Consider the following 56864-nt stretch of genomic DNA (forward strand, 5'->3'; position numbering starts at 1 on the left):
CTTGCCGTTGGTGGGCTCATACGGCTGGCCGCCGGCGATCTCGATGTAGTCCGTGCCGGCGACCGGCGCCGGGCCCTGCGGCGCGGTTGCCGCGACCGGGGCTGCGGTTGCCGCTGCTGCCGGGGTCTCGGCCGGGCTGGACCCGTCCGGTGCGGTCGAGGCGGGCGCTGCCGGGGGTGCCGGCTCGGCCGGGGCCGCCGGAACCGTTTCGGCCGGTGCGGTGGCGGTCGCCGGTGCGGCGGTGTCGGCCGGGGCCGGTGCCTGCTTGGAGCAGGCGGACAGCGCAAGCAGGCCGGTCAGAACCAGGGCGAGGTGGGGCAGGCGCGAGGTCATGGATCGAGTTCTCCGCAGATGGCGATGGCTGGTAGCCGGTGTGGGCAATCGGCGCCCCTGCGCGCTGGGTTCGCGGCAAAGGCAGAAGGCTGAGGCAGAAGGCCGGAGTAGAAGGTTGATACTGCAAGAATACCGGCCGCCAGGGGTGGCCGGTATGACGCAACCCCAATTCAGCGAGCCGCGCTCTCGCGGGCGACCAGCTGGTCGGCGATGCGCAGCGTGTCGTCGAAGCTGCGGCCCTTCACGCGGTATTTGCCGTTGACCACCAGCATCGGCGTGCCTTCGACACCGCTGCGCTTGATGAACTGGTCGGCACGTTCGACGCGCGCCTGCACCTGCGCGCTGTCGTAGGTGCTGGCGAAACGCTGCGGGTCGACGCCGTAGCGGGCGTAGAACGCGGCGATCTCGTCGACCGACGGGTCGTGCAGCGGCAGCGTGCCGTCGGTATGCAGGGCCAGGAACATCGCGTCATGGCTTCTGTCGGCCACGCCCAGCTCCTGCGCGGCGTAGTAGGCCTTGGCGTAGGGCATCCAGAAGCCACCAAACGGCGCCGCCAGCGGCACGAAGTTGACCTGCTTGGCGTGGCTGGCCCGCCATTTGGCGACCAGCGGCTGGAAGTGCGCGCAATGCGGGCAGGTGTAGCCGAACACCTCGACCACCTCGACCTTGCCCTTGACCGGGGCGAACGGCTGGCCGCCTTCGATCACGTCGTAGTCCGTGCCCTCGACCAGGGCCGGCGCGGCGTCGGCCGCGATCGCGGCTGAGACCAGTGCCGCGGCGGGCAACAAGGCGACAAGGAGCAGGGATTGCAGGAAGGGACGACGACTCATCGATGGGTTCTCGTCAGGGCAGGCGAAAGGTGGGGGCCGGAAAACAAAACGCCGGTCGTGTGGCCACGACCGGCGCAAGCAGACAACAGGAGGAGATATCCGCTGTGACCGTGGTCACCGGCGAAAGTTCAGCCTTTATGAACCGGTGGCGGGAGCGGCCGGTTCCTGGGTCGGGGCCGGCGCCGGAGCGGGCGTCGCGGCCGGAGCCGGGGCTGCCGGTGCAGCGGCTGCCGGAGCCGACGCTGCCGGAGCAGGAGCCGCGGCGGCCGGGGCATTGGCCGCGGCAACGTCGTCGTGGCTCGGGTGCAGGCCCTGCAGGTAGCTCGACACCGAGCCGATTTCCTCGTCGCTCAGCTGCTTGGCGATGGTCGCCATCACATTGAACAGGTGCGGATCGCGCTGGGTGGTGGTGCCGGCGCGGTACTCCTCGAGGCGACGCTGGGTGTAGGCCGACTGCTGGCCGGCGATGTGCGGGTAGGCCGGGCCGGGGTTGCCGGCGCCGTCGGGGCCGTGGCAGGCCATGCACGCCGGGATGCCGCGGGCCTTGTCGCCGCTGCGGAACAGCTGCTGGCCGATTTCGAAGAACTTCTTGCCCGAGTTCGGACCGGTCGCGATGACCGTGTCGTCGGCGACGCCGGCGCCGGCCTTCTGGGTGGCGAAGTAGGCGCCGATGTCGCGCGCGTCCTGGCCACTGAGGGCGTCGGCGAACGGCTTCATCACCGCGGCCATGCCGGTATTGCGCTCGCCGCTCTTGAACAGGGCGATCTGGTGGGCGATGTAGCGCTCACTCTGACCGGCCAGGCGCGGGTACTGCGGATCGGTCGGGTTGCCGTCGAGGCCATGGCACGCGGCGCAGGTGCCGGCCTTGGTCGCGCCAGCCTTGGCGTCGCCCCAGACGACCTTTTCCGGCGCGGTGTTCAGCGCAGCGGCCTGGACCGGCGCGTTGTCCGGGACCGGGGTGACGGTGGTCTGGGCGTAGGCGACGGCAGCGGCCGCCATTGCGGCGAGGCCGATCATGCCGAGGACGCGGGCTTGGCTCATGTAGCTGGGCTCCGAAACACTTTAAGAGGCGGCCTGGATTGCGGACGCCGGAACCGCGGAATTATCGTCGCCGCTCAGGGTTGGGTCAACGCGGATTCAGCGCATGAGCTGCCCGAGTCAGGCGTTTTGCGCAGTTTTCGACCCCGGGAGCGGGCCGCGGCCGCCGTTTCCGGCGGCTGGGGGCGCGGCCATGCGATCCTATGGCATGGCCAATCCCTTCGTCCGCGCCCGCTACCTGCTGGCGGCGCACAACCACAAGCAGCTGCCGCCCGAGGGCGGAACCGAGGTCGCCTTCGCCGGCCGCTCCAACGCCGGCAAGTCCAGCGCCCTGAACGCGATGTGCCAGCAGAACGCGATGGCGCGGGTCTCCAAGACCCCGGGCCGGACCCAGCAGCTGGTCTATTTCGACATCACCCCGCCCAGCGAGGAGCCGGTCCCCGGCAACTACCTGGTCGACCTGCCCGGCTATGGCTACGCCAAGGTGCCGCAGGACCTGCAGGCGCACTGGCAGGCCTTCATCCACCAGTACTTCCAGACCCGCGAGTCGCTCAAGGGGCTGGTGGTGGTGATGGACATCCGCCACCCGCTGCGCGAGTACGACCGGCAGATGCTGGGCTATGCGGTCAACCGCGGGCTGCCGGCGCATGCGTTGCTGACCAAGGCCGACAAGTTGGGGCGCGGGCAGCAGACACAGACACTGCATGCGGTGCGGCGCGATCTGTTCAGCGCCTTCGGCGACACGGTCAGCGTGCAGACGTTCTCGGGCGAGTCGAAGCAGGGCGTGGACGAGGCGCGCGCCGTCGTCGCCGGCTGGCTGGGCCTGTAGCAGCAAGGCAAGCAGGCAACGCCCATAAAAAAACCCCTGCCGGATCGCGCCGGCAGGGGTTGGTTCTGCAGCCCGTGGAGGCGGATCAGAACTTGTATTGCGCGCCGACCAGGTAGGTGCGGCCCCACTCGATGTACTCGAGCGGACGGTCCTTGCTGCTGGCGTAGGTCTGGTAGGCCGAGTTGGTCAGGTTGCTGCCCTGCAGGTACAGGCTCAGGCCTTCCATCGAACCTTCGCCGAACGCATAGCTGATCTGCGCATCCAACTGGTCGTCGCCCACCACGTAACGCAGCGTGCGGTTGCCGTTGAAGTTGCCGATCTCGCCGACAAAGTCCGAACGCCAGCGCTCACTGATGCGCGCCTCGAAACCACCACGCTCGAAGTACGCCGTCAGGTTGTAGACCTCATCCGAAAGACCCGGCAGCGGGATCTCGCCCGAACCCACGCTGCTCGCGCTGTCGGGATCGACGATCTTGATGTTGCTGTCGTTGAAGCTCGCGCTGGCGATGATGCCGAAGCCCTGAAGTGGCTCCCACAGCATGTCCAGCGGCAACGACGCACTCAGCTCCAGGCCCTGCAGCGTGCCACCCTGGCCGTTGTACGGCGCAGTGAAGTTGCCCGTGGTCTGGGCCGGCGCGCCACCCGGCGGCGGCACGTAATCGGCGACGAAGCTGCTGAAGTCGTAACCGTCCTGCGTCTGCTTGTAGATGTAGCTGCGCAGGTCCTTGTAGAAGTACGCCGCAGCCACGTAGGCCTTGGAGCCGAAGTACTTCTCGTACGACAGGTCGAGCGCATTGGCGCGCCACGGATCCAGACGCGGGTTGCCACCGCTGGCGCCGGGCTTGCCGGTCGAGGTGTCGACGCCGAACTCGAGCGACGCGCGCATGTCGTCGACGCGTGCACGTGCCACCTGGCGGGCCAGGGCGAAACGCAGCGTCTGGTCATGCGCGAACGAGAACGCCAGGTTCAGGCTCGGCAGCACGTCGGTGTAGGTCGTGCCGTCTTCGAACGGCTTGACGTTGCTGCCCGCCGGAGCGGTGCCGTCCCAGTAGTTCGCCTTCGACGACTGGTCGGTGTGCTGGATCTGCACGCCAACGTTGCCGCGGACACCCACCGAACCCCATTCGCTGTCGATGTCGGCCTGGACGTAGCCGGTCGAGATCTTCTCGTTGACCGTCCACGCCTTCGACACCAGGTATGACAGGTCCGAGACCGGATTGAAGCTCATGTAACGACCGACCGCGGCCGGGACATTCCACGACGGGATGTAGCCGACGCCGGCGAAGCCGAGGTTGACCAGGTCGTACTGCAGGTCCGACGCGATCGTCGTGTCGCCCTGCGCACCGAGGTTGATGTTGCCCTCGGGCTGGGTCTTCTGCTTCTCACGGTCGGCGTAGTTGAAGCCGATGTCGACGTTGGCCAGCCAGCCCCACGAGGCCGGACCCGGCAACGACACCACCACGCGCGCGCCCTTGAGCTCATCATCGACGCTGGGCACCTTGCCATAGCCGGAACCGTAGATCGTGTTGGTCAGGTACAGCGAGTTCGGGTCGGAGTAGTCCAGGCCAGGCGCGAGCTGCGAGAAGCCGCTGTTGGAATAGCCCAGGTTGACCGTGTCCAGCTGCGGCGCCGGCAGGCGCTGGGTGTTGTTCTCCAGGCTGAGCTCGTCGCGGCTGGCCTTGGAGTAGCTGATGTCGGCGTTGACGCGGGCGTTGCCGACGGCGAAGTCGTTGTTCCAGCCAAACGCGTTGATCTCGTCTTCGCGCTTGTTGTACATGCCGCGCACCAGCGGATACACGCCGCTGGCGCTGCCGCCGACGAAGGTGTTGTTGCCGTTGATCTGCGCGCCGGTGATGTTCAGGCCCGGGCTGTAGCCGCCGTTGTAACCGCTGAGGTTGACCTCGAACTGGTTGGCGGTGTCGACCTGCTCGGCCTGCGTGTGGAACATGTCCAGCGTGCTGGTCCAGTCGTTCGACGGACGGTACTGCACGGTGGCCATGATGCCGTCGCGCTCGGCGTAGCCGGTGCGGCGCAGGGCCTTGATGCCGTCGGAGTAGTACGTGCCGCCGGCCACGCCCGGACGCCAGCCGTCCTGGACCGCCTGCCACGGCTCATACAGGCCGACCTGTTCTTCCTGGATCGGCGTCTCCAGGTGCGAGTAGCCGATCGAGATGCCCAGGGTGTGGTCGAGGAACTGGCCGATGTAGCTGGCGTTGACGCGGTTGCCGTCGCCATCGCTGTCGGCGGCCGAACCCAGCGAGTTCTTCTGGTAGCGGGCGCCGAACACGGCCACCGGCTCGCTGAAGCTCAGCGGGCGCACGGTCTGCATGTCGATGGTGGCCGACAGGCCCTGGCCGACCAGCGATGCGTCGGGGGTCTTGTAGACGGTCACGCCGTTGAACAGCTCCGACGGGTACTGGTCGAATTCGACGCTGCGGTTGTCGCCGGTGCTGACCACTTCGCGGCCGTTGAGCAGCGTGGTGGCGAAGTCGGGCGACAGGCCGCGCACGCTGATGACCTGGGCGCGGCCAGCGACACGCTGCGCCGCCAGGCCCGGCAGGCGGGCGATGGATTCGGCGATGCTGATGTCGGGCAGCTTGCCGATGTCTTCGGCCGAGACGGCTTCGACGATCGAGGTCGATTCCTTCTTGGTCGAGATGGAGCTTTCGATACCGGCGCGGATGCCGGTGACCACCACCGAGTCCAGCGTCGTCGCGTCCTGGGCCGGTGTACCCGGCTGGCCGGTTTCCTGCGCCTGGGCGCCTGCGGCGATCAGCATCGTCGCCGATGCCAGTGCCACGCTCAGCAGATTGCGCTTGAGTTGCATCTCCCCTCCCACTGCATGTTGTTTTTTATAGTCGGCTTGCGTACGTCGCGGCGGTTGCGCCGCCGATCGTCGAAGCCCGCGCGCCAGGATTGGCAATATGAAAGGCCGTTCCAGAACGTAGCGCGATGGTAGACGCAGGCATTGCTGCACAAATTCCATTGCATACGTATTCATCGCCACGGCGCGCACGCAGATGGGGGGTGCAATCGTTTTCCGGGCGCATGCAGGCGCGCCGCCGGCCAGTGGCGGGCGGGTTGAGGGCCAGGCTGCCGATGGCGCGTCCCGCTACGTCGCAGGCGTCGCCGATGCAGTCGCCGCTGGCGCGGGCATGAAGTCGCCACAGCGCGGCATCGCGCTGGCCTGGGGCGTGGCATACGCCCAATGCAGGAACACCGGCAGCATCCGCGCCCAGGAGGCCTGGTTGTGGCGGCCGCCGGAAAGCAGCAGGAAATCGATGTCGGCCTGCGGCCGGCATGGCGCATACGCCAGCGACACGGAATAGCCCAGGCCACCGAGGCCGTGCAGTTCGCGCGTGCCCTCGTGGCCGCCGCGGATCAGCGTGAGGGCGTCGTCGAGTGCATCGAAGACGCCGTTGCGGTCGCGATCGTCGGTTTCCTCGGCGTTGCCGATGGCGATGAACATGCGCAGGCCGTCGCGTTTCGGGCCGCGTTCGACCTGCGCCTGCGCCAGGCGTGCGCCACCCTGCGCCGGCGCCGCCGGCAGCCAGAACGATGGCGAGAACGCACCCACGCGCGCGAACAGTTCGGGGTACTGCCAGCCCATGTCGAACGCCTGCAGTGCCCCCAGCGACCAGCCGAGCATGGTCCGCGCGGACGCCTGCGGCTGCGTGCGGTAATGGCCATCGACATACGGCACCAGCGTTTGCGCCAGCCATTGCGCGTAGTCGTGCGCGCGCGTGCCGATCGGCCCGAAGCGCGAGGTGCCGGGCGCGCTGGCGCCGGCGGCGCGGTCGGACAGGCCGTAGGTGCCCATGCGGTCGTGGAGCATGTCGATGGCCACCACGATCACCGGCTCGATCGCGTGGTCGGCGTAGAGCCGCGCCAACGTCGACTCAAGCCCGACCGCCTGCATGTCCTGGCCGTCATTGATATAGAGCACCGGAAAGCGCTGGTCGCCGGCGTCGTCGTAGCCGGGCGGAAGGTAGACGGCGACCTTGACCTGTTCGGGCGCGAACGCGGGCGCCGGCAGCTCCAGGCGCACCGGTCCGGCATGCGCCGGCATGGCCAGCGAGACGATCAGCGAGACGATCAGCGCGACAGCAGCAACGGCGGTTCGCGCGAGCATCGACGTCAGTCAGCCGATGCGCGCGTAGAACACGCCGTGCGCCGGCAATTGCAGCATTTCGCCTTCGATGCGCCCGGCCAGCAGCGGGTGGTCGTCGATGGCCTCAAGCGTTCCCAGCTGCCCCGGCAGCGTCCATTGCTGCGGTGATGGTGACAGGTTGAACACCACCAGCAGCGATTCGTCGCCGCCGCTGCGGGTGAACGCCAGCACCGGCTCGGGTGCATCGAGGAAGGCAATGGCGCCCGCGACCAGCGCCGGGTGCGCCTTGCGCCAGCGCATGAGATGACGCACGCCGTTGAGCACCGAGTCGGCCTGGGCGTCCTGCGCGGCAACGCTGCGCGCGCTGTGCGGAGCGGCGACCGGGAGCCATGGCTTGCCCTGGCTGAAGCCGGCATGCGCGCCGCCATTCCATGGCATCGGCGTGCGGCACCCGTCGCGTCCCTTGAAGTTCGGCCAGAAGGCGATGCCGTAGGGATCCTGCAGCGATTCGAACGGAACGTCCGCCTCGGTCAAGCCCAGTTCCTCGCCCTGGTAGAGGCAGACCGAACCGCGCAGCGAGCACACCAGCGCCACCAGTTGCTTGGCCAGGGCATCGGGCGCGTCGTCGCCGCCCCAGCGCGTCACCGCGCGGCGCACGTCGTGGTTGGAGATCGCCCAGCACGGCCAGCCGCGGGTCATCTTCGCTTCCAGGTCCTCGACCGTGGCGCGGATGTAGGCGGCGCTGAAATCGTCGGTGAGCAGCTCGAAGCTGTAGCCCATGTGCAGGCGTTGCTCGTCGACGTACTCGCCCATCGTCGCCAGCGAGTCCTCCGAGGAGATCTCGCCGAGCGTGGTCGCGCCGGGGTAGCGGTCGAGCAGCGCGCGCAGGTCCTCGAGGAAGTCGAGGTTCTGCGGCTGGGTGTTGTTGTAGTGGTGGTACTGGAACGCGTACGGGTTGTCCGGGCTGAAGCCGCGGCCGGTGCGCAGTTCCACGGGCTTGGGCGGATTGTCGCGCAGCTGCTGGTCGTGGAAGCAGAAGTTGATCGCGTCCAGGCGCAGGCCGTCGACGCCGCGGTCGAGCCAGAACTTCACGTTGTCCAGCGTCGCCTCGCGCACGGCCGGGTTGTGGAAATTCAGGTCCGGCTGCGACGACAGGAAGTTGTGCAGGAAGTACTGGCCGCGGCGCGGTTCCCAGCGCCAGGCGACGCCGCCGAACAGCGACAGCCAGTTGTTGGGCGGGGTGCCGTCGGGCTTGGCGTCGGCCCATACGTACCAGTCGGCGCGGGCGTTGTCGCGGCTCTCGCGGCTTTCCCGGAACCAGGCGTGCTCGTGAGAGGTGTGGCTGAGCACCTGGTCGATCATCACGCGGATGCCGAGCGAATGCGCCTTGGCCAGCAGCCGGTCGAAATCGTCGAGGGTGCCGAACAGCGGGTCGACGTCGCGGTAGTCGGCGATGTCGTAGCCGAAGTCGGCCATCGGCGACTTGAAGAACGGTGAGATCCAGATCGCGTCCACGCCGAGGCTGGCGACATAGTCCAGCCGCTCGATGATGCCGGGCAGGTCGCCGACGCCATCGCCGTTGGTGTCGAGGAAGCTGCGCGGGTAGATCTGGTAGATCACCGCGCCGCGCCACCATGCTGCGTCCTGCTGCATCGCCATCTGCCTGTCCATTGTGACTGCCGCCATCGTCATCCGCGCGCCGCTATGTGTCGTTGGGCGCGCCGGGGGCACGCTGTGGTGCGCACTATTCCACGCCCGGTAGCCGCCGGGATTGCCCGGTCGGCCTGCTTGGCGATGAATACGTATGCAGCACAGCGATGTGCATCCGCGCCGCGAACTACCATGGCCGCTGTTCGCACAGGGGCGATGCATGAGTGGAGCCGCAACGGCACGCTGTCCGGCCAGGGTTCTGGGCCGTGCTGCGGGCCTGCTCGCCATGGCCTGTTCGGTTGCGCTGGCGCAGCCGCCGGCTGCGCCGGTCGATGCTGCATGGCAACACGGATTGTCCTGGCATGGGCAGAACGTGGAGATGGTCGAGCGCGGCCAGGGATTCGTGTTGTCCGGCGCGACATTGCCGCGCACGATCGCCGCGCAGCCACTGCGCAGCCAGACCGCCAGCCCGTTGTTCGATGGCCTGTTCGCGCTGGCCCAGGCTGAGCTGGAACAGGCACAGGTCGAGTCGATCACCGATGGCGCCTTCGACAACGGCCAGCCGATCGCCTGCCCGTGCTTCGAGACCGGCGAGAAATGGCGCTACGTCTGGACCCGCGATGTCTCCTATGCGGCCGACCTGGCGCTGGCGCGGGTGTCGCCCGGGCGCACGCGTGCTTCGTTGCGCTTCAAGCTCTCCGGTGTGCGCGCTCCGGCCGCCGCCGATGGCTTCTTCGTCGCCCAGGACACCGGCTCCGGCGGCAGCTGGCCGATCAGCAGCGACCGCGTGGTCTGGTTCCTGGCGGCACGCCATCTCATCAATGGCGCCGATGCCGACGCCACACGCTTCGCCGACGAGACCTGGCGCGCGCTGACCGGCACGCTGGCGCAGGACCGCCAGTTCGTCTTCGACGCGTCCGTGGGCCTGTACCGTGGCGAGACCTCGTTCCTCGACTGGCGCGAACAGTCCTACCCGCACTGGACCGCGGACGATGTCGGCTTCATCGCGCAATCGTTCGCGCTGTCGACCAACGTGCTGCAGTACCAGGCGCTGCGACTGGGCGAGCAGATGGCCAGGCAGCGCGGCGATGCGCGCGCGGCCACATACGCCACCCAGGCCCAGGCGCTCGCCAGGGCCATCGACCGCGCGTTCTGGCGCGAGGATCGCGGCCTGTACATGAGCTACATCGGCACCGCCGAACATCGCGTGCCGTTCGAGGCCTATGACCTGCTCGGCCTGGCGCTGGTGATCGAAAGCGGCATCGCGCCGCCAGAACGCGCACGCCGCGCGCTGTCGCGTTACCCGGCGCTGGAGACCGGCAGCCCGGTCATCTGGCCGCAACAGCCCGACACCGCGATCTACCATAACCGCGCGATCTGGCCGTTCGTGAGCGCCTACGCGCTGCGCGCCGCGCGCACGGTGGGGCATGCGCCGCGCATCGCCCACGAGATCCGCTCGCTGATGCGCGGTGCCGCGCTGGCCGGTTCCAACATGGAGAACTACGAACTGGTCACGCAGGCCGTGCACGTCGACGACGGCGCGCTCAGCGGGCCGGTGGTCAATTCGCCGCGGCAGCTATGGTCGGTCGCGGCGTACCTGGACATGGTGATCGAAGGCGTGTTCGGGGTCGGCGAGGACGGCAGCGTCAAGCCGATGCTGCCGGTCGAACTGGTGCCGATGCTGTTCGGTGGACAGGACCGGATCTCGCTGCAGTTGCCCGGGCGGAAGGTGACCTTGCGGCGCCCGCACGCGATCGATGGCGACCTGCTGGTCGCGGGTGCATCGCATGCGGACGGCGCGGACACCGTGGTCGACCTCATCGCCACCCGCAGCGCACCGGCAACGCTGGCAACAGACGCGGCGGTCACGGCGCCGGCGTCGCCCGGGGCTCCCGAACTGCGCGAAGTCGGCAGGCAATGGCAGGTGGCGCTGGCCGCAGGTACCCGGCTGTATGTCGATGGCAAGCGCAGCGCCGATGCAGGCGCGGCGGCGACCACCGCCACCCTGGCCGCGCAACCCTTCCAGCAGTGCCTGAGCCTGGCCCGTGTCGGCGCCGATGGCCTGGAGTCGCTGCAAGGCCCGACCCGCTGCGTCGGTGCGCAGACCGAAGTCGCGGGCGAATGGCCGCGGCGCTGGACCGCGCCGGCCGATGGCCGCTTCTCGGTCCGCCTGGACTTCCTCAACAACCACGGCCCGATCAATACCGGTATTACCGCCGCGGTGAAGACGCTGCTGGTGGATTGCGCCGGGCAGGCGCCGCAGACCGGCACGCTGGTCATGCCGCATGGCCAGGCACGGCAGCGCTCGAGCGCGGTGGTGTTCAGTGCGAAAGCCGGGGCGGCGTGCCGCTTCGAACTGCGCGATGGCTTCAACATGAGCTATCTGAGCCATTTCGCCCATTACACCGGGGGAACTGGCGGGGCATCGGGGGCGTTGAACTCGGCCGAGCTGGGCGCGCTGTACCTGACCCCACTCCTGCCGACCGGACACCCCGTCATCCCCGCGCAGGCGGGGACCCAGTGACTTCCGCCACGCCGGAAGTCAAAGTCGAAGTCCCTGGGTTCCCGCCTTCGCGGGAATGACGGGTTTCCATCTCAAGGGGATCGGGACGCAATGACCACCAAACCGCAGCTGTCGTTCTGGCAGATCTGGAACATGTGCTTCGGGTTCCTCGGCATCCAGTTCGGATTCGCCCTGCAGAACGCCAATGTCAGCCGCATCTTCCAGACCCTCGGCGCGAGCGTCGACGAAATTCCGGCGCTGTGGATCGCCGCGCCGCTGACCGGGCTGATCGTGCAGCCGATCGTCGGTTACCTCAGCGACCGCACCTGGACCGGGCTGGGGCGGCGCCGGCCGTACTTCCTCGTTGGCGCGGTGCTGGCCACGCTGGCGCTGTGCGCGATGCCGAACTCGCCGACGCTGTGGATCGCCGCCGGCCTGCTGTGGGTGCTCGACGCCTCGATCAACGTTTCGATGGAGCCCTTCCGCGCCTTCGTTGGCGACCAGCTGCCGACCTCGCAGCGCGCCAGCGGCTTCGCCATGCAGAGTTTCTTCATCGGCATCGGCTCGGTGATCGCCAGCCTGCTGCCGTGGTTCCTTGCCCAGGTCGGCGTCGGCAACACCGCAGGGCCCGGTGAGGTGCCCGACACCGTGCGCTACGCGTTCTACTTCGGCGGTGCTGTGCTGATGCTCTCGGTCGGCTGGACCATCCTGCGCACCCGCGAGTACCCGCCGGAGGTGCTGCGCGCGCACGACACGCTGCAGCGCGCGCCGCGGCGCACGCTCGACCACGCCCGCGCACGTCGCAATGGCCTGCTCTGGCTGGTGCTCGGTGCGGCCAGCGCCTACGTGGTGCTGCACTACGCGCTCGACCGCCAGCTGTATGTACTGGCCGGACTCGCTGCCGGCTACGGACTGGCGCTGCTGGTGGTGACGCTGATGCCGCGCGACAGCGCCTTCGCCCACATCATCGGCGACATGCACGACATGCCGGCGGAAATGCGCCGGCTCGCGGTCGTCCAGTTCTTCTCCTGGTTCGCGCTGTTCGGCATGTGGATCTACACCACCGGCGCGGTGACCGGCGTCCATTACGGCACCAGCGACACCGGCTCGGCGCTGTACAACGAAGGCGCCAACTGGGTCGGCGTGCTGTTCGCGGCCTACAACGGCTTCGCCGCACTGGCGGCGATCGTGATCCCGTGGATGGTGCGCCGCATCGGCCTGCGCATGAGCCATCTGATCAACGTATGGCTCGGAGGCCTGGGTCTGATCTCGTTCCTGTTCATCCGCGACCCGCACTGGCTGCTGCTGTCGATGGTCGGTGTCGGCTTCGCCTGGGCCTCGATCCTGTCGCTGCCGTACGCACTGCTGGCCGACAGCGTGCCGGCGGAGAAGATGGGCGTGTTCATGGGCATCTTCAACTTCTTCATCGTGATCCCGCAGCTGGTCGCGGCGAGCCTGCTCGGCTTCCTGCTCAAGACCTTCTTCGGCGGCCAGCCGATCCAGGCGCTGACCATAGGCGCGGTCAGCCTGTTCGTCGCCGGATTGTGCGTGCTACGCGTGCAGGATCCCCGCACGGCCACGCTTGCCGCCAGCCATTGAGACGATTGCCCATGCCGAATCCGAAGTTCCGACCGCTTGCCGCCGTTCTGTTGGCCGCCCTCTCCGCGCAGGCCGCTGCGGCCGATGCGGCACCGGACTACTACGGCACGCTTGAACCGTTCGCCAGCGAGTCGGTGTACTTCGTCGTTACCGACCGCTTCGTCAATGGCGACACCTGCAACGACCACCGTGACCAGGGCGGGCCGGATCCGGCGACGCGCAGCTTCGACCGGCCGATCCCCGGCCCGGACGGCGAGAGCGACAACATCGGCTACCTCGGCGGCGACTTCAAAGGCGTGCTGGACAACGTCGGCTACATCCGCGACATGGGCTTCACCGCGGTATGGATCACGCCAATAGTGGACCAGCCCGATGCGGCGTTCACCGGCGGCAAGCCGGTCAGCTGGGGCAGCTTCTGGACCGACCAGGGCAAGACCGGCTACCACGGCTACTGGGGCGTCAACTTCTACAAGCTCGACGAACACCTGCCCAGCCCGGGCCTGGATTTCGCCGGCTTCACCCAGGCGATGCACGGCCAGCAGATGAAGGTGGTGCTCGACATCGTCGGCAACCACGCCTCGCCGGCGTTCTCGATGCCGAAGAGCCAGCCGGAGTTCGGCAAGGTCTACGATCGCGACGGCAAGCTGCTCGCCGATCACCAGAACCTGCCGCCTGACCAGCTCGATCCCGCGCACAACCCGCTGCACGCCTTCTTCCGCGCACCGGCGGAGATCGCCGAGCTGGCCAGCTTCAACGACGGCAACCCGGCCGTGCTCGACTACCTGTCCGGCGCCTACCTGCAGTGGCTGGGACAGGGCGCCGACGCGCTGCGCATCGACACCATCGGCTGGATGCCGCACACCTTCTGGAAACAGTTCGCCGATCGCATGCGCGCGCAGCGGCCGGGGCTTTTCATGTTCGGCGAGAACTTCGAGTACGACCCGGCCAAGATCGCACCGCACACCTGGGCGAAGAACGGCTCGATCAGCGTGCTCGATTTCCCGCTCAAGGAGCGCATGGCGCAGGTGTTCGGCCGCGGCGACAAACCGCACGGCTTCGAGAACCTGCAGCCGCGCCTGTACCTGCAAGGCGGCCCATACGCGAACCCGTACGAGCTGATGACGTTCTACGACAACCACGACATGCCGCGCCTGGACGCCAGCGACAACGGCTTCATCGATGCGCACAACTGGTTGTTCACCGCGCGAGGCATCCCGGTGGTCTATTACGGCTCGGAAGTGGGCTTCATGCGTGGCCGCGCCGAGCATGCCGGCAATCGCAACTATTTCGGCCAGGAGCGGGTCGACGCCGCGGTTGGCAACCCGATCCGCGAGAACCTCAAGCGCATCGCCACGGTACGCGCCGCTTCACCGGCGTTGCAGCGTGGCGTGCAGCTGGACGTGCTGCTCCTGGGCGACCGCGCGGCGTTCTATCGCGTCTACCAGCACGAGGGCGTTGCGCAGATCGCGCTGGTGCTGCTCAACAAGGGCGATGCGCCGGCGCAGTTCGAAGTGAAGCGCTGGTTGCAGCCGGGGCAGTGGAAAGCGGCCATCGGCGGTGGCCAGGTCGGCGTTGCCGAAGGCAAGTCGCTGGCGGCGACGGTGCCGGCGCATGGGGTCGAGGTGTACCTGCTGGATGCGCCGGTGGTTCGCGCAGACCTGGCGCGCGCGCTGGATGCGGCAATGCGGACGAAGCGCCCGCAGTGAAACGGCACCCGTTCGCCGCCACCCGTTCGCCACCACCCGTTCGCCGGCACCGTTCGCCACCACCGTTCGCCACCACCGTTCGCCACCACCGTTCGCCACCACCGTTCGCCCTGAGCGTAGGTGCGAAGCGCCGAAGTCGAAGGGTGGCAAGCCCATCCTTCGACTTCGGCCTTCCAGGCCTACGCTCAGGACGAACGGGGCGATGAGTTCGTCGGACGAACGGGGCGATGAATTCGTCGGACGGACGAGGCGATGAGTTCGTCGGACGAACGGGGCGATGAGTTCGTCGGAAGAACGGTGGCCCCAGTTCGAGCGGGCTACGCCCCGCTCGACTTGCGCACCACCAGCGAAGCCGGCAGCGTGATGCTCTGCGTCGCCTCGCCGTGGACCTGGCGCATCAGCGTTTCCACCAGCAGTTCGCCGGCGCGCTTGGTGTCCTGGAACACGGTGGTCAGCGGCGGCGTGGCGAAGCGCGCCATCGGGATGTCGTCGAAACCGACCACGGCGACGTCCTCGGGCACGCGCAGGCCGGCATCGGCCAGCGCGCGCATGGCGCCGATGGCGATCAGGTCGCTGGCGGCGAACACCGCATCGAACGCGCCGCCGCGCTCGAGCAGTTCGGCGGCGGCGTTGTAGCCGTCCTCTTCGGAGCTTTCCGCATCGACCTGGAGGATCGCCTCCATCGCCGCGCCGACTTCGCGCAGGGCGGCGTCGCAGCCGCGGAAGCGGTCGAAGAACTCGGGGCAATGACTGGACGCGCCGCCGAGGAAGGCGATGCGCCGTCGGCCCAGGCCGACCAGATGCTCACCCGCCAGGCGGCCACCGTTGAAGTTGTCGCAGCCGATCGACTGGCCCGGCTGGTCCGGCAGCACCGCGCCCCAGCGGACGAAGCGCGTGCCTTGCTCGACCAGCTTCTCGAGCTTGCCCTGGTAGGCCAGGTAATCGCCGTAGCCGAGCAGGATCAGGCCGTCGGCCTTCATGCTGTCCTCGTAGTCGGCGTGCCAGTCGTCCGACAGCTGCTGGAACGAGATCAGCAGGTCCTGGCCCTCGCGCGCGCAGGCGCGGGTGATCGAGCCGACCATCGACAGGAAGAACGGGTTGATGTGCGACTCGTCCGGGGTCGGGTCCTCGAACAGCAGCAGGGCCAGCGTGCCCGAGCGCTGCGTGCGCAGGCTGGAGGCGTGGCGGTCGACCTTGTAGTTGAGTTCGCGGACCGCGTCCTCGACCCGGCGCCGGGTCTCGGCATTGACCAGCGGGCTGCCCCGCAACACCCGCGACACCGTTGCCTGCGAGACGCCGGCGCGGTGGGCGATGTCCAGCGAGGTGGTTTTGGTCTTCTTGCTGCGACCGATGAACTGCAATTGCGACATCCAGGCAGTGTAGGGAGCGTTGTCCCACAAGGCATGCCGCAGCGCCGCATCGCCGGATGCGGGTCGGACTGGCTCAAGCCCCTCCCGCAGGGACCCGGGTTTTGGCCAACAGGCAATCTCAAATGACGACCTACAGCATTCCAGGGCCGCCATTGTTCCAAACGCGCCCCCCGCTACACTGCGCAAGGCTTGCTATGAGCGGGTACGTCCCCACCATGCAGGTCAGGTCGATGCTTTCACGCCGCTCATTGCGACAATGCATCGCCGTTCCGCGCCTTGGCCACATCGCGCGAGCAGGGCATCGGCCCTGCAGATGGAGTTCCCCCCCCGCGAGGTGCACGTGTCCGGTCCCAGTCTTGTCAAGGAAGTAGCCATTGAGCGCCGGGCCGACCTGGTCGAGTTCCTCAGCTCCGGCGCGCGCCCGCGCGCGGACTGGAAGATCGGCACCGAGCACGAGAAGTTCGGTTTCCGCAACGATGACCTGCGCCCGCCCACCTTCGACGGCGAACGCGGCATCGAGGCGCTGCTCAAGGGCCTGACCCGTTTTGGCTGGCAGCCGGTCGAGGAGCATCTGCTCGACCAGCCGGGCCGCGTCATCGCGCTCACCCGCGACCAGGCCTCGGTGTCGCTGGAGCCTGCCGGCCAGCTCGAGCTGTCCGGCGCACCGCTGGAGAACCTGCATCAGACCTGCAGCGAGACCTCCAGCCATCTCAAGGAAGTGCGCGCGATCGCCGAGCCGATGGGCCTGGGCTTCCTCGGCATGGGCTTCCAGCCCAAGTGGCGCCGCGACGAGATGCCGTGGATGCCCAAGGGCCGCTACAAGATCATGCGCGAGTACATGCCCAAGGTCGGCTCGCTCGGCCTGGACATGATGACGCGCACCTCCACGGTGCAGGTCAACCTCGATGTCGGCTCGGAAGCCGACATGGTGAAGAAGTTCCGCGTGTCGCTGGCGCTGCAGTCGATCGCGACCGCGCTGTTCGCCGACTCGCCGTTCACCGAGGGCAAGCCCAACGGCTACCTCAGCTACCGTTCGCACATCTGGACCGACACCGACGCCGGTCGCACCGGCCTGCTCGATTTCGTCTTCGAGGACGGCTTCGGCTACGAGCGCTACACCGATTACCTGCTCGACGTGCCCATGTACTTCGTCTACCGCGACGGTCAGTACATCGACGCGTCGGGCCAGTCGTTCCGCGATTTCCTCGACGGCAAGCTGCCGGCCTACCCGGGGCATCGACCGTTGCTGCGCGACTGGGCCGACCACAGCACCACCGCCTTCCCGGAAGTGCGGCTGAAGAAGTACCTGGAGATGCGCGGCGCCGACTCCGGTCCGTGGAACCGCATCTGCGCGCTGCCGGCGTTCTGGGTCGGCCTGCTCTATGACGATGTCGCGCTCGACGCCGCCTGGGACCTGGTCAAGGATTTCAGCCTGGACGAGCGCCACGCCCTGCGCGACGGCGTGCCGCGGCAGGCGCTGAAGCTGCCGTTCCGCGGCGGCACCGTGCTCGATCTGGCCCGCAAGGCGCTGGAGATCTCCGCCCACGGCCTGGCCCGCCGCGCGCGCCACAACCACAACGGCGCGGACGAATCGATCTACCTGGCGCCGATGATGGAGTTCGCCGAGGCCGGCATCACCCCGGCCGAGCGCAAGCTCGAGCTGTTCCATGGCTCATGGGGCGGCAGCGTCGACCCGGTGTTCACCGAGTTTGCCTACTGATCAGAAGCGCGACGCCACCAGCTTCACGTCCGCCCACTCCCATGCCGCTGCCTGTCGCCGCTCGGTCTCGCTCGCGTCCTGCTTGAGCTTCTTCTGCGCCTGCGCCAGGCCGTAGAGCGACCAGCCGTTCTCGGGGAATTTCTTCAGGTCTTCCTGGTACACCGCCACCGCATCCTTGGCGCGGCCGGCATCGATCAGCGCCGCGCCCAGGTACGGACGCACCGGCAGCGGCCAGTCCGGCGGTTCGTTGTAGTTGAGCTTGTCCTCGGCGGCGACGGCTTCGCCCAGGGCGGCCAGGCCCGGCTTGCGCTCGCGCTGTGCCAGCGCGATCTCGCCGCGCAGCATCGGCTCGGCGACAGCGAGCACCTTGTCGGCGCTGTTCATGCCGAACAGCCCGACCTTCGCCAACCCGGGATCGGCGGCGATCGCCTGCAGCGCGCGAAGTTCCCTGCGCGCGGCGGCCGGCTTGTCGGTGCGAACCAGCGCCATGCCGCGGGCGAAATGCCAGACTCCGCGCGGGAACGGCAGGGCGGCCGGCGCTTCCTTCGTCGCCAGGATCGCCTCCCATTCGCCAAAGCGCACCTGCGCGAACAGCGGCGTGACCAGGAACTGCTGCATGAAGCTCATCGCTTCCATCTGCTGCGGATCGACCCGCTGCGCCGTCTGCTCGGCCGCCTGCAAGGTCAGCGTGCGCGAACCCTGGAGGGCGGCCGACATCGCCGCGAAGTGCCAGTTGTGCGGGACGTAGCCGAGCGGATAGGCGCCGTTGCTGCCACGGCACACCGCAAGGAATTCCTTGTCGGCGGTGCTCGCGGCGAAGTTGCTCAGGGTGGCGTCGTGGTAACGGCCGACGCGGATGTAGATGTGCGCCGGCATGTGCACCAGGTGGCCGGAGCCGGGCGCCAGTGACGCGAGCTTGTCGGCATGGGGTTCGGCCCGGCTGGGATCGTTCGAAGCCTCGACCGCATGGATGTAGTAGTGCGCCGCGCCGATGTGGTTCGGGTTGCGCTTGAGCACCTTCTCCAGCATCGCCACCATCGTCCCTGTCTGCAGGCCTGGCTGGCCATCGGCGTTCCAGTACGCCCACGGTGAGAGGTCCATCAGCGATTCGGCATACAGCGTGGCGATGTCGTCGTCGTCGGGGAACTGCTTGGCCGCCTCGCCCATCGCCTTTGCGTAGGCTTCGTCCAGGGCCTTGCGGTCATCGGGCGCGGGCGAGGTGTAGCGCTGGGTCAGGGCCGCGATCAGTGCGCGGTCGGCGGGTCTGGCGCCCTTGGCGAGATCCTGGGCGCGGGTGGCGAGCAGCGTCGCGTCGGCCGCCAGTTCCGGCGGCATCGGCAGGTTGATGTTGGGACCGAGCACCAGCGCCTGGCCCCACACGCACATCGCACACTTGGGGTCGAGGCGTTCGGCCTGCGCGAACGATCGGCCGGCGGCTTCGTGGTTGAAGCCGTAAGCCAGCCGCAGGCCCTGGTCGAAGTAGCGCTGCGCTTCGGGCACGCGGGTGCCGATGTCGCGGTGCAGTTCGCCGAAGGTTTCGAACAACGGCGGCGCCGCCGCGGCCTTCTCGTCGCGGGTGGTCGGAACTTCGCAGGAGATCAGGGCGAAGCAGCTCAGCAACAGGACGAGCGGTCGAGTCATGGCGGTCGCGCGGGAAAGGGGCCAAAGGCATTGAACGTCATCCACCACCGGGGGAGGTCGCCGGGCCCGTGAACAGGCCGGGGGCGGCCACCTGCATCCGTTGCGGCTGAAACCGTCGCCGTTAATTGTTGCAGTGCGGTAGGCTCGGCGGATGACCATGAGCCGCGCCACCGTGTCCGCCTCCGAGTCCGCTGCGGAGCCCGCCGAAGAACCCCTGCGCGTCGTCGAGTTCGCGCCCAACGATGCCCTGCTGCGCGAGGACGTCAAAACCGTCGGCGCCCTGGTCGGCGAAATCCTCGCCGAGCAGCGCGGCCCGCAGTTTCTGGCCGAGGTCGAGCGGTTGCGTCGCGCCGCGATCCGGCGCCGCGAAAGCCAGGCGCCGGTGGCCGAACTGGCGCAGGCGCTGGCCGGCACCGAGCTCGAACACGCCGGCGACCTGGTCCGCGCCTTCGCCACCTACTTCCAGGCCGTCAACGTCGCCGAGCGCGTGCACCGCATCCGTCGCCGTCGCGACTACGAGCGCCGCGGCGCCAGCGCCCAGCCGGGCAGCCTGCGCGAGGTCCTGGCCTCGCTTGCCGCGCAGGGCGTGAGCCTGGACGAAGTGGTCGCGCTGCTGTCGCGCCTGCGCATCGAGCCGGTGTTCACCGCGCACCCGACCGAAGCGGTGCGGCGCGCGCTGCTGGAGAAGGAACGGCAGATCGTCACCTGCCTGATTGACGACATCGACCGCAGCCGCACGCCCTACGAACACCGCTCCGACCTGGAGCGCATGCGCCTGGCGCTGACGGCCGGCTGGCAGACCGCCGAAGCCTCGCCGGTGAAGCCGAGCGTGGCCGACGAATTCGAGCACGTCGGTTTCTACTTGTCGGAAGTGCTGTACCGCGTGCTGCCGGTGTTCTACGAAGTGTTCGAGGACGCACTGCGCGAGGCCTATGGCGAAGCGACGCCGGCACCGGACGTGATCGGCTTCGGCACCTGGGTCGGTGGCGACATGGACGGCAACCCGAACGTGGGCGCCGACACCATCGCCGCCAGCCTGGCCGGGCAGCGCAAGCTCGTGCTGGGCGCGTACCGCCAGGAAGTGGCCGCGCTCGGCGAACTGCTGAGCCAGTCGCTGGGCCGCGTCAGCGTCGCCGACGAGGTGATGGCGCGCATCGAGGAATACCGCTACCTGCTGCCCAAGGCCGCTGCAGCCTTGCGTCCGCGCCATGCCGACATGCCTTATCGCAATCTGCTGGCGCTGATCGGCGCGCGCCTGCGCGCCACCGCCGAGGACCACGTCCACGGTTACCCGGACGCGGCTGCATTCCTCGCCGACATCGTGACGATCGAGCGCAGCCTGGCCGCGCATCAGGGCGAGCATGCCGGCGGCTTCGCCGTGCGCCGCCTGCGCCGCCGCGTGGAGTGCTTCGGTTTCCATCTGGCCAGCCTCGACCTGCGCCAGGACTCGGCCACTCATGATGCCGCGCTGGCCGAACTGCTCGGCGATTCGTCCTGGGAATCGCGCAGCCGCGAGCAGCGCGCCGAGCGCCTGCATGCACTGCTCGACGGCACTGCGCCGGCGCCGACGCTCGGCAATGGCCACGCGAGGTCGACACTGGATGTGTTCCGCGCGGTGGCGCGGCTGCGCCCGCGCTACGGCCCGCGCGCGTTTGGCCCGTACATCGTCAGCATGAGCCGCAGCGCCGCGGATGCGCTGGCGGTGCTGGCGCTGGCGCGGATCGCTGGCTGTGTCGATGGCAATGGCCGCGTGCCGCTCGATGTCGCGCCGCTGTTCGAAACCGTCGACGATCTCGATGCCGCCGCCGACACCCTGCGCGCGTTGTTTGCCGACCCGGTCTATCGCCGCCACCTGGCCGCGCGCGGCGATCGCCAGGTGGTGATGCTCGGCTACTCCGACAGCGCCAAGGACGGCGGCATGCTGGCCTCGCGCTGGGCGCTGCAGCGCACCCAGATCGCGTTGACCGCGCTGGCGCAGGAAAGTGGCGTGCGCATCGCCTTCTTCCATGGCCGCGGCGGTTCGATCAGCCGCGGTGGCGGCAAGACCGAGCGCGCGGTCATCGCCGCGCCGCGCGGCTCGGTCGACGGCTACCTGCGCCTGACCGAGCAGGGCGAAGTGATCCACCGCAAGTACGGCATCCGCGCGATCGCCCTGCGCAATCTCGAACAGGCCGCTGGCGCGGTGCTGCGCGCGACCCTGCGCCCGCGCCCGCCGGAACCACGCGAAGCCACCTGGCGCGCGATCACCAACGAGTTGTCGGCCAACGCACGCAGCCATTACCGCGCGCTGGTGCACGAGCATCCGGACTTCCCGGCCTACTTCCGCGCCGCAACGCCCATCGACGTGATCGAACGCCTGCGCATCGGCTCGCGGCCGGCCAAGCGCGCCGGCGACGGCGACGTGTCGTCGTTGCGGGCGATCCCGTGGGTGTTCGCGTGGTCGCAGAACCGCGCCGGCCTGACCGCCTGGTATGGCGTGGGCAGCGCGTTGACGCATGCGCTGGAGACACACGGCCGCGAGACGCTGGCGGAGATGGCGCGCGACTGGCCGTTCTTCGGCACGCTGGTCGACGACCTGGAGATGATGCTGGCCAAGTCGGACCCGGCGATCTTCGAGCAGTACTCGCTGCTCGCCGGCGAATTGCACGAACGCTTCCATCCCGGCATCGCCGCCGAGTTCGAACGCACCCGCGCCGCGGTGCTGGCGATCAAGGGCAGCGACGAACTGCTCGCCGGCGACTATCGCCTGCGCCAGTCGATCCGCCTGCGCAACCCGTACGTGGACCCGATCAGCCTGCTGCAGGTCGACCTGCTGACCCGCTGGCGCGCCGCCGGCCGGCCGGACGACGAACTGCTGCAGGCGCTGGTGGCGACGGTCAACGGCATCTCGGCCGGCATCCAGAACACCGGGTGAGCGCCGGCAAGAGGCAATCGCCAGCCAGGGAAACACCAGCTTTACGCGCGAGGCCTAGAATCATCGGTTGCTCCCGCACCGGATCCGCCTCCCATGAAAAGCCGTGCCGCCGTCGCCTTCGCCCCGGGCCAGCCGTTGCAGATCGTCGAGATCGACGTCGCCCCGCCCAGGGCCGGCGAAGTGCTGGTGAAAATCACCCACACCGGTGTCTGCCACACCGATGCGTTCACCCTCAGCGGCGACGACCCGGAAGGCATCTTCCCAAGCGTGCTCGGCCACGAGGGCGGGGGCATCGTCGTCGAGGTCGGTGAAGGCGTCACCAGCGTCAAGCCTGGCGATCACGTCATCCCGCTGTACACGGCCGAATGCCGCAAGTGCAAGTTCTGCCTCTCGGGCAAGACCAACCTGTGCCAGGCCGTGCGCGCCACCCAGGGCAAGGGCCTGATGCCGGACGGCACCACGCGCTTCTCCTACAACGGCCAACCGATTTACCACTACATGGGCACCAGCACCTTCAGCGAGTACACGGTCGTGGCGGAAGTCTCGCTGGCCGTGGTCAACCCGCAGGCGCCGCTGGAGAAGGTCTGCCTGCTCGGCTGCGGCGTCACCACCGGCATTGGCGCCGTGCACAACACCGCCAAGGTCAAGGAAGGCGACAGCGTCGCCGTGTTCGGCCTGGGCGGCATCGGCCTGGCGGTGATCCAGGGCGCGAAGCAGGCCAGGGCCGGCCGCATCGTCGCGGTGGACACCAACCCCGGCAAGTTCGAGCTGGCGCGCAGCATGGGCGCGACCGACTGCATCAACCCGAAGGACCACGACAAGCCGATCCAGGACGTCATCGTCGAACTCACCGATGGCGGCGTCGACTTCAGCTTCGAATGCATCGGCAATGTCGATGTCATGCGCGCGGCGCTGGAGTGCTGCCACAAGGGTTGGGGCGAGAGCGTCATCATCGGCGTCGCCGGCGCTGGCCAGGAAATCCGCACGCGCCCGTTCCAGCTGGTCACTGGACGCGTCTGGCGCGGCACCGCCTTCGGCGGCGTCAAGGGCCGCACGCAGCTGCCGGGCATGGTCGAGCAGGCGATGAAGGGCGAGATCGACCTCGATCCTTTCATCACGCACACCATGCCGCTGGAGCAGATCAACGAGGCCTTCGACCTGATGCACGAAGGCAAGTCGATCCGGACGGTGATCCACTTCTGAAGGAGCCACCAGGGGAACGCACACGCGTCGATGCGAACCTGCGGCGCAATGATCGGAGGTGAACGATGAACAGTGCAGTCTCCATCCATCCTGCCGTCGACCAGGGCGTGCGCCCGGGTGGCGCGGCCGACTTTGCCGGCGGCACGCTGCAATGCAGGTGCGCCGACAAACCCGTCAAGGTCCGTGTCGGCGCACAGACCGCGCACAACCATGTCTGATGGATGCGATGTCCGCGCACGCGGCGAAGAAATCCGGCGTGCTCAAGGCCTGAACCCGAAAGGAGAATGATGGAACGGATCGAACGGCATGCCTGCTTCGGCGGGCAGCAGGAAGTGTGGAAGCACTCATCGAACACGCTGGGCTGCGAGATGCGGTTTGGCGTCTACCTGCCGCCACAGGCCACGCAGCGCCGGTTGCCGGTGCTGTACTGGCTCAGTGGCCTGACCTGCAGCGAACAGAACTTCATCACCAAGGCCGGCGCGCAGCGGTACGCGGCCGAGCATGGGGTGATCCTGGTCGCACCCGACACCAGCCCGCGCGGTCCCGGCATCGCGGACGCCGACGGTTATGACCTCGGCCAGGGCGCCGGCTTCTATGTCGACGCGACGCAGGCGCCGTGGGCCTCGCACTACCGGATGCACGCGTACGTCAGCAACGAACTCCCGGCGTTGGTGGAGGCGAATTTCCGCGCCAGCGATGCGCGCGCGATCAGCGGCCATTCGATGGGCGGTCACGGTGCGATCGTGACCGCGTTGCGCAATCCGGGGCGCTACCGCAGCGTTTCGGCCTTCTCGCCGATCGTCGCGCCGAGCCAGGTGCCGTGGGGCCAGAAGGCATTCTCGGCGTACCTGGGCGACGACCGCGAGGCATGGAAGGCCTGGGATGCAAGCGAACTGGTGGCGACCGCAGTCGAGCGCCTGCCACTGCTGATCGACCAGGGCGAAGCCGACGAGTTCCTGGTGACGCAACTGCGGCCCCTGCTGCTGCAGGACGCGTGCGAAGCAGTGGGGCATCCGCTGGAAGTGCGCCTGCGCCCGGGCTACGACCACAGCTACTACTACATCGCCACGTTCATCGGCGAGCACATCGCCCATCACGCGCGCGCGCTGGGCGGCTAGCGCGTGGCAGTCATCAACAAGCCGGCGCAGGGGTAGCGTCGGTAGCGATGGTGGGTTCCAAGCCCGCTGTGACTTCGTCAGGCCAGCAGGAAATCCGCATACGCGAAGCGCTCATCGCGCAGCACCTTCTCGCCGGGCTGCAGCGCGACGGGCCGGCGCAGCATCGGACCGGCGTGCACCAGGGTGTGGAACTCGCCGTTCTCGCCGCACGGATCGCACGATGGCGGCAGCGCGGCGAGCAGGGCGCGGTCGAATGCACGCCCGCTGAACTCGCCCGCCAGCTGCTGCGTGTCGACGCAGCACAGCCGCGCCTGCAGGCCGGCGTCGATCATCTCGCGCGCCAGCGCCGTGGTATCGGCGCCAAAAAGCGGCGTGTCGATGCGCCAGCCAAGGCGCGCGCAGGAGGCTTCGCGCCAGGCGCGGACGTCGGCCAGGTAGAGGTCGCCGAAGGCGATGCAGTCCAGGTCCGGCCAGCGCTCGCGCGCTTGCTCCAGTGCCAGCGCGAAGGCGGCCTCGTAGCTGTCGTTGTCGCATTGCGGCGGGATCACCGCTTCGATCAGCGGCAGTCCCACCGAGTCGGCCTGCGCATGCAGGATGTCGCGACGGATGCCGTGCATGGCGACGCGTTCGTAGCCGCTGGTGACGGTGGTCAGCAGCGCAACCACGTCGACATCGTCGCGCCGGCGCAGGGTATGCAGCGTCCAGGCCGCGTCCTTGCCGCCGCTCCACGACAGCAACCGCTGGTTCATGCCGAGGTCACGTCCCGCAGCTCCCAGCCACCGCCGGCGAGCAGGCGCAGGCGGTGTTTGAGCACCGTGCCGGAAATGGTCGAGGTGACGACCAGGTCGATGTGCAGGTCATCCTGCTCGCCATGCACGGAGGCGGACGGGTCGGTCGCGCCAAGCGACGGATCGACCGCATCGGGATCTTCCTGGCGCGCCTTCCAGCGTTCGAACAGCGCGTTGTCGCGCAATGCGGCCTGCAGTTGCTCGGCGAAACCCTCGGCACTTACCGCGCTGAAGGAAAACGCGGCATCGTTGCCGCGCGCGCGGGTCGCATCGGGAAGGCGGATGTAGAAACGGGTAGCCATGCACGATTCCGGTGTGGGGTCGCCACTACATTACTCCGCCACCGTGACGGCGATGATCAGCCGTGGAACTTCTGCCCCTCGGCGGCGAAGCCGACCACCACCGCGCCCTTGCCCACGTTGACCATGCCGGTCAGGCTCATCACCGATTCGAACAGCTCGATGTTGTTGCTCTCGCAGGCGTTGCGCAGGCGCTCGTATCCGGGCAGCTTGCGCATCTCGTCCAGCTCTCCGCCGTAGCTCAGGCACATCGTCGGGGTCAGCAGCTCGCCGGCGTCGACGCGTTGCGCTGCGTGATCGAACAGCTTCTCCACCGCCGGCTCGAAACCCTTGATCTTGGCCACCGGCGCAGTCTCGCCGCGGTTGCAGTGCAGTACCGGCTTGATGTCGAGCGCACTGCCGAGCGCGGCGCTGATGAAGCTGACGCTGCGGTCGCCCTTGCTGCGTGCGCGGTTGCGCAGGTAGTACAGGTCAGGCGGCACCATGTAGCCCTGGGTATGCAGGGCAAGGTGCTCCAGGCGCGCGCGGATCTTCGGCGCACCTTCACCGGCTTCGCGCAGGCGCACCGCCTCGACCGCGCCGATGCCCTGCGCCGCGAACAGGTTCTGGCTGTCGACCACGCGCAGCGCGAACGGGGTGTTGTTGCCGGCGGCCGAGCGTGCGGCCTTGTAGTCGCTGAGGATCGCGAAGCTGGCCTGCTGGGCGTTGTCGAAGATCGGGCTGCGCGTCTTGGTGATCGTCATGCAGAAGACGTAGTCGTAATCGATCACCAGGCGGCTCAGGAACAGGTCCTGGATCTGCTGCACCGTGTACGGCGTGGTCTGTGCTTCGTGGCCGCGCTCGGCGACGTGGGCATGCAGGAACTCGAGTGTCGCCTGTTCGTTGCGTCGGTCGGCGAGCACGGCCTCACCGATGCGCACGGTGATCGGCAGCACGTCTACGTTGTGTTGTTCCAGATACCCCAAAGGCAGATCGCAGGCCGAATCGACCACGAGTCCAATGCGCATGTTCCCCCTCCGACTAGCAGCGCTGACGTCAAATTGTGACGGGCAGCATACCTGCTTCGGCGATTTCGTCTCGCTGCGGGTGCAGCAAAGACTTGCGCGGGGAAATGTGAACGGGCAGGCGTGTCTTGGTGGCCATGCCGGCCTTTCAGCGCCGGCGCTGCAGCCCCACCGGCAATTGCGATACCCGCCGCATCTCGGCGTCGTCCAGCACCGCCGGTTCGCGCAGTGCGGCCAGGGCGAACTCGTGGGCATCGTTGCCCCAGAACAGCTCGCCGTGCACGGCCAGGGTCGGCACACCGTAGACGCCGGCGGCGATCGCCGCGTCGGTGTTGGCGCGCAGCGCGGCCTTGGTCGGCGCCTCATCCAGCGCTTCGGCGGGGACGTTGAGCACGGCCATCAGCGGCACCAGGGCCTCGAGGTTGTCGGCGGCGCGGCCCTGCGCCCACAGCCAGTCGTAGATCGAATCGACCGCTTCGGGCCGGTTGCCCGCGGCGATGCTCAGGCGCAGCGTCGGCAGCGGGTTGAACGGATGCGTCGGCGGAAACCGCAGCGGCACGCCCTGCTGGCGCGCCAGCCACAGCACGTGGCGGTAAGTGAATTCACGCTTGCCCGGGATCTCGGCCGGACCCTTCTGGCCGCAGGCATCGAGCACCGCGGCGAACACGATCGGCACCAGTTGCACCGGCGTGCCCGCTATTTCGAACTCGCGCAGCAACGGCTTGAGCTTCTGCCACTGCAGGTACGAGAACGGCGAGATGAAGTCGAAGTACCAGACCAGCGGAGCCTTATCCATGGCGGGAGTTCTCTCAGTGCCAGGCGCCGAGTATCAGCCCGTACAGGCTGAACTGCGCGATGTGGTAGCCGGCGTCGATCATCCACATCTTCGCGCTGCGCTGGGCGAAGGCGTAGTTGATGCCGAAGCTCATTGCGACGAAGAACAGGCCGACCACGAAGCCGGCGCCGAAGCCGGAGCCGGCGTTGGCGTCCGGGCCGAGGAAGATGGCGAACATCAGCGAAGCCAGCAGGCTGCAGCCGAAGGCGGTGGCGAAGGTCAGCTTGGGGTGCAGCGGGGCGCTGTCGGGGTCGATGCCGGCCTCGCGGCACCAGGCGCGCTTGAACAGCGGGCCGTACCAGATCCCGCCCAGGACGAACGCCGAGACAGCGGCGGCAACCACCGCGAGCAGGTTGAAATCGATGTGCGGCAGGGTCATGGACAGGGCTTCGTGATTACGGACAGGGCCAGCATAAACCGTCCTCCCGCCCGCGGCAGCCCGCTCGCCGGCGAGCGGGGTGCCGGATCCCCGGCAAAAAACCGCCGCGGCGGACGGGCGATCAGCGCCCGTCCGCCTGCGGGTACGCCCGCGGCATCCCGCCGTTCTGCGCCGGCGTGGCCGGACGCAGGTAGCGGTCGCGCAGATCGGTCTGGCGGCTGCGCATCTCGATCGCGCGGCCGTCCATCCAGACCTGCAGCGCCACCGTGCTCACTTCGAGCGGATCGCCGCTCCACAGCACCAGGTCGGCGCGCTTGCCCGGCGCGATGCTGCCCATGCGGTCGGCGACGCCGAACGCTTCGGCCGGCACCTGCGTCAACCCGGCCAGGCCGTCGTCCCAGGCCAGGCCGTTGGCCACTGCATTGCCGGCCAGCTGGCGGATCTTGCGCGCGTTGTGCGAACCGTCGTCGGACTGCGAGAAGCCGACCTTGACGCCGGCCGCGCGCAACCGCGCGGCGTTCTCCATCGTCGCGCCGATCTGGTCGAAGTCGTAGGGCAGGTTGCCGAGCGGGTTGACGAACACCGGCACCTTGGCCGCTGCCAGCTGCGGCGCCATGCGCCAGGCTTCGGCGCCACCGGCGATGGCGATGCGTACGTCGTGGCGGGCGGCCCAGCGCAGCAGCTGGCGGATGTCGGCGGCGCGATCCACCGCGACCACGACACGACCGCCGCCACCGATGTAGCGGGCCAGCGTCGCGCGACCGGCCGGGGTCAGCAGCGCGGCGTTGGAGTCGGCAGGGATGCGCCCGCGCACTTCGTCGATCAGCTGGTCGAGGATCATCCACTGCGCCGCGCGCGAATTGCCGCTCAGGCCGATGGCGTCACCGCCGATGCGCACGAACAGTTCGCGCGGACCGACCGGGTCGGCGCTGCCGTCCAGGCGGATCACGCCGCCCTGGCCGGCGACGATCGAACCGCCACTGCCGGTACCGGCGCCGAGCAGCGTCCAGCCGATGCCTTCGATCCGCGTCACCGGCACCAGCACCGAGTCGGGGTTGTAGGCCAGGGTCACGTCGAACTCGGGCCGCACCGTCATCTGCTTGGTTTCGGCGCCGAGGGTCAGGGTCTCGTCGTTGGTGGCCTTTTCGCCAGACACCTCTTCCAGCCCGATCTCGGTGATGCCGCCGAACAGCGTCGGCGTCAGCGGCCGTCCCTGCGCGTCGATGACCTGCGCGCCCGCCGGCGCGGCCAGTCCGTTCCCGACCGCGCGGATGGTGCCGCCGCTGACCAGTACGTCGGCGTTGTGCAGCGTGCCCTGCGCGGTGGCGGTGTGGACGGTTGCGTTGCGGATCAGCAGCTCCTGGGCGGAGGCGTTGAGCGCTGCGACACCCAGGCCGATCGTCAGCAACGTTTTCCCCGTGATCCCCGCAAGGTAATGGCCCCTCACAGCGCACCTCCCTGCGCCGCGGCGCCCTGTCCAAGCATGAAATCCGACACCGGCTGGCGCTTGCGGTCGTTGCGGTCGAACACGCGCGCACCGTCGATGTAGACCTGCTCGGCATGCGCATACACGCTGAAAGGATTGCCGTTCCAGACGACCACGTCGGCCATCTTGCCCGGCTCCAGCGTGCCGGTCCGTTCGGCGATGCCCAGCGCCTTGGCCGGGTTCTGCGTCAGCCAGCGGATCGCCCGCTCGGGCGCGATGTCGATGCCGGCGAGCTTTGCATGCGCCATCGCCTTGGCCGCTTCCTGGTTGAGTCGCTGGATGCCTTCGTCGGAATCGGAATGGACGATGGCGCAGCTGTTGGCCGGGCGGTCGACGATGGCCAGGTTTTCCTGGATGCCGTCGAAGGCTTCCATCTTGAAGCCCCACCAGTCGGCCCACAGCGCACCGCACACGCCTTCGGCCGCGAGGCGGTCGGCAAGCTTGTACGCTTCCACGCCGTGGTGGAACGCGGCGACCTTGAAGCCGAATTCCTTGGCCAGGTCGAGCATGATCGCCATCTCGTCGGCGCGGTAGCAGTGGATGTGCACGCGGATGTCGCCGTTGATGGCGCCGGCCAGCGTGTCCAGCTTGAGGTCGCGCTTGCCGCCGGTGTCCTTCTCGCTGTCGGCGTCGCCGCCGTTGCTCGATTGCCACCAGTGCTTCTTCTTGGCCGCCTCGTCGTTCTTCCTGCCGCCGCCGTTCTTCCGGAGGTATTCACTGGCGTCGATGAAGGCGGCGCGGTAACCGGCGACATTGCCCATGCGCGTGGCCGGCCCGCTCTTCTGGCCGTAGACGCGCTTGGGATTCTCGCCGCAGGCCATCTTCAGGCCCCAGGGCGCGCCCGGGAACTTCATGGCCTGGTAGGTGGTGGCGGGCACGTTCTTCAGCGTCACGCCGCGGCCGCCCACCAGGTTGGCCGAGCCCGGCAGTACCTGCAGCGAAGTGATGCCGCCGGCCAGGGCGGTGTTGAACCCCGGATCCTGCGGCCAGATCGAATGTTCGGCCCAGACATTGGCGGTGACCGCGCCGGTCATTTCATTGCCATCGGCGTGGGCGCTGACGCCGGGGGTGGGATACACGCCCAGGTGCGAATGCACGTCGATGATGCCCGGGGTGACCCACTTGCCGGTGCCATCGACACGGGTCGCCTCGGCCGGCGCCTGCAGCGCGCTGCCGATCGCCACCACCTTGCCGTCCTGCAACAGGACGTCGGCATCGTCGAGGCGCTGTCCGGTACCGGTGAGGACAGTGGCGTGCTCGATCAGGACCGGCCCGGCGCTGATCGCGTGGTAGGTGCTGGGGTAGGGATCGTCGACGAAGCGGGACTTCGAGGGTTTCGGCGAAGCAGGCGCGTCAGGCGAGGCCGCTTGGGCGACGCCTACGGTAAGCACCGCGACGAGCGCGGCGACCAGTGGTCGGAACATGATTTTCCCCGGAGGTGGCACGGACAACCAATCCGCACCCTAGCCGCGGTGGCCGGCGTGTGCAAACCCGACGAAGGTCATGGCAGGGCGTGAGAGAATGCCGATCCAGGCAACCCCGCCCTGGTAGGCGCCAGCAGGCTGGCGACCGGGCGTTGGAGCTTGTCATTCGTGCCAGCACGCTGGCTCCGGCAAGAGACAACGCGAGGAAGACGCAAGTGAAAGACAAGGAACAGATCGTAGACAACTGGTTGCCGCGCTACACCGGCGTGCCTCTGGACCAGTTCGGCGAGCACATCCTGCTGACCAACTTCGGTGGCTACCTGCACACGTTCGCGCGCCTGACTGGCGCCGAAGTGATCGGGATGGACCGGCCGATGCCAAGCGCCACCGCCGACGGGATCACCATGATCAACTTCGGCATGGGCAGTCCGAACGCGGCGACGATGATGGATCTGCTCAGCGCGATCATGCCCAAGGCGGTGTTGTTCCTGGGCAAGTGCGGTGGTCTGAAGAAGAAGAATCAGCTCGGCGACCTGGTGCTGCCGATCGCGGCGATCCGCGGTGAGGGCACCAGTGACGACTATCTGCCGGCGCAGGTGCCGGCGCTGCCGGCCTTCGCGCTGCAGCGTGCGGTTTCGACGATGATCCGCGACCTGGGCCACGATTACTGGACCGGCACGGTCTACACGACCAATCGCCGGGTCTGGGAACACGACGATGCGTTCAAGGAGCGTCTGCGCGCGATGCGCTGCATGGCCATCGACATGGAGACGGCCACGATCTTCGCCGCCGGTTTCGCCAACCGCATTCCCTGCGGCGCGCTGTTGCTGGTCTCGGACCAGCCGATGATCCCGGAAGGCGTAAAGACCGAGGCGTCCGATGCGCGCGTCAGTTCGGACTATGTCGACAATCACATCAACGTCGGCATCGAGGCGCTTCGCCTGATCCGCCGCAACGGCAAGTCTGTTCGGCATCTACGCTTCGACGAGTAACGCTTGGTGCGTTGGTGCGTTGGTGCGTTGGTGCGCGTTGAGCGCTTGGAGCGTTCGGGGTGTTGGTCTTCGTGGGGGCGTCGTCCGCCGGGTTGGGGATTGCCCCGCCCCTTAATCGGACGTCCTGTCCGATGCGGGGCGCGGGACATCCATGTCCCGCTGCGGAGCAATCCCCAACCCGTCGAACGACGCCCTGCCAATTCATTGCCCGGTCTTCGTCCAGAGAGCCGTCATTCCCGCGAAGGCGCGAACCCGGCGTCGCGGCTCCTCGGTGTTTTTGAAACCACCTGATCCTTTCGCGGGCGTCCGGGCCCGGGCTCACCGAGCGGACGCGAGAATGAGGAGGGCACGGACACCGCCCTTGAACGCTGCACCCCCCCACCAACCACGCGCGCAAAAAAAAGGCCGGCTAGAAGCCGGCCTCTGCCCTGAAGCCAATTGCAACGACATCAATCGCAAGCCATTTCCCACTCGTACGTCTGCGTCTCTTCGTTGAACACCGGCTGCGCCGTGCACGCGCTCGGCGCTGCGGTTGACTGCGATGGCGGCGCCAGCAGCGATTCGGTTGCCGGCGCCGGCGCCGAGCCGTTGAGGTTCTGCGGGCAGATCCGGTTGAACGGCGGAATCGTACCGGCCGGGTAGCAGAACATCCGCGGCGGATTGCAGATCAGCGTGCACTGGATGCTCTGCGCGAACCCTGCGTGCGGCGAGAGCAGGCCTGCGAGCAACAGGGCTGCGACAACAGACTGCTTCATGGTGGATCCCTCTGGAGATGGGTGTCGGGGGTGAAAAATGGCGGGGGCAGGGTGACGGCCGCCTGAGCGGCCGCTCCTCTCGTTCAGTCTTGTGGAGGCGCGGTGAAGGGCGCGTGGTGGGGAACCGGCAAGTCAGTCTTGCCGCACGCCATCGCAGACCCTGCGACGCCTCCCGGGCACACTATCCACCGAGACGGGGAGAGGCAGGAGAGGGGAGGGATATGGAGAAGTTCATGTATCTGCTGGTTGGCGCGGCGCTGACCTGGGTGTTCTATTTCGTCCAGCGCCGGGTGGAGCGACGCGGCGCGGTCGAAGCCATCGAACGCAACCAGAAGCTGCTCGAACTCAAGCAGGGCCTCGACAGTACCAACACCAACCTCGACGACCTGCGCCAGTTCGAACAACGCCTGATCGGCAAGGCCGAAACGGCCGCGCGCATCGCCGACAACTATTTCACCAAGGCCGAGGAAGTGGCCCGTCAGAGTGACGACGTCGCCGTGACCCAGGCCGACATGAACGAACAGGCCGCCGCGGAATTCCGCCGCGCCGAAGCGCGGCTGGCCACGGTCGTCGCACACCTGCGCCGCCAGCTCGACGGCGAATCGCTCGCGGTCTTCGACGAAGCCCACCGCAGCTGGCTGGCTTTCCGCGAACGCTATGCGCGGTTCGTCTCGCAGTCGTACTCGGGCGGTTCGATCCGGCCGCTGATCCATGCGGTGACGCTCGAGAGCGTCACCGACCTGTGGATCAACGAGCTGGAAACGCAGCTGGCAGACGAGTCGGTGTGAGCGCGCGACAATGCAACACCGCCACACCGTCACACCGCAACACGCCACACCGTTCGCCCTGAGCGTAGCGCAGCGAAGTCGAAGGGTCCGATGCGCCCAGACCCTACCGTTCGCCCTGAGCGTAGCGCAGCGAAGTCGAAGGGTTCGATGCGCCCAGACTACCGTTCGCCCTGAGCGTAGCGCAGCGAAGTCGAAGGGTTCGATGCGCCCAGACCCTTCGACTCCGGCGCGTTGCGCCTACGCTCAGGGCGAACGGTGATCCCGGCGTTCGCCGGGATGACGATCAAGGTTGATACCCATCCCTCCGGATCGAGTCCCCCATGCACATCACGCCCCACGACATCCTCAATTTCTGGCAGGAGTCCGGCTACGAGCGCTGGTTCAACCGCGACGAGGCCTTCGACGCACGTTGCCGCGAGGACTGGTTGCCGGCGCACCATCGCGCCGCCCGCCGTGAACTCGAAGACTGGATGGACGCCGCCGATGGCGCGCTGGCGCTGGCCATCCTGCTCGACCAGATTCCGCGCAACGTGTTCCGCGGCAGCGGGCATGCCTATGCGACCGATCCGCTGGCGCGGCACTACGCCGCACGCGCAATCGAACACGGCTTCGACCAGCAGGTCGATCCGGCGCTGCGTGTCTTCTTCTACATGCCGTTCGAGCACTCCGAGGCGCTCGCCGACCAGGAGCGGTCGGTCGCGTTGGCCGGTTCGATTGGCGGCGAGGCCGGCCAGAACTACCTCGACTACGCGCGCCGCCATCGCGATGTGATCGCGCGCTTCGGCCGATTCCCGCATCGCAACCGCGAACTGGGGCGGACCAGTACGCCGGAAGAACAGGCCTACCTCGACGCCGGCGGCGGCTTCGGCTGAGGCGACGCACAGGAGCCAGCATCCTGGCTCCTGGAAACGCGTCTGGCGATCAGTACTTGGCGACGCTCGCGTCGATGTCGGCCCAGGCGTCGATGCCGCCGACGATGTTGTAGACCTCGCGGAAGCCCAGTCCGCGGAAGTGTTCGGCCGCCTGCTGGCTGCGACCGCCGTGATGGCACAGGAAGGCCAGCGCGGTGTCCTTGGGCAGGCCTTCGAGCGCATCGAGGCCGTTGTCGAACGTGTCGAACGCGACCGCCACGCTGGCCAGCTGGCGTTCCGGCGCGGGGCGCACATCGACCAGGCGCAGGCTGCCGGCGGCAACGCGCGCGGCGACATCGACCGGGCCGATCGACTGCACCGCCGGCGGCGCATGCGGGTTGTGCACCACCAGGCCGCGGCCACGCGCGTCGTCGACCCAGTCGATGGTGATGCCGTCGGCGCGACGCGCCTGCAGCCAGTCGGTCTGCACGCGCACGCCGTCAACTTCGACCGCGACCGCATTGGCGTCCACCGGCGCCAGCTGCAGGCGCGCATTGTGGCGTGCATCGATGTCGAGCTGCACCGCGTAGCCGTCGCCGGCATTGGCGATGGCGCCGCGCAGCATCTCGACCGCGGGCGGGGTGATGGTCAGTTGCGGCGGGCTGCGGTCCGGCACTGGCAGGCCGAGCACGCCGTGCAGCTCGCCGCTGCCGGCCAGCTGCTCGACGATATCGCTGCCGCCGACCAGTTCGCCGTCGATGTACAGCTGCGGGATCGTCGGCCAGTTGCCGTACTGCTTGATGCCCTCGCGGATCTCCGCGTCCGACAGCACGTCGACGTGGGCATAGCCCTGTGGCAGCAGGGCATTGAGCACGCCGACCGCCTTGGCCGAGAAACCGCACTGCGGCGCCTCCGGCGCGCCCTTCATGAACAGGACGACGCGGTTGGACTGCAGGAGGGTTTCGATGCGCGCGCGCAGGGCGGGGTCGAGGGACATGGCAGGGTCTGGCTGGATGGGGATGTGGTGCATGTGGGGGCGAAGTGGCGCGTAGGCAAGCGCCTGCTCTCCCTCGGCGCTTACCATGCAGCCATGCCGCCATCCTTCCATCGCCCGCCCCGCCATCCCCACGCCTGGGCCTGGCTGTTCGCCGCTTCGCAGCTGGCGGTGCTGCTGTTGTGGTGGCGCTGGGGCTGGCAGGTCGGCCTGGCGGCGTTGCTGCTGACCCACCTGACCCTGGTCTGGGCGACGTTGCGGCCGCAGTCGCGCCTGCTCAGCCCGGTGCTGACGCGGTTGCCGACGGCGGAGCCGGTGGTCTGGCTGACCATCGACGACGGCCCCTCCGACGACACCCGGGCGATGCTCGACCTGCTCGATGCCCGCAATGCCCGGGCGACCTTCTTCCTGGTGGGCGATCGTGCGCAGGCGCGCCCGGAGCTGGTCGGCGAGATCGCGCGCCGCGGCCACGGCATCGGCCAGCACAGCCATACCCATCCGCAGGCGCGCTTCTGGGCGCTGCCGCCCATGGCGATGCGGGCGCAGATCGACGACGCCCAGGCCGCGCTGACCAGCCTGGCGGGCGAACCGCCGCGCTGGTTCCGTGCCGTGGTCGGCATGGCCAATCCATTTGTCGCCGCCGCGCTCAGGCGCCATGGGCTGGCGCGGGTGGCGTGGTCGGCGCGTGGCTACGACGCCGTGCTTGAGGAGCCGGCCGGCGTGGTCGCGCGGATCGAACGCGACCTCACACCCGGCGCAATCGTGCTGCTGCACGAAGGTGCGCGCCATGGCCGCAATGTCGAGACATTGGCGGCGGTGCTCGACCGGCTCGATCAGCGCGGATACCGCACCGTGCTGCCCGAGCAGATGGAGCCGGCGCGGTAGCTCGATCAACTCGCGAGGATCAGCGCGAGTTGATCAGCCCGCCACGATCAGCCCGCCACGATCAGCCCGCCACGATCAGCGCGCCACGATCAGCCAGTTGTTGAACGGCGTGCGGCCGCGCAGCGAGGTGAAGGTGGCCTGCAAGCCGGCGTCACGCAGGCGCGCACGCACGGCATCGGCATCGGGGTAGATCAGCGGCGCGGCATTCATCCAGCCGACGACCTTGGCGAAGATGTCGACGAAGCGGGTGACGTGGGCGCGGTTGCTGCCGTCGGCCAGGCCAGTGCGGATCACCAGCCGGGCGCCCGGCGTGAGCATCGCGATCGCATCGTCGATCGCGCGCATCTGCGCCGACTGCGGAATGAACTGCAGGACATCGAGGATGGTGACGCTGCCGCGGTGCGCGGGCGCACCCAGCGCGAGGTCGGCGGTCTCGAACTGCACATCGCCCAGGTCGCAGCGCGCGGCCGCCTTGCGGGCGCGCAGGATCTTGCCGACGTCGTTGTCGTAGCCGCGATAAGGCATGCGCTGGCCATCGGCGCGCAGTGCATGCGCCAGCAGGCCCAGGCCGCAGCCCAGGTCGAGCAGCGGCGCCTGGCAACCGCGCAAGGCCTCGCACACGCCCGGATACAGCGGGTCGGTGCCGAACTTGCTCCACGCGTAGTAGTAGTCGCGTCGGCCGTACCAGTGTTCGCGCGGCAGGAAAGCCGAGGCCAGCGCGCGCGCCTGCTTGCCCGGCAAGGGTGCGGTTGCCGCCGCCGCGATGCCGGGCTCGCCCGCGCTCATCGCGCCAGCAGCTCGCGTGCCACCGGCAACGCCAGCGTGGTCCATTGCGTGTACATCGCCGCCGAAGGATGCAGGCCGTCGTCGGCGAGCATGATCGTTTCGCCACCGCGTTCGCGCGATACCGGCGTGATGTCGACGAAAGCCACGCCGTGGGCTTCGCACACCACCTGGGCGGCGGCGTTATAGGCGTCGAGTTCGGCCGAGATGGTGGCCGGTGCGGCCCGGGTGGTCTTCACGAACGGGGTCGCGCCCCAGTCCGGGATCGACAGCACCAGCACGCGATCGGCGCGGCCGCGGGCGAAGGCAATGGAACGCCGGAGCAACGTCTCGAACTCGCTGCGGTATTCGACCGCGCTGCGGCCGCGGTACTGGTTGTTGACGCCGATCAGCAGGCTGACGAAATCCCATTCGCCCAGGGGTTCGGCGCCGTCGATGCCCCAGGTCAGCTCGTCGGTGGTCCAGCCGGTGGTGGCGATGATGCGCGGGTCGGCCAGGGCGATGCCGCCCTCGCGCAATGCGTGCGCGAGCTGGCGCGGCCAGCGTCCGTCCTCGGCCACGCCCTCGCCGATGGTGTAGCTGTCACCCAGCGCGAGATACGACACAGCGGTGGCGGGGACGCTGGTCATTGGCGTCAGGCCACGGCCGCCTGGGCCTGGCCGGCCTGGCTGTCGGCGTAGCGATCGAGCAGGGACTCGACACGGCGGAACACTTCGCGCAGCTCTTCCGGCTGCGGCAGCAGGGTCACGCGGAAATGGTTGCGGTACGGCACGTTGAAGCTCGAACCCGGCACCACCAGCACGTCCTCGGTCTCGAGCAGCTCGAGCGCGAAACGGTGGTCGTCGAAGCCCTGTGCCGCCGCGCCGGTCACTGCCGGGAACGCGTACAGCGCGCCGGCCGGTTCGACCAGCTGCAGGTGGCGGCTGGCGGCGACGCTTTCGATCACGGCACGGCGCGCCTCGAACAGGCGCCCACCCGGCGCGCACAGCGGCGCGATGGTGTCTTCGCCATGCAGCGCCGCCTCGATCGCGAACTGGCCCGGCACGTTCGCGCACAGGCGCAGCGCACCGAGCAGGTCCATGGCGTGGTGAAGGTTGCCGCTGGCCACCGGATCGCCGGACAGGACCGCCCAGCCCACGCGCCACCCGCAGGCGCGGTGGACCTTGCTCAGGCCGCCGAACGACAGGCACGGCAGCTCGCCGGCGATCGGTGCGATCGGGGTGAACTGGTTGCCATCGTAGAGGATGGAGTCGTAGATCTCGTCGCACATCAGCAGCAGCTTGTGGCGCGCGGCAATGGCGACGATCTTCTCGATCAGCTCGCGCGGATACGCGGCGCCGGTCGGGTTGTTGGGGTTGATCAGCACGATCGCGCGCGTGCGGCTGGAGACCAGCGAGGCGATCTCGTCCGGGTCCGGCAGGAAGCCGTTCTCCGGCAGGCAGCGGTAATAGACCGGGCGGCCGTCGTTGAGGATGGTCGCCGCCGACCACAGCGGGTAGTCGGGCGAAGGCAGCAGCACTTCGTCGCCCGGGTTCAGCAGCGCCCGCAGCGACAGGTCGATCAGCTCGCTGACGCCATTGCCGATGAACACCCGCTCCGGGCTCGCGTTCGGCGTGCCGCGCTGCTTGTGGAAGCTGGCGATGGCTTCGCGCGCGGCCGGCAGGCCCTGCTGGTGGGTGTAGGGGTCGGTGTCGCTGATGTGGTCGGCGATCGCGCGCTGCAGATGCTCGGGCGCGCGGAAGCCGAACGCGCCCGGGTTGCCGATGTTCAACTTGATCAGCTTGCGTCCCTGGCCCTCCAGCTCACGCGCTCGCCGGGCCAGTTCACCGCGGATCTCGTAGCGGACTTCGGACAGGCGTTCGCGGGTCTTCACGGGGGACTGGGACATTGCTGCAGATAAATTGAGGGTCGGAGAGCCAGACTAGCCGAAACTGGCGCGAACGGCAGCGTAAAGGGCGCGCAAAGGGGGCATTCGCGCGCAATTGCGCACGTGTGAGCGGTAACCCGACAGACGTTTGCCGAAGGCCGGGACGGGCCGGGTTCGACACGGCTCGCCGCGCCGGACGCTGGTTGGCAGTTAGAATCCGGGCATGCCCTCAGCCATCGACCTGTCTTGATCCCCGGATTCGACGCCCTGCAGGCCATCGGTTGGCCGCTCAAGGCCAGTACGCCGGTGCCGGTCGGGGTCTCGCCGCTGGACTCGCCGGGCGACCAGGTCTGGCTCGACCTCATGGCCGAGCACCCCAATGCACGACCGGCCCGGGTGAGCGAGCAGCACCGCAGCGGCTACATCGTCTCCGATGGCCCGGACCACGCCTTCCCGGTCGAATCCCTGCCCGAATGGCAACGCCCGCCCGGCTACCGCAAAGGCACGGTCACCATCGACCAGCGCCCCGGCGTCGGCGACTGGCTGCTGGTCGAAGGCCGCAAGGCGGTCGCGCTGCTGCCGCGTCGCAGCGCCATCAAGCGCGGCGCCGCCGGCGAGCATTACCAGCAGCAGCTGATCGCGGCCAATGTCGACACCGTGTTCGTCGTCTGCGGCCTGGATGCCGACTTCAACCCGCGCCGCATCGAGCGCTACCTGCTGCTTGTGCGCGGCGGCGGTGTCGAACCCGTGGTCGTGCTGACCAAGGCCGACCAGGCCGAGGCTGCCGACGCCGAGGTGTTGCCCGGGGCCATGGCGGCGCTGGTCGAGCTGGCCGCGCAGGGCGTGGCGGTTCGCGCGGTCAATGCCCGCGACGCCGAAAGCGTGGCCGCGCTGAATCCGTGGTTGCAGCCTGGCAGAACCGCGGTGCTGGTGGGCAGCTCCGGCGCCGGCAAGTCGACCCTGACCAACACCCTGCTCGGCTTCGAGCGGATGAAGACCGGCGAAGTGCGCGAGAGCGATTCGCGCGGCCGCCACACCACCACCCATCGCGCGCTGATCCCGCTGCCGGCCGGCGCCTGCCTGATCGATACCCCCGGCATGCGCGAACTCAAGCCGACCGGCGAGGAGGACGTCGCCGAGAACTTCAGCGATGTCGAGGCGCTGGCCGAGCAATGCCGCTTCCGCGACTGCAAGCACGCGCGCGAGCCCGGTTGCGCGGTGCGCGCCGCGATCGAGGCCGGCAAGCTCGACCCGCAACGCTTCGCCAACTACCTCAAGCTCAGCGACGAAGTCGCCGGCGCCGCCAACCGGTTGGCCACCCGGCGTGCGCAGAAGGCCGACGAGAAAGTGGCGGTCAAGTCGCTCAACAAGCGGCTCGACGACAAGTATGGGAAGCACTGAAAACAACAGGCACCACTCCACGGCCCTCCCCTTCGCCGCGCGAAAGGGAGGGGGAAGCGTCATCGCATGACTGACCTCGCGCCGGACATCGCCCATCACGCCGCGCTCGATGCGCGCATGGTCGCGGCGGCGAAGGATGTCAGGCTGCTGGCCCTGGTCAGCTGGCCGGCCGGCCACGAGGCGGCATTCCTGGCCGATTACGCGCGCGGCGTGGTGAAGCTGCCGCAGATCCAGTATCCCAGCCTCGACTTCAGCGCGACCCGCGCCGAGATGGAGGCGATCGCCAGCGCCGCCGATCCGGACCATCCGCTCGGCCAGTACCTGATGGAATCGGCGCGCAGCTGGTCGCAGGCGGCGGAACTGTGCGAATCGTTGGGCACGCCGGCGGTCTGCGAGCATTCGATCCGGTTGTTCGGCCGCCCCGACGAAGCCCTGCCCGGCGACGGACCGACCACGCGTGAAGCCGCGCAGCATTTCATCTCGATCGCCGACGAGCTCGACCGCGAACTGATGTCGCCGGCCGAGCACGTCACCATCTCCGCCACCGCGCTGCAATTGCAGCTGCAGCGCGAACTCGACGACTACTTCGACGGCCGCATCATCACCGTCGAGCTCGACCCGGACCTGATCGCCAAGGCCGCCGCCGGCGCCACCCGCATCCGCCTGCGCCACGGCGCCGCCTTCAGCGACTACGACCGCCACCAGCTGCTGCAGCACGAAGCGTTCGTGCATTCGCTGACCGCGCTCAACGGCCGCGAGCAACCGGTGCTGCCAAGCCTGGCGCTGTCGTCGCCACGCGTCACCGCGACCCAGGAAGGCCTGGCGACGTTTGCCGAGCAGATCACCGGCAGCATCGACATCGGCCGGATGAAGCGCATCAGCCTGCGCATCGAAGCGGTGGCGATGGCGCTGGCCGGCGCCGACTTCATCGAGGTGTTCCGCTACTTCCTCGGTGCCGGGCAGTCGCCGGAGGACAGCTTCGCCTCGGCCCAGCGCGTGTTCCGCGGCGTGCCGACCAGCGGCGGCCACGCTTTCACCAAGGACACCGTGTACCTGCGCGGACTGGTCGGGGTGCACACCTTCTTCCGCTGGGCGTTGCGCGACGGCAAGCTGCAGCTGTGCCGCTGGCTGTTCGCCGGAAAGATGACGCTGGCCGACGTGCAACGGTTCGAACCGCTGTTTGCCAGTGGTGTGATCAAGCCGGCGCGGTGGTTGCCGCAGTGGGTGGCGCGCGCCAACGGCCTGGCCGGGATGCTGGCGTTCTCGCTGTTCGCCAATCGCATCCGGCTCGACAAGATTGTCGTGGATGGGCGCGCGCCGGATCTCTGACGGCCTCAGCGCTTCCGCCAGGCCCGCCAAAGCGGCAACGCCAGCATCACCGCGACCAGGCCCCACGTCGCCAGCGTGATCGGGCTCGACCACAGGATCGCCAGTTCGCCGTCGGAGATCGACAGCGCCCGCCGCAGGTTCTGCTCCATCAGCCCGCCCAGGATGAATCCCAGCAGCAGCGGCGACAGCGGGAAGTCGAGCTTGCGCAGGACGTAACCCAGCACGCCGATGGCGACCATCAGCACCAGGTCGAACGTGGTCGCGTGCACGGCATACACGCCGATCGCGGTGATGATCGCGATGGCCGGCACCAGCGCCCAGTTCGGCACCGCCAGGATCCGGGTGAACACGCGCACCATTGGCACGTTGAGGATGAGCAGCATCACGTTGGCGACGAACAGCGAGGCGATCAGGCCCCACACCACCTGCGGCTGTTCCTGGAACAGCAGCGGGCCCGGCGTGATGTTGTAGAGGCTCAGCGCGCCGATCATCACCGCGGTGGTGCCCGAGCCGGGCACGCCGAGCGTCAGCATCGGCACCATTGCGCCACAGGCGGCGCCGCCGATTGCCGTTTCCGGCGCGGCCAGTCCACGCAGGTCGCCCTGGCCGAACGTGCCGTTGTCGCCTGCCAGGCGCTTCTCGGACATGTACGCCACCGCGCTGGCCAGGGTCGCGCCGGCGCCGGGCAACACGCCCATGAAGAAACCGAGCACGCCACAGCGCAGGTTGACCCGGAACACCGCCGCCGCCTCGCGCGCGCTGAACAGCATGCGCCCGGTGGCTTCGACCATGCGGTGGCCGCCGTGCGTCTTCTCCAGCATCAGCAGGATCTCGCTGACCGAGAACAGCCCCAGCACCAGCACCACGAACTGGATGCCATCGGCGACGTGCAGGCTGTCGAACGTGAATCGGTAGACGCCGCTGTTGGCGTCGATGCCGACGCTGGAAAGGAACAGGCCCAGCAGCGCCGCCAGCAAGGTCTTCAGCGGTCGCTCGTTGGCCAGGCCGCTGAGGGCGACGATCGCCAGCACCATCAGCACGAAATACTCGGCCGGCCCGAACGCGATCGCCCACCGTGCCAGCAATGGCGCGAACAACACCATGCCGCAGGTGGCGATGAAGGCGCCGATGAACGAGCTCCACGCCGACAGCGACAACGCCACGCCGGCCATGCCCTTGCGCGCCATCGGATAGCCATCGAGCGTGGTCATCACCGTCGAGGCTTCGCCGGGGATGTTGAGCAGGATCGAGGAAATGCGCCCGCCGTACTCGCAGCCCAGATAGACCGCGGCGAGCAGGATCAGTGCTGACTCCGGCGGCATGCCCAGCGCGTAGGCAACGGGGATCAGCAGGGCGACACCGTTGATCGGGCCGATACCGGGCAGCAGCCCGACCACGGTGCCGATCAGCGTGCCGAGCAGGGCGGTGACCAGGTTGTACGGGCTCAGCGCGACGCCGAAGCCCTGGCCGAGGTAGGTGAGTGTTTCCATGGGGGGCTCGTCAGAAAGGAAAGCGCTCGAGCACGCCGAGGGGCAGCGGCACTTCAAGCAGGCGGTCGAACAGCAGGTAAAGGCCAATGCTGAGCAACGAACAGGTGATCACGCTGGCGCGCGGACGGCCGCCGTAGAGCAGGGCGATGGCGCTACCGGCGCATGCGCTGGAGACAACGAACCCCAATGGTTCGAACACGGCGGCGTAGGCCAGCAGCAGGGCGATGCACGCACCGGCCTTGCACAACAACGCGCCGTCCATCGGCGCCTCGTCGGCGTCGTGCGCCAGCCGTGGCGGCCTGGCGATCAGCCAGGCCAGGCCCACCACCATCAGGCCCAGGCACAGCAACGGATAGGCGCGTGGGCCGACCGGCTCATACGAGAACTCGGCGTGGTAGCCCCAGCCGATCAGGGCGAGGGCGATGCAGGCCAGCAGCCAGGCAGCGGCGAACAACCGCTGCAACAGCGCGGCGTGACGAATGATCATGGCGAAGTAATCCCGGTGCGGCGTCAGCGCTTGGCCAGGCCGAACTCGTGCGCGAGCTGGCGGTAGCGCGCGACTTCCTTCTTCACGTAGGCGTCCAGCTGCGGCCCGGTCAGCGCCAGCGGGAACAGCTCACGCTGCTCGCGCAGTCGTGCGAAGTCCTTCGAGGCCAGCAGCTTGTCGAACGCCGCCTTCCAGTACGCGTATTCCTGGTCGCTGACCTTCGGGCCGACGTAGAAGCCGCGCGCCACCTGCCAGACGACGTCATAGCCCTGTTCCTTCGCCGTCGGGATCGAGGCCATCCCGGGACGCGTCAGGCGCTTGTCCGACAGCACCGCCAGGATGCGCATCTTGCCGGCCTTCACCTGCGGCATGGAGTCGGAGATGTCGGTGCTGCCCACCTGGATGTGGCCGCCCAGCAGCGCGGTGGTGATCTCGCCGCCACCTTCCAGCGCCACGTAGCGCAGCTGTTTCGGGCTGATGCCGGCGGCCTTGGCCAGCATCGCCGTCTGCATCCAGTCCTGGCTGCCGACGGTGCCGCCGGAACCGATCACTACCTTGCCGGGTTCCTTCTTCAGTGCCGCCATCAGGTCGCCCAGGGTCTTGTACGGCGAGTCGCTGCGCACGGCGATGGCGCCGTAGCTGGTGCCGACTGCCGCCAGCCAGCGCACGGCGTTCTCGTCGTAGCGGCCGAACTTGCCCTGGGCGATGTTGAGCAGCGAACCGCTGGAGAACGCGGTGATCACATTGCCATCGGCCGGCCGCTGCGCGACGACGGTGTTGTAGGCAACCGCGCCGACGCCGCCGGGCATGTAGGTCACGCGCATCGGCCGCGACAACGCCTTGGCTTCGACCAGCCCGCTCTGCGCCAGCTTGCAGGTCAGGTCGAAGCCGCCGCCGGGCGAGGCCGGGGCGATGCATTCCGGACGCGACGGCTCGGCCGCGGCACGACCGGCGAACAGCAGCGACAGCGCGGCGACGGCCGGGAGAAACGAACGCAACAGGGACATGCGGGAACCTCGTTGTTTGACTGAGATGACGGCCAGCGGCGCGCATCGGCAGGGGAGGGAAGTGGAAGCGTCAGAAGTCGTACTGGAAGCGGCCGGTGACGGCGCGTGTGCGGTCCAGCGTTCGTGCGCGCAGATGGTCGTAGTTGCGGCTGCTGGTCCAGTCGAGCAGGAAGCGCAGGTTCGAGCGCAGGTGCCAGTTCACCGCGGCCGTGGTCGCATCGATCGACAGGTCGCTGAAGTCGCGCACGCCATGCAGGTTCTGGCGGCCGCGGATCGTGTCGTAGCGCAGCGCCAGCTGCCAGGCGCCGCTGCTGTGCCGCGGCTTGACCCGGCCGAAGCGGCCGCCGCCGTTGTCATAGGGCAGCGACTCGCCGGTGATGAACCAGCCCACCGCGCCGTACGCCGAATCGACGCGGGCACCCTGCACGCCATCGTCGAAGCGGGCATCGCCGATCTCCGACTGGAAGTGCACCGGGCCGCGCACCGCAGCGAACTCGAGCGAGGTCTTGTCGACGTCGGTATCGAGGCCGCGGTTGAAGTTGACCAGCGTCAGCCGGCTCTCGTCGGAGAGGTGCCCGGCCGGCCGCGGCCGGACACGCAATGCCGATGCGCCGTCGCGGCCGGGGTGGTCGTAATACTCGCGAGCGGCCGACAGACCGAGATGAACCACGCGCCCTTCGTCGTGCATGGGCGCCCAGGTGCCGCGGCTGCCGATTGCGTGGCCCTTGGTCTGCCATGCGTCGATGCTTTCGAGGCTGTAGACGTTGCCGGCGATGGTGTGGTTGTCACGCGCGGTGAGCCAGCCGGCGCCGAGCCGGAACGAGGGCGCCAGCGCCTGCGCGAACAGCGAGCGCTCCAGGAACACGCCGTAGTTGGAGCTGATGCGGTCGTCGAGGGTGAAGTACTGCTTGAACTGGCCCACGGTCAGCTTGCCGGCGCTGAACTTCCGGCTGAGGTACACGTCCCACGCTTCGACGGCCTCGAAACTGAAGTCGTCCTGCAGGTCGGCGAAATTGCCCTCGACCTTGTAGTCCAGGCCGAACAGCTTGCCGGCCACGTCCAGCGTCAGCCGTCGCACCTCGGTGCCGTCGGCGTTGGGCGTGCCGCGCTGGTCATTGTCGAATGCGGCGAAATCCCAGTGAAGTCGACCGCCGAGCTCGCCGGTGATGTTGCCCTCATCTGCATTGGCAACGGGTGCGGCCAAAGCCAGCAACAGCAGCGTGGAGAGACTGCCCCGGAACGGGCGACGGCGATCCTTGCGCATGGGGCGTGTTTCTCCTGATCGGCTGCAATTCCGCACTCCGGAATCGTTGGCGTCGCTCAGGCTAGGCATGCGAACCTGTCGTTGACCTGTCATCGCGATCGCCGCACCGGTGACACACGGACATGCAGGGGCGCGTGCAGGGAAGCCACACCGATGCGAATTCTCCTGGTCGATGACAACGCCGACCTCGCCAACATGATCGTCGGCAGATTGCGTCGCGAAGGCCATGCACTGGACTGGCAGAGCGACGGCCTGTCGGCCGCGCGCGTGCTGCGCTACCAGCGCTTCGACCTGGTCGTGCACGATGTCGGGCTGCCGCGCCTGAGCGGCCTGGAGTTGCTGGGCCAATTGCGCGAACGCGGCGACGGCACGCCTGTGCTGGTGCTCACCGCCAGCGCGGCCATCGAGGCGCGCGTCAACGCCCTGGACCTGGGCGCCGACGATTTCCTCTGCAAGCCGTTCGACCTGCGCGAGTTCGACGCACGTTGTCGCGCGCTGTTGCGGCGCAGCCGTGGCCGAGCATCGGAAGTGCTGCGCATCGGCGGGCTGGACATCGACAATGCCGCGCGGCGGGTCACGATCGACGGCGAGGACATCAAGCTGCCCAACCGCGAGTACCGGCTGCTGGAGATCCTGCTTGGCCGGGTTGGCCGCGTGGTCAGCAAGGGCGAGATCGGCAACGGGCTGTTCGGCTTCGACGACGAGGCCGGGCCGAATGCGATCGAGCTCTATGTTGGACGCCTGCGTCGCAAGCTGGCGGCGGCGCCGCTGCGCATCGTCACCGTGCGCGGCGTGGGCTACCGCGCCGAGCCTGGCGGCTGAGTGCTGCGGCCGAGGTCCGCGGCCCGGCTCAGCGGACTGGCGCCAGCGCGCCGTCCCTGCCGATCACGAAATCGGCCGGCGCACCGCTGGCCACCAGCACCACGCGGTCGCCGATCGGCACGCCGTCATAGCTCGGAATCTCGTGACTGAGGCGCAGGTATATCCAGTGCTGGCCCGGGTCCGTTGCACGGATGCGCACGGGGGCATTGCCGGACGCCGCCACCGCGCGTGCCAGCGACGGCGAGAACACTGACTGCAATTCGCCGATCTGGTGCATGCGGCGCATCACGTTGACCCCGTGCCAGGTGCTCAGCAGCGCCGCCAGCACCAGCACGACGTGGCCACCGCGGCCGACCCTTGACCAGGCCGCGGCGCCAAGGCCGGCGACCGCCGCCGCGTATCCATAGCCGTACTGGTTGGCCGACTCGGCCAGGATCAGCACCGGCCCCAGCGCCGCCGCGCCGAGCAGCACGAAGGCCAGCAGCCAGCGTGCGCCGGCGCGCCAGAACGTCCAGGCCAGCGCCAGCCAGACGATGGCGGCCAGCCAAAGCCGGGCGTCGCCGGCAGCCTTCGGCAGCAGCCCCGTGATACCCAACCGGGTCGCGATCGGCGGGAACAGCTGATACTCGAGCCATCGCACGGGGATGAAGCCCAGGCTCCAGCCGTAGTTGGCCGCTTCGCGCGGCGCGAACAGGATCACGCCCAGGCGCAGCGCCAGGTACACCGCGACCGGCACCAGTCCGCCGATGGCGGCATACAGCCAGCTGCGCGGACGTCCCAGCAGCAGCCAGGCGACCGCCGTCAGCGCCGGGATGACGATCGCGGACTCCTTCGCCAGCAGGCCGATAGCGGTAAGCAGGGCCGCTCCGGCCGCGGTGACCAGCGGTGCGCGCGGTCGCTGCGCCAGCAGGCCGGTGGCGAGCGCGCAGCCGACCCAGATCAGGTCGGCGATCGTGCCGACCCAGCCGTGGGCCTGGACCGCGAACGGTGTCAGCGCGAACACCAGCGCGCCGGCAAACGCCACCATCGGCGCAACCCCGAACCGGCGCAGCAGCACGGCCAGCATCACGCAGTTGAGGCCGCCCCAGGCCACCAGCAGGCCATGGAACAGATGGGGCTGGTCGAACAGGTGCTGCGACAGCAGCAGCCACAGGCTGAAGGTCAGTGGCCGGTACTGGAAGGTGTCGAGGCCGGACCACAGGTAGCCGCGGTCGAGCAGGCGGGCGTCGTGGCCTGCGAATGCAGCCCACTGCAGCTCGTCATGGCTGAAGTAGCCAGGGTTGAGGATCAACGGCGCCTGCACCAGCAGCACCGCTGCCAGGACCGCAAGCCACAGCCGCCATTGCGGCCCACTGCCGGTGCTGATGATGGTCATGGGAGCCCCCGTAGGCCCGCATTGTGCGTAACGGCCGGCAACCGCGCCATACCGTGCCGTCCTCGGCCCCCGCCGTAAGCGGATAGAATCGACAGCCCGCCCGTGGTTCCCATCTGATGTCCGACAACTGCCCCGCCAACGACCTCAAGCAAGCCGCGCTCGACTACCACCGCCTGAGCCCGCCCGGCAAGATCAAGGTCAGTGCGACCAAGCCGATGGTGACCCAGCGTGACCTGGCCCTGGCGTACTCGCCGGGCGTGGCGTTCGCCTGCGAGGCAATCGTCGAAGACCCCAACACCGCCAGCGAGCTGACGGCCCGTGGCAACCTGGTCGCCGTCATCAGCAACGGCACCGCTGTGCTCGGCCTGGGCGACATCGGCCCGCTGGCGGGCAAGCCGGTGATGGAAGGCAAGGGCGTGCTGTTCCAGAAGTTCGCCGGCATCGACGTGTTCGACATCGAGATCGACGAACGCGACCCGGACAAGCTGGTCGACATCATCGCCAGCCTCGAGCCGACCTTCGGCGGCATCAACCTCGAAGACATCAAGGCGCCGGAGTGCTTCATCGTCGAGCGCAAGCTGCGCGAGCGGATGAAGATCCCGGTCTTCCACGACGACCAGCACGGCACCGCGATCATCGTCGGCGCCGCGGTCATCAATGCACTGGAAGTGGTCGGCAAGGACATCGGCAGCATCAGGATCGCCACCACCGGCGCCGGCGCCGCCGGCATCGCCTGCCTCGACATGCTGGTCGCGCTGGGCGTCAAGAAGGAAAACATCACCGCCTTCGACCGCGAGGGCGTGATCTACACCGGCCGCGACCACCTCGACCCGGACAAGGCCCGCTACGCGCGCGACACCGCGCAGCGCACCCTGGCCGAGATCGTCGAAGGCGCCGACATCTTCCTGGGCCTGTCCGCTGGCGGCATCCTCAAGCCGGAGATGGTCGCCACGATGGCGCCAAAACCCATCATCCTGGCGTTGGCCAACCCGTACCCGGAAATCCTGCCGGAGGACGCCAAGAAGGTCCGCCCGGACTGCATCATCGCCACCGGCCGTTCGGATTACCCGAACCAGGTCAACAACGCGCTGTGCTTCCCCTACATCTTCCGTGGCGCGCTCGATGTCGGCGCGACCGGCATCAACGAGGCGATGAAGCTCGCCTGCGTGCGTGCGATCGCCAAGCTGGCGCGGATGGAATCGTCGGACCTGGGCAGCGCCTACGGCGGCGAAGTGCCAACCTTCGGCGCCGAGTACCTGATCCCGCGCCCGTTCGACCCGCGCCTGCTGGTGGTGCTGGCCCCGGCCGTGGCCAGGGCGGCGATGGAGTCGGGCATCGCCAATCGTCCGATCGAGGACATGCGCGCCTACGAGGAAAAGCTCGGCACCTTCATCTACCGCACCGGCCTGGTGATGAAGCCGGTCTACGACCGCGCCCGCAGCGACCGCAAGCGCGTGGTCTACGCCGAAGGCGAGGAAGAGACCGTGCTGCGCGCCGTGCAGACGGTGATCGACGACGGCCTGGCCTATCCCATCCTGATCGGCCGCCCGGACGTGATCGACACGCGCATCCAGCGCCTGGGCCTGCGCATGCGCGCCGGCGTCGATTTCGAACTGACCAACATCAACGACGACCCGCGCTTCAACGACTACTGGCAGACCTACCACGCCCTGACCGAGCGCCGCGGCGTGACCCCGGCGGCGGCGAAGAACCTGCTGCGCTCACGCCCGACCCTGATCGCGGCGCTGATGGTCGAACGCGGCGAAGCCGACGCGATGATCTGCGGTCTGGTCGGACGTTTCCACAAGAAGCTGGGCTACATGCGCAGCATCTTCGACTTCGATCCGGGCGTGACCGGCACGGCGGCGATGACCGGCGTGATCAACGACCTGGGCGTGTGGTTCTTCCTCGACACGCACGTGCAGTGCGACCCGACCGCCGAGCAGATCGCCGAAGCGACCTTGCAGGCGAGCTTCCGCCTGAAGCTGTTCGGCATCGAGCCGAAGGTGGCGCTGCTGTCGCACTCCAACTTCGGCAGCCACGACAACGCCTCGGCGGCGAAGATGCGCAAGGTCTACCAGCTGATCAAGGACCGCGTGCCGAAGCTGGAGATGGACGGCGAGATGCAGGCCGACACCGCATGGGACGAGGAGCTGCGCCACCGCATCTTCCCGAACACGCGCCTGAAGGGCCGCGCCAACCTGTTCGTGATGCCCAACCTCGACGCCGCCAACATCACCTACAACATGGTGCGGGTGATGACCGATGGCGTGGCGATCGGGCCGATCCTGATGGGGCTGGACAAGCCGGCGCACATCCTGACGCCGGCCTCCACGCCGCGCCGCGTGGTGAACATGACGGCGATCGCAGCGGTGGACGCGCAGATTCGTGCGTCGTTGGGGCAGGGCGGCTAACCGCACGTCATTCCCGCGAAGGCGGGAAACCAAGGACGTTGCCTCTCCCCGTCATCCCCGCGAAGGCGGGGACCCAAGGACGTTGCCTCTCCCCGTCATCCCCGCGAAGGCGGGGACCCAGTGTCGCTGACCTTGCCCGTCATTCCCGCCTTCGCGGGGATGACGGTGACTGTGAACGGACACCTAGACTTCGTCGTGCTCCTCATCCCCCCGCAACACCTTCCTCTGCATCGCATCCAGATACGCATCGGCTTCCGCCGCCGACGAGAAGATCTCGTTGAGCGGCACCGCCTTCACCACGTCGAACACCTTCTGGATCTGCGGCTGCGGGTTGAGCACCAGCACCTTGCCGGCATGCCCGGCCAGCGCCTTGCGCGCGCGGAAGATCGAACGGATGCCGGCCGAGCTGATGTACACCAGCTCGCTCAGGTCGAGCAGCAGCGACTGCGTTGCCGCGAGCAGCGGTTCTAGCTGGCGGTCGAGTTCGGCGTAGCTGTCGGTGTCGAGACGACCGCCCAGGGCGACGCGCTGCGAGCCGTTGCTGGGAGGATCGATGTGGATCTGCAGTTCCATGAGCGGCCTCGTCGGGGGGACTAGCGGGTACGTAGCACCACATGCAACACGTTGAACGGTTCCTCGCGGACGTAGCGCACGCTGTGCGCCAGCTCGCGCACCAGGTGCACGCCGAGTCCGCCGATCGGTCGATCGATGATGTCGGCTTCCAGGTCCGGCGGTTCCTGGTCGAGCGGATCGAACGGCCGGCCGTTGTCGCGGAACTCGACGTGCAGGCCGTCGTCGTCGCGGGCGATGTCCACCGCGATGCGTCGTTGCACCGTCTCGTCCTCGCCATGCTCGATCGCGTTGCAGACCACCTCCTCGGCGATCAGGCGCATGTCGTCGCGCAGTTCCTTGTGGATGCCGTGCTCCAGCAGGGCCTGCTCGATCGAATCGAGCAGCAGGCCCAGCTGGGTGCGTTCGCACGGGATCTGCAGGCGCAGTCGCATCAGGCATTCCCCCCTGTCGGTGAATGGTGCGCACCGAAGCTTAGCGCCAGCACGGTGATGTCGTCGGACTGCTCGGCCCCGGCAGCGAAGCCATGCGCCGCCACGACCAGGGCCTCGCACAGACCATCCGCATCGGCGCCGGTGGGCAGCGCCGCCAGCAGGCGTTCGCTGCCGAACGCATGCTGCCCGCCATCGAGCGCCTCGCTGATGCCGTCGGTGTAGGCCACCAGCGCATCGCCCGGTTGCAGCGTGCCGCGCCAGAGCGGGTAGTGGTCGGCGATGTCGACCCCCAGCGGCGGGCCGGTCTGGACCTCAAGGTACTCGCGGCGCCCGTCGGCGTGCAGCAGCACCGGCGCCTCGTGGCCGGCACTGGCCAGCACCATCTCGCCGTTGCCCGCATCGACGGCGCCGCACAGCACGGTGGCGAACATGCAGGTGTCGTTGCCCTCGACCAGGCGCGCGGCGGCCACGCGCAGGGCCTTGTCCGGCGTGCCACCCAGGCCGGTGGCGACTTCCAGCACCGTCATCGCCCGCGCCATGAACAACGCCGCCGGCACGCCTTTGTCGGAAACATCGCCGATCACGAACCACAGCACGCGTTCGTCGCGCACGAAGAATGTGTAGAAGTCGCCGCCGACCGCCTTGGCGGGCTGCAGCAGTGCATGTGCCTGCAGGCGATGGCCGTGGGCGTGCAACGTCGGCGCGGCCGGCAACATCGCCAGCTGGATGTCGCGCGCGATCGACAGCTCGCTCTCGAGCTTCTGCCGGCTGCGCGCCATGCGTTCGATCTCCGCCAATTGCGACTTGATCGAACTGCGTGCGCGATCGAAGGCGCGCGCAAGCAGGCCCACTTCATCGCGGCGGGTGGTGTGTGGCAGCGGCCAGTCGAACTCGCCGGCGGCGAAATGTCCGGCAGACGAGGCCAGCGCCAGCAGCGGCTGCGTGACCGGTCGCGCGATCAGCCACAGCACCGCCACCAGCACCAGCACGGCGAGCAGGCCGCCGGCGATAACCGCGCGCGTGGTGTGGCGCAGTTGCTCCTGTGCGTACTGCTCCGATACCGACACCGCAACCGTCCAGGCACTGCCGGGCACCGGTTCCACCAGGCCGATGCGGCGGATGCGGGTAACCGGGTCGAGGTAGGTGACGTCGGCGCTGCGGCGTTCGCGCACGGCATCCAGGAGCGGCTGCAGCACGTGGCCGTCCAGCTGGCGCGCGCGATCGTCCAGGCGCACTTTCAATTCCAGCTCCGGCGACGGATGCACCACGTACAGATGCTCGGGGCTCAGCACGATCCGCAGCACCGGCGAGTCGATCGACTGCTGGCCGATCAACGTGCGCAGGCGGTTCACCGGCACGTCGAGGCTGACCATGCCGACCGGCGTCGACGCCAGGTCATCCGGATCGCGGCGGATCGGCCGGTTGTAGGTGACGAACATCTGCCCGCCGGTGGCGGCATTGCGGTAAGGCTCCGACCACCAGCCCTTGCCTTCGCCGATGGTGCGCTTCCACCACGGCTGGTCGTGGTAGTCGTAGCCGCGCGAACGCATCGGCTGGGTATAGAAGCCCTTGCCGTCGCGACGCACGTACCAGCTGTAGGCGGCATCGCCGCGGTCGAGCGCGGCTGGTTCCAGGATCAGCATCGCCCCTTCGATGTCGTCGTCGCCGGCGACAGTGGCGCGAAGCAGGGCATCGAGCGTGTGCGGGTCGCGGCCGACACCGCGCACGCCTTCGCTCAGCGTGGCCGCACCAACTTCGACCGACTCGAGCGTTGCGTGCAGGCCGAGCGCGGTCTGTTCGGCGAGGGTGCGGATCTCGCGTTCGCTCTGCGCGGTGAGCAACTGCGCCGACCGCGCCTGCACGATGAGCGTGGCCGCCAGCAGCACCGCCACGCAGCCCAGGCAGATCCACAGCACCAGGCGCGTGCGCAGGCTCCGGTACCAGGGCACCGCGCGGCCGGACGCAGGCAACTCGGCGATGAGCTGGGTCATGTCTGCACCGGTAGGCCCCTTCGGCGCAGCATAGCCGCGGCCCGTGATGCCGGCGCTAAGACGGTCAGCCGCCGTCGCCCCAGCCAAACCCAACGGTCAACCCACGCCCCGCCCCCGGCTCGAAGTACCGCGCATTGCCCTCGTTGACGATCACCGACCCGGCGAACTCGCGGTCGAGCAGATTGTCCACGCGGACAAACCCGCGCCACCCCGACGCCGCCGCCTGCCACTGCAACCGCAGCGCGAACTGCGCATAGCCCGGGGCGTGGTCGCTGTTGCGGTCGTCGGTGGCAACGCGGTCACTGGCGCGGGCCTCCAGCGCGGCCACGATCCGTCCGCTCGCATCGTTCCACGCCAGCTCGGCGTAACCGTCGGCGCGCGGAATGCCCGGGATGCGATTGCCGGCCTCAACCACCTGCAGCTGCTCGACGCCGCCACTGGTCACCAGATAGCTATATGGCTCGGTGAAGCGCGCCCGCAGCCAGTTGGCGGTCAGCGCATACGACCAGCGCGGATGCAGCCGCGCCTGGATGCCGGCCTCCACGCCTTCGCGCCGGGTCAGTCCGGCGTTGGCGAAGCTGGCGCGACCGCCGCGGTTGTCGGCCGGAACGATCTCGTCCTCGCCATCGATGCGGTAAGCGGAGAGGCTGGCGTCACCCGAGCCGAAGCGCCATCGCGCACCGACTTCGCCGCTGTCGAAGTGCGCCGGTTGCAGGCCGAAGTTGAAGCCGGCGCCGCCATCGGGTCGGTACGCCAACTCGGTCACCGTTGGCGTCTCGAAGCCGCGGCCGACGCTGGCGAACACCTCGCCGTGGGCGAACGACCGCGCCACGCCCAGCGACGTCGCGGTCTGGCTGTAATCGAGGCTGCCGCTGTCGTCGCCATTGCCCGGCGCGATGTAATGGTCATCGGAAGAGAAGTGCACGCGCGCATGCCGCACCGCACCCAGCACCGTCCAGTGCTCGGCCGGCCGCACATCGCCCAGCACGTAGGCCTCATTGCTGCGGATGCGGTTGTCCTCGTCGCGACGGATGCGGCCACGCACGCCAAGCTGCGTGCCGATGAAGTTCTCGTAGCCGCGACGCTGCTCATGCAGCCAACCTGCCTCGGCGCCCACGGTCAGCGCACCGTGCGCACCCTCCCAGCGGTGCCCGGCTTCGACGCCGGACGACTGCCGGCCCAGGTCGACCACACCGCCGGCGCTGGTCGGCGCGCGCTGCGCCGCGATCGGGATCGCGAGGAACTGCACCACGTCGCGCGCCACGCCATAACCGCTGATCCAGTACTCGCGCCCATCGGCATACGCGTCCTGCCAACGCGCGCCGGCCTGGGCGTTGTCGATGCGCTTGCGCGTGTCGAACAGTTCCGCGACCGGGTCGGTCCCATGCGGATCGCGCTGCCACTGCGCCCGGGTGAGGCCGAGCGGATCGTCGGTGTACGGCTGATGCAGCCCGCCGGCGACCAGGCGCAGGCGCTGGCCTTCCGCCGGCACCCACTGCGCCACCGCATCGAGCTGCGCGCGTTCGGCCGCGCTGTGCGGTCGATCGCCGTCGGTCGTGAAGTAGCTGCCAAGCGCGTGCCAGCGCCAGGCATCATCGTCGCTTGCACCCTGGATGCCGGTGGCCATCCGGCCGCTGCTGTTGGAGCCGGCCCAGGTATCGATGTCGATACCGCGCCCGCCATCGAGCGCAGTCTCGCCGACGATCGCGCCGCCGGCGGCGTTGCCGTACTGCAGCGCCAGCGGCCCACGCAACACCTGGATGCGATCGAGCGCGCTCAACGGAAAGCTCGCCGCCTGGCCCTGGCCATCGAGCGCCGACGAGGGGATGCCATCGACGATCAGCTTGATCCCGCGGATGCCGAAGGTCGACCGCGCACCGAAGCCGCGCGACTGCACCTGCAGGTCCTGCGCGTAGTTCTGCCGATCGAGCACGGTGATGCCCGGTGCCCGCACCAGCGCCTCCGACAGCGAGACCTGGCGCTGGCCGGCGCGCAGGGTGTCGCCATCGATGACGGTGGCCGAGCCGGGGAAGTCGGAGAGCGCCTGGCGCGCGCCGAGAACCTCGACGGTGTCGAGGGTGGTGGCGGACTGGGGCGACTGTTGCGCCCAAGCGGGGGACAGGGCCAGGGACAGGGCCAGGGACAGGGCGAGAGACAGTGCCGCCGCCGGCCGCACGCCACAGCGTGACAAGGCGCATACAGGTGCCCCGATACCGTGTGCCGAGCTGCCGTCCCAGGGGAATCGCATCATGAAAGCCGCGGTCCGAATTTTGCTGATCCTGACCATTGTCGCCGTCCCGGCCTGGCTCTGGGCGCAGTCGAGCCCACAGCCGGCGCCGGCCCCCGCCGCATCCCCGGTGGCCGTCGCCGCCCCGCCCCCGCCGAACGACCCGATGCCGATGGACCTCGACGGCGACGGCGTGGTCACCGCCATGGAGCACGCGGCCGGCGCCCGCTCCCTGTTCGAGCACATGGACGCCAATCACGACGAGCGCGTGACCCGGGACGAGATGCTGAATTTCCAGCGCGAGGTCCTGGGCGTGCCGATCGCGCCACCGCGCAGGTAGGCCTGCCCGCCGGCCCCCGGTTTTGCCATCCGGCCCCGTAGGGCCGGGCGACTTTCAATCCCCCTTTCGTCGCAACGCTCCGGCCCATGCCTGCAGGGTTGGCCACCGGTGTCGCCCTGTTAGAATCCGGACTCTAAACCCCCGCCCCACACGAGGCGCGGCCAATAGGGGCCGCGATACGCATGACGTCTCTCCACGCTGCCATCACCGACATCCTCCAGAACGACCCGGACCCGACCGAGACCCGCGAGTGGATCGAGTCTGTCCAGGCCGTCATCGAGCGCGAAGGCGCCGAGCGCGCCCACCAGCTGCTCGAAGGCATGGTCGAAGTCACCCGTCGCGCCGGCGCGCACCTGCCGTTCTCGCCGACCACCGAATACATCAACACCATCCCCGCGCACCTGGAGGCCAAGAGCCCCGGTGACCACGCGATGGAATGGCGCATCCGCTCTATCATCCGCTGGAACGCGCTGGCGATGGTCGTGCGCGCGAACCGCAAGCCGGGCGACCTGGGCGGCCACATCGCCAGCTTCGCCTCTGCTGCCACGCTCTATGACGTCGGCTTCAACCATTTCTGGCGCGCACCCAGCGCCGACCACCCGGGCGACGTGATCGGCGTCCAGGGCCACAGCTCGCCGGGCATCTACGCGCGCTCGTTCCTGGAAGGCCGCATCAGCGAATCGCAGCTCGACCACTTCCGCATGGAAGTCGACGGCCGCGGCATCAGCTCGTACCCGCATCCGTGGCTGATGCCGGACTACTGGCAGGTGCCGACCGTGTCGATGGGCCTGGGCCCGCTGGCCGCCATCTACCAGGCGCGCAACTGGAAGTACCTGGAAGGCCGCGGCCTGATGCCGAAGTCCGACCGCAAGGTCTGGGCATTCCTCGGCGACGGCGAGACGGACGAGCCCGAATCGCTCGGCGCGATCTCGGTGGCCGGCCGCGAAGGCCTCGACAACCTGGTCTTCGTCATCAACTGCAACCTGCAGCGCCTCGATGGCCCGGTGCGCGGCAACGG

General features: G+C 68.6%; 48 protein-coding genes (2 of these 48 cut by a window edge). 19 read left to right on the forward strand and 29 right to left on the reverse strand.

Features of this window, described 5'->3' with window-relative positions; translation table 11 throughout:
• From AC1DER_RS08120 to AC1DER_RS08130, 3 genes are all read right to left on the reverse strand, one after another.
• Window positions 1-333: the start of a thiol:disulfide interchange protein DsbA/DsbL gene (locus AC1DER_RS08120; protein ID WP_477357845.1), read on the reverse strand. 522 nt of this gene lie to the left of the window's left edge; 333 of the gene's 855 nt are visible here — the first part of the coding sequence; its start codon is at window positions 331-333; its stop codon lies beyond the left edge, outside the window.
• A gap of 170 nt (window positions 334-503) precedes the next feature.
• On the reverse strand, window positions 504-1163 hold the full coding sequence (locus AC1DER_RS08125) for a thiol:disulfide interchange protein DsbA/DsbL (RefSeq protein ID WP_477244742.1): 660 nt from the start codon (window positions 1161-1163) through the stop codon (window positions 504-506).
• Window positions 1164-1298: 135 nt separating this feature from the next.
• Window positions 1299-2204, reverse strand: a complete 906-nt coding sequence (locus AC1DER_RS08130) for a c-type cytochrome (protein ID WP_477244740.1) — start codon at window positions 2202-2204, stop codon at window positions 1299-1301.
• Between the two features lie 205 nt (window positions 2205-2409).
• Here AC1DER_RS08130 and yihA point away from each other — a divergent pair, with 205 nt between their 5' ends.
• The gene (gene yihA, locus AC1DER_RS08135; RefSeq protein WP_441816390.1) at window positions 2410-3030 is read left to right on the forward strand and encodes a ribosome biogenesis GTP-binding protein YihA/YsxC; all 621 of its coding nucleotides are present in this window, start codon (window positions 2410-2412) and stop codon (window positions 3028-3030) included.
• Window positions 3031-3115: 85 nt separating this feature from the next.
• On the opposite strand, the gene AC1DER_RS08140 is transcribed toward yihA, so the two are convergent.
• The 3 genes from AC1DER_RS08140 to AC1DER_RS08150 all read right to left on the reverse strand — a co-directional run bounded on the left by AC1DER_RS08140 (window position 3116) and on the right by AC1DER_RS08150 (window position 8812).
• Window positions 3116-5857: a TonB-dependent receptor gene (locus AC1DER_RS08140; protein WP_477244738.1), complete on the reverse strand. Its 2742-nt coding sequence runs from the start codon at window positions 5855-5857 to the stop codon at window positions 3116-3118.
• A gap of 285 nt (window positions 5858-6142) precedes the next feature.
• Window positions 6143-7162 (reverse strand): alpha/beta hydrolase, encoded by a 1020-nt coding sequence (locus tag AC1DER_RS08145; protein WP_477244736.1) that lies wholly within the window; start codon window positions 7160-7162, stop codon window positions 6143-6145.
• 9 nt (window positions 7163-7171) lie between these two features.
• Window positions 7172-8812 (reverse strand): alpha-glucosidase family protein, encoded by a 1641-nt coding sequence (locus AC1DER_RS08150; protein WP_477244734.1) that lies wholly within the window; start codon window positions 8810-8812, stop codon window positions 7172-7174.
• Window positions 8813-9011: 199 nt separating this feature from the next.
• Here AC1DER_RS08150 and AC1DER_RS08155 point away from each other — a divergent pair, with 199 nt between their 5' ends.
• The 3 genes from AC1DER_RS08155 to AC1DER_RS08165 all read left to right on the forward strand — a co-directional run bounded on the left by AC1DER_RS08155 (window position 9012) and on the right by AC1DER_RS08165 (window position 14599).
• Window positions 9012-11315, forward strand: coding sequence for a glucosidase family protein (locus AC1DER_RS08155; protein WP_477244732.1), 2304 nt, complete (start codon window positions 9012-9014; stop codon window positions 11313-11315).
• A gap of 90 nt (window positions 11316-11405) precedes the next feature.
• Window positions 11406-12893, forward strand: a complete 1488-nt coding sequence (locus AC1DER_RS08160) for an MFS transporter (protein ID WP_477244730.1) — start codon at window positions 11406-11408, stop codon at window positions 12891-12893.
• Between the two features lie 11 nt (window positions 12894-12904).
• Window positions 12905-14599 (forward strand): alpha-amylase family glycosyl hydrolase, encoded by a 1695-nt coding sequence (locus AC1DER_RS08165; protein WP_477244728.1) that lies wholly within the window; start codon window positions 12905-12907, stop codon window positions 14597-14599.
• Window positions 14600-14916: 317 nt separating this feature from the next.
• Here the strand turns inward: AC1DER_RS08165 and AC1DER_RS08170 are convergent, their stop codons facing one another.
• Entirely contained in the window at window positions 14917-15969 is a 1053-nt protein-coding gene (locus AC1DER_RS08170) for a LacI family DNA-binding transcriptional regulator (protein ID WP_477244726.1), read from the reverse strand.
• 340 nt (window positions 15970-16309) lie between these two features.
• Here AC1DER_RS08170 and AC1DER_RS08175 point away from each other — a divergent pair, with 340 nt between their 5' ends.
• Window positions 16310-17689 carry a glutamate--cysteine ligase gene (locus AC1DER_RS08175; protein WP_477244749.1) on the forward strand — a complete coding sequence of 460 codons (1380 nt, stop codon included), beginning with the start codon at window positions 16310-16312 and terminating at the stop codon, window positions 17687-17689.
• On the opposite strand, the gene AC1DER_RS08180 is transcribed toward AC1DER_RS08175, so the two are convergent.
• Entirely contained in the window at window positions 17690-19330 is a 1641-nt protein-coding gene (locus tag AC1DER_RS08180; protein WP_477244724.1) for a hypothetical protein, read from the reverse strand. It abuts the gene before it with no gap.
• Window positions 19331-19487: 157 nt separating this feature from the next.
• Between AC1DER_RS08180 and ppc the strand changes: the two genes are divergently transcribed.
• From ppc to fghA, 4 genes are all read left to right on the forward strand, one after another.
• Window positions 19488-22244: a phosphoenolpyruvate carboxylase gene (gene ppc / locus AC1DER_RS08185; RefSeq protein WP_477244722.1), complete on the forward strand. Its 2757-nt coding sequence runs from the start codon at window positions 19488-19490 to the stop codon at window positions 22242-22244.
• A gap of 93 nt (window positions 22245-22337) precedes the next feature.
• A complete protein-coding gene (locus tag AC1DER_RS08190) occupies window positions 22338-23447 on the forward strand; it encodes an S-(hydroxymethyl)glutathione dehydrogenase/class III alcohol dehydrogenase (protein ID WP_441816400.1) in 1110 nt (369 codons plus the stop codon).
• A gap of 65 nt (window positions 23448-23512) precedes the next feature.
• Entirely contained in the window at window positions 23513-23665 is a 153-nt protein-coding gene (locus AC1DER_RS08195) for a hypothetical protein (protein ID WP_441816401.1), read from the forward strand.
• Window positions 23666-23734: 69 nt separating this feature from the next.
• Complete coding sequence (gene fghA / locus AC1DER_RS08200) at window positions 23735-24565, forward strand: S-formylglutathione hydrolase (RefSeq protein WP_477244719.1); 831 nt, start codon at window positions 23735-23737, stop codon at window positions 24563-24565.
• 77 nt (window positions 24566-24642) lie between these two features.
• Here the strand turns inward: fghA and AC1DER_RS08205 are convergent, their stop codons facing one another.
• The 7 genes from AC1DER_RS08205 to AC1DER_RS08235 form a co-directional block, all read right to left on the reverse strand.
• Window positions 24643-25314: a Dph6-related ATP pyrophosphatase gene (locus tag AC1DER_RS08205; RefSeq protein WP_477244717.1), complete on the reverse strand. Its 672-nt coding sequence runs from the start codon at window positions 25312-25314 to the stop codon at window positions 24643-24645.
• A complete protein-coding gene (locus AC1DER_RS08210) occupies window positions 25311-25655 on the reverse strand; it encodes a hypothetical protein (protein WP_441816404.1) in 345 nt (114 codons plus the stop codon). Before AC1DER_RS08210 ends, AC1DER_RS08205 begins: the two co-directional genes overlap by 4 nt.
• 56 nt (window positions 25656-25711) lie before the next feature.
• Window positions 25712-26659 (reverse strand): DegV family protein, encoded by a 948-nt coding sequence (locus AC1DER_RS08215; RefSeq protein WP_477244715.1) that lies wholly within the window; start codon window positions 26657-26659, stop codon window positions 25712-25714.
• Between the two features lie 145 nt (window positions 26660-26804).
• Complete coding sequence (locus tag AC1DER_RS08220) at window positions 26805-27452, reverse strand: 2-hydroxychromene-2-carboxylate isomerase (RefSeq protein ID WP_441816406.1); 648 nt, start codon at window positions 27450-27452, stop codon at window positions 26805-26807.
• A 13-nt stretch (window positions 27453-27465) separates the two neighbouring features.
• On the reverse strand, window positions 27466-27870 hold the full coding sequence (locus tag AC1DER_RS08225; protein ID WP_441816407.1) for a DUF1761 domain-containing protein: 405 nt from the start codon (window positions 27868-27870) through the stop codon (window positions 27466-27468).
• A gap of 121 nt (window positions 27871-27991) precedes the next feature.
• Window positions 27992-29278 (reverse strand): amidohydrolase family protein, encoded by a 1287-nt coding sequence (locus AC1DER_RS08230; protein WP_477244712.1) that lies wholly within the window; start codon window positions 29276-29278, stop codon window positions 27992-27994.
• A gap of 35 nt (window positions 29279-29313) precedes the next feature.
• On the reverse strand, window positions 29314-30780 hold the full coding sequence (locus AC1DER_RS08235; protein WP_477244711.1) for an amidohydrolase: 1467 nt from the start codon (window positions 30778-30780) through the stop codon (window positions 29314-29316).
• Window positions 30781-30995: 215 nt separating this feature from the next.
• Here AC1DER_RS08235 and AC1DER_RS08240 point away from each other — a divergent pair, with 215 nt between their 5' ends.
• The gene (locus AC1DER_RS08240) at window positions 30996-31772 is read left to right on the forward strand and encodes an AMP nucleosidase (protein WP_441816410.1); all 777 of its coding nucleotides are present in this window, start codon (window positions 30996-30998) and stop codon (window positions 31770-31772) included.
• A gap of 449 nt (window positions 31773-32221) precedes the next feature.
• On the opposite strand, the gene AC1DER_RS08245 is transcribed toward AC1DER_RS08240, so the two are convergent.
• On the reverse strand, window positions 32222-32527 hold the full coding sequence (locus tag AC1DER_RS08245; RefSeq protein ID WP_477244709.1) for a hypothetical protein: 306 nt from the start codon (window positions 32525-32527) through the stop codon (window positions 32222-32224).
• 221 nt (window positions 32528-32748) lie between these two features.
• Here AC1DER_RS08245 and AC1DER_RS08250 point away from each other — a divergent pair, with 221 nt between their 5' ends.
• Complete coding sequence (locus AC1DER_RS08250) at window positions 32749-33315, forward strand: lysozyme inhibitor LprI family protein (RefSeq protein WP_477244706.1); 567 nt, start codon at window positions 32749-32751, stop codon at window positions 33313-33315.
• A 320-nt stretch (window positions 33316-33635) separates the two neighbouring features.
• Entirely contained in the window at window positions 33636-34187 is a 552-nt protein-coding gene (locus AC1DER_RS08255; RefSeq protein WP_477244704.1) for a DUF924 family protein, read from the forward strand.
• Window positions 34188-34236: 49 nt separating this feature from the next.
• Here AC1DER_RS08255 and grxD read toward each other — a convergent pair whose 3' ends face one another.
• Window positions 34237-35163, reverse strand: a complete 927-nt coding sequence (gene grxD, locus AC1DER_RS08260; RefSeq protein WP_477244702.1) for a Grx4 family monothiol glutaredoxin — start codon at window positions 35161-35163, stop codon at window positions 34237-34239.
• 93 nt (window positions 35164-35256) lie between these two features.
• Between grxD and AC1DER_RS08265 the strand changes: the two genes are divergently transcribed.
• Complete coding sequence (locus tag AC1DER_RS08265; protein WP_477244700.1) at window positions 35257-36045, forward strand: polysaccharide deacetylase family protein; 789 nt, start codon at window positions 35257-35259, stop codon at window positions 36043-36045.
• A gap of 75 nt (window positions 36046-36120) precedes the next feature.
• Here the strand turns inward: AC1DER_RS08265 and AC1DER_RS08270 are convergent, their stop codons facing one another.
• Genes AC1DER_RS08270 through AC1DER_RS08280 form a run of 3 tightly spaced genes read right to left on the reverse strand, consistent with a single transcriptional unit; the run spans window position 36121 to window position 38716 of the window.
• Window positions 36121-36831 (reverse strand): methyltransferase domain-containing protein, encoded by a 711-nt coding sequence (locus AC1DER_RS08270; RefSeq protein WP_477244698.1) that lies wholly within the window; start codon window positions 36829-36831, stop codon window positions 36121-36123.
• Window positions 36828-37457 carry an SGNH/GDSL hydrolase family protein gene (locus AC1DER_RS08275; protein ID WP_477244696.1) on the reverse strand — a complete coding sequence of 210 codons (630 nt, stop codon included), beginning with the start codon at window positions 37455-37457 and terminating at the stop codon, window positions 36828-36830. The genes AC1DER_RS08270 and AC1DER_RS08275 overlap by 4 nt, the downstream gene beginning before the upstream one ends.
• A gap of 5 nt (window positions 37458-37462) precedes the next feature.
• Complete coding sequence (locus tag AC1DER_RS08280) at window positions 37463-38716, reverse strand: aminotransferase class I/II-fold pyridoxal phosphate-dependent enzyme (RefSeq protein WP_477244694.1); 1254 nt, start codon at window positions 38714-38716, stop codon at window positions 37463-37465.
• A gap of 225 nt (window positions 38717-38941) precedes the next feature.
• Between AC1DER_RS08280 and rsgA the strand changes: the two genes are divergently transcribed.
• Window positions 38942-40096: a ribosome small subunit-dependent GTPase A gene (rsgA, locus tag AC1DER_RS08285; protein ID WP_477244691.1), complete on the forward strand. Its 1155-nt coding sequence runs from the start codon at window positions 38942-38944 to the stop codon at window positions 40094-40096.
• Window positions 40097-40162: 66 nt separating this feature from the next.
• Window positions 40163-41425 (forward strand): flavohemoglobin expression-modulating QEGLA motif protein, encoded by a 1263-nt coding sequence (locus AC1DER_RS08290; RefSeq protein WP_441816419.1) that lies wholly within the window; start codon window positions 40163-40165, stop codon window positions 41423-41425.
• A 5-nt stretch (window positions 41426-41430) separates the two neighbouring features.
• On the opposite strand, the gene AC1DER_RS08295 is transcribed toward AC1DER_RS08290, so the two are convergent.
• From AC1DER_RS08295 to AC1DER_RS08310, 4 genes are all read right to left on the reverse strand, one after another.
• The gene (locus AC1DER_RS08295; protein ID WP_477244689.1) at window positions 41431-42915 is read right to left on the reverse strand and encodes a tripartite tricarboxylate transporter permease; all 1485 of its coding nucleotides are present in this window, start codon (window positions 42913-42915) and stop codon (window positions 41431-41433) included.
• 10 nt (window positions 42916-42925) lie between these two features.
• Complete coding sequence (locus AC1DER_RS08300; protein WP_477244687.1) at window positions 42926-43402, reverse strand: tripartite tricarboxylate transporter TctB family protein; 477 nt, start codon at window positions 43400-43402, stop codon at window positions 42926-42928.
• Window positions 43403-43425: 23 nt separating this feature from the next.
• The gene (locus AC1DER_RS08305) at window positions 43426-44409 is read right to left on the reverse strand and encodes a Bug family tripartite tricarboxylate transporter substrate binding protein (RefSeq protein ID WP_441816422.1); all 984 of its coding nucleotides are present in this window, start codon (window positions 44407-44409) and stop codon (window positions 43426-43428) included.
• 70 nt (window positions 44410-44479) lie between these two features.
• Window positions 44480-45673: an OprO/OprP family phosphate-selective porin gene (locus AC1DER_RS08310; RefSeq protein WP_477244684.1), complete on the reverse strand. Its 1194-nt coding sequence runs from the start codon at window positions 45671-45673 to the stop codon at window positions 44480-44482.
• Window positions 45674-45826: 153 nt separating this feature from the next.
• Here AC1DER_RS08310 and AC1DER_RS08315 point away from each other — a divergent pair, with 153 nt between their 5' ends.
• Complete coding sequence (locus AC1DER_RS08315) at window positions 45827-46495, forward strand: response regulator (RefSeq protein ID WP_477244682.1); 669 nt, start codon at window positions 45827-45829, stop codon at window positions 46493-46495.
• Window positions 46496-46523: 28 nt separating this feature from the next.
• On the opposite strand, the gene AC1DER_RS08320 is transcribed toward AC1DER_RS08315, so the two are convergent.
• Window positions 46524-47870 carry a hypothetical protein gene (locus AC1DER_RS08320; RefSeq protein WP_477244680.1) on the reverse strand — a complete coding sequence of 449 codons (1347 nt, stop codon included), beginning with the start codon at window positions 47868-47870 and terminating at the stop codon, window positions 46524-46526.
• Between the two features lie 116 nt (window positions 47871-47986).
• On the opposite strand from AC1DER_RS08320, the gene AC1DER_RS08325 reads away from it, so the two are divergent.
• Complete coding sequence (locus AC1DER_RS08325) at window positions 47987-50284, forward strand: NADP-dependent malic enzyme (RefSeq protein WP_477244678.1); 2298 nt, start codon at window positions 47987-47989, stop codon at window positions 50282-50284.
• Between the two features lie 183 nt (window positions 50285-50467).
• Here the strand turns inward: AC1DER_RS08325 and AC1DER_RS08330 are convergent, their stop codons facing one another.
• The 4 genes from AC1DER_RS08330 to AC1DER_RS08345 form a co-directional block, all read right to left on the reverse strand.
• Window positions 50468-50857, reverse strand: a complete 390-nt coding sequence (locus AC1DER_RS08330) for an STAS domain-containing protein (protein WP_477244676.1) — start codon at window positions 50855-50857, stop codon at window positions 50468-50470.
• A gap of 20 nt (window positions 50858-50877) precedes the next feature.
• A complete protein-coding gene (locus AC1DER_RS08335; protein ID WP_477244673.1) occupies window positions 50878-51288 on the reverse strand; it encodes an ATP-binding protein in 411 nt (136 codons plus the stop codon).
• Window positions 51288-53279 (reverse strand): SpoIIE family protein phosphatase, encoded by a 1992-nt coding sequence (locus AC1DER_RS08340; RefSeq protein WP_477244671.1) that lies wholly within the window; start codon window positions 53277-53279, stop codon window positions 51288-51290. The genes AC1DER_RS08335 and AC1DER_RS08340 overlap by 1 nt, the downstream gene beginning before the upstream one ends.
• Window positions 53280-53343: 64 nt before the next feature.
• On the reverse strand, window positions 53344-55527 hold the full coding sequence (locus AC1DER_RS08345) for a TonB-dependent receptor family protein (RefSeq protein ID WP_477244669.1): 2184 nt from the start codon (window positions 55525-55527) through the stop codon (window positions 53344-53346).
• Window position 55528: 1 nt separating this feature from the next.
• Here AC1DER_RS08345 and AC1DER_RS08350 point away from each other — a divergent pair, with 1 nt between their 5' ends.
• Together AC1DER_RS08350 and aceE are read left to right on the forward strand one after the other, a co-directional pair.
• The gene (locus AC1DER_RS08350) at window positions 55529-55846 is read left to right on the forward strand and encodes a hypothetical protein (RefSeq protein ID WP_477244667.1); all 318 of its coding nucleotides are present in this window, start codon (window positions 55529-55531) and stop codon (window positions 55844-55846) included.
• A gap of 182 nt (window positions 55847-56028) precedes the next feature.
• On the forward strand, window positions 56029-56864 hold the start of the coding sequence (gene aceE, locus AC1DER_RS08355; protein ID WP_477357848.1) for a pyruvate dehydrogenase (acetyl-transferring), homodimeric type. The gene runs 1867 nt beyond the window's last position; the window shows 836 of its 2703 coding nt (coding positions 1-836); its start codon is at window positions 56029-56031; the stop codon falls past the right edge of the window.

The sequence above is a fragment of the Lysobacter sp. 05T417 genome (assembly GCF_056396405.1).

Excerpts from the sequence above, each read along its gene's own strand:
- AC1DER_RS08345 (WP_477244669.1), bottom strand. The coding sequence starts at position 55,527 with ATGCGATTCCCCTGGGACGGCAGCTCGGCACACGGTATCGGGGCACCT.
- AC1DER_RS08250 (WP_477244706.1), top strand. The coding sequence starts at position 32,749 with ATGGAGAAGTTCATGTATCTGCTGGTTGGCGCGGCGCTGACCTGGGTG.
- AC1DER_RS08130 (WP_477244740.1), bottom strand. The coding sequence starts at position 2,204 with ATGAGCCAAGCCCGCGTCCTCGGCATGATCGGCCTCGCCGCAATGGCG.
- AC1DER_RS08235 (WP_477244711.1), bottom strand. The coding sequence starts at position 30,780 with ATGTTCCGACCACTGGTCGCCGCGCTCGTCGCGGTGCTTACCGTAGGC.
- AC1DER_RS08180 (WP_477244724.1), bottom strand. The coding sequence starts at position 19,330 with ATGACTCGACCGCTCGTCCTGTTGCTGAGCTGCTTCGCCCTGATCTCC.
- AC1DER_RS08145 (WP_477244736.1), bottom strand. The coding sequence starts at position 7,162 with ATGCTCGCGCGAACCGCCGTTGCTGCTGTCGCGCTGATCGTCTCGCTG.
- AC1DER_RS08205 (WP_477244717.1), bottom strand. The coding sequence starts at position 25,314 with ATGAACCAGCGGTTGCTGTCGTGGAGCGGCGGCAAGGACGCGGCCTGG.
- AC1DER_RS08265 (WP_477244700.1), top strand. The coding sequence starts at position 35,257 with ATGCCGCCATCCTTCCATCGCCCGCCCCGCCATCCCCACGCCTGGGCC.
- AC1DER_RS08140 (WP_477244738.1), bottom strand. The coding sequence starts at position 5,857 with ATGCAACTCAAGCGCAATCTGCTGAGCGTGGCACTGGCATCGGCGACG.
- AC1DER_RS08255 (WP_477244704.1), top strand. The coding sequence starts at position 33,636 with ATGCACATCACGCCCCACGACATCCTCAATTTCTGGCAGGAGTCCGGC.
- AC1DER_RS08330 (WP_477244676.1), bottom strand. The coding sequence starts at position 50,857 with ATGGAACTGCAGATCCACATCGATCCTCCCAGCAACGGCTCGCAGCGC.
- AC1DER_RS08125 (WP_477244742.1), bottom strand. The coding sequence starts at position 1,163 with ATGAGTCGTCGTCCCTTCCTGCAATCCCTGCTCCTTGTCGCCTTGTTG.
- AC1DER_RS08280 (WP_477244694.1), bottom strand. The coding sequence starts at position 38,716 with ATGTCCCAGTCCCCCGTGAAGACCCGCGAACGCCTGTCCGAAGTCCGC.
- AC1DER_RS08310 (WP_477244684.1), bottom strand. The coding sequence starts at position 45,673 with ATGCGCAAGGATCGCCGTCGCCCGTTCCGGGGCAGTCTCTCCACGCTG.
- AC1DER_RS08165 (WP_477244728.1), top strand. The coding sequence starts at position 12,905 with ATGCCGAATCCGAAGTTCCGACCGCTTGCCGCCGTTCTGTTGGCCGCC.
- AC1DER_RS08300 (WP_477244687.1), bottom strand. The coding sequence starts at position 43,402 with ATGATCATTCGTCACGCCGCGCTGTTGCAGCGGTTGTTCGCCGCTGCC.
- AC1DER_RS08305 (WP_441816422.1), bottom strand. The coding sequence starts at position 44,409 with ATGTCCCTGTTGCGTTCGTTTCTCCCGGCCGTCGCCGCGCTGTCGCTG.
- AC1DER_RS08245 (WP_477244709.1), bottom strand. The coding sequence starts at position 32,527 with ATGAAGCAGTCTGTTGTCGCAGCCCTGTTGCTCGCAGGCCTGCTCTCG.
- fghA (WP_477244719.1), top strand. The coding sequence starts at position 23,735 with ATGGAACGGATCGAACGGCATGCCTGCTTCGGCGGGCAGCAGGAAGTG.
- AC1DER_RS08275 (WP_477244696.1), bottom strand. The coding sequence starts at position 37,457 with ATGACCAGCGTCCCCGCCACCGCTGTGTCGTATCTCGCGCTGGGTGAC.
- AC1DER_RS08270 (WP_477244698.1), bottom strand. The coding sequence starts at position 36,831 with ATGAGCGCGGGCGAGCCCGGCATCGCGGCGGCGGCAACCGCACCCTTG.
- AC1DER_RS08340 (WP_477244671.1), bottom strand. The coding sequence starts at position 53,279 with ATGACCCAGCTCATCGCCGAGTTGCCTGCGTCCGGCCGCGCGGTGCCC.
- AC1DER_RS08215 (WP_477244715.1), bottom strand. The coding sequence starts at position 26,659 with ATGCGCATTGGACTCGTGGTCGATTCGGCCTGCGATCTGCCTTTGGGG.
- AC1DER_RS08210 (WP_441816404.1), bottom strand. The coding sequence starts at position 25,655 with ATGGCTACCCGTTTCTACATCCGCCTTCCCGATGCGACCCGCGCGCGC.
- AC1DER_RS08295 (WP_477244689.1), bottom strand. The coding sequence starts at position 42,915 with ATGGAAACACTCACCTACCTCGGCCAGGGCTTCGGCGTCGCGCTGAGC.
- AC1DER_RS08190 (WP_441816400.1), top strand. The coding sequence starts at position 22,338 with ATGAAAAGCCGTGCCGCCGTCGCCTTCGCCCCGGGCCAGCCGTTGCAG.
- AC1DER_RS08315 (WP_477244682.1), top strand. The coding sequence starts at position 45,827 with ATGCGAATTCTCCTGGTCGATGACAACGCCGACCTCGCCAACATGATC.
- AC1DER_RS08320 (WP_477244680.1), bottom strand. The coding sequence starts at position 47,870 with ATGACCATCATCAGCACCGGCAGTGGGCCGCAATGGCGGCTGTGGCTT.
- grxD (WP_477244702.1), bottom strand. The coding sequence starts at position 35,163 with ATGTCCCTCGACCCCGCCCTGCGCGCGCGCATCGAAACCCTCCTGCAG.
- AC1DER_RS08350 (WP_477244667.1), top strand. The coding sequence starts at position 55,529 with ATGAAAGCCGCGGTCCGAATTTTGCTGATCCTGACCATTGTCGCCGTC.
- AC1DER_RS08325 (WP_477244678.1), top strand. The coding sequence starts at position 47,987 with ATGTCCGACAACTGCCCCGCCAACGACCTCAAGCAAGCCGCGCTCGAC.
- AC1DER_RS08170 (WP_477244726.1), bottom strand. The coding sequence starts at position 15,969 with ATGTCGCAATTGCAGTTCATCGGTCGCAGCAAGAAGACCAAAACCACC.
- AC1DER_RS08150 (WP_477244734.1), bottom strand. The coding sequence starts at position 8,812 with ATGGACAGGCAGATGGCGATGCAGCAGGACGCAGCATGGTGGCGCGGC.
- AC1DER_RS08220 (WP_441816406.1), bottom strand. The coding sequence starts at position 27,452 with ATGGATAAGGCTCCGCTGGTCTGGTACTTCGACTTCATCTCGCCGTTC.
- yihA (WP_441816390.1), top strand. The coding sequence starts at position 2,410 with ATGGCCAATCCCTTCGTCCGCGCCCGCTACCTGCTGGCGGCGCACAAC.
- AC1DER_RS08155 (WP_477244732.1), top strand. The coding sequence starts at position 9,012 with ATGAGTGGAGCCGCAACGGCACGCTGTCCGGCCAGGGTTCTGGGCCGT.
- AC1DER_RS08225 (WP_441816407.1), bottom strand. The coding sequence starts at position 27,870 with ATGACCCTGCCGCACATCGATTTCAACCTGCTCGCGGTGGTTGCCGCC.
- AC1DER_RS08195 (WP_441816401.1), top strand. The coding sequence starts at position 23,513 with ATGAACAGTGCAGTCTCCATCCATCCTGCCGTCGACCAGGGCGTGCGC.
- AC1DER_RS08160 (WP_477244730.1), top strand. The coding sequence starts at position 11,406 with ATGACCACCAAACCGCAGCTGTCGTTCTGGCAGATCTGGAACATGTGC.
- ppc (WP_477244722.1), top strand. The coding sequence starts at position 19,488 with ATGAGCCGCGCCACCGTGTCCGCCTCCGAGTCCGCTGCGGAGCCCGCC.
- AC1DER_RS08290 (WP_441816419.1), top strand. The coding sequence starts at position 40,163 with ATGACTGACCTCGCGCCGGACATCGCCCATCACGCCGCGCTCGATGCG.
- AC1DER_RS08335 (WP_477244673.1), bottom strand. The coding sequence starts at position 51,288 with ATGCGACTGCGCCTGCAGATCCCGTGCGAACGCACCCAGCTGGGCCTG.